The following is a 57,671-nucleotide window of genomic DNA, read 5'->3' as shown; positions in this document are numbered from 1 at the left end:
ATAGCCAACATGGGCGACAGATGGAAAAAAGGCAAACAATTAGTTGATCGCGGTAATACTTTAGTTCGCGAAGGTCGAAATAAAATCGATGAAGGCAACCGAATGATTGGAGAAGGGGAAAAAGAGCAGCGCGAAAGCGAGGAAAGCTATAACAATATTAAAAAATAATAGTCATTGCAACCTAATGTGCACCCGGTTTAGTGCAGCCACATCAGCTATCGTAATGTGCATCGTGAACTAATTTCCAATCTGTTCGTTACCGTACAGAACAAGCTTGGTCTCGTGTGTAGAATCTAAGGTCAGTGATCAGAAATAGTATTCCGCATCTCACTTATGACTAACTTATCAGGAGATCCTCATGAACAAAACGATTATATAAGCCTCAGCGCACCTTAAATCAGGCAAAGTACAGGATTCAATTTTATTTACCAAAAACTGACTTTTAAAAAAAATCTTACCTGCTCGGAAACAGATAAAAACTACAGATTAAAGTGAATAATTTTGTTCTCTCCAGTAAATTTTCATTATCTGCATCGGCGCTACAATGACTATAAACACCCACAACAGCCATTTTATAATAAATAATTCTGTCCAACATCAACACTGATTTTTTAATCGCCAAGTAGTTACCCATTTTTGATATAAAAGTAGGTATTAAATCGATATAAAAAATACGTAATTTGCAATTTTAATATGGTCTATACTACAATAGTCGAAGAACATGTCTTTTTATTGTAATATTAGCTGCTTACTAATAATAAATAATTTATTGCTTTGTCAATAATAAATACTATTATAATTAGCATGCTTGTAATTTTTAGGGTTTGAAATGTGAAGGAACAATCTTGGTTAAGCACGAAAGAAGCAGCAGTTTTATTGGAAGTTAGCCAGCGAACCGTACAAAACTGGGTAGACAGCGGCAAAATAAAAGCAAGTTTGACTATGGGTGGTCACCGGCGATTAAGTCGGGAAGACGTTATAAAACACTTATCGGCAACCCGGTCTTTATTAACCGGAAACAATGAGCGCATAGAACCGTCCGCAATAGATAACGACACCCTGCTTAGGGTTTTGATTGTAGAAGATGACTATGCTATTTTGCGGCTATGTGAATTACAATTCAACCAGTTCAGTGTACCTCATCAACTCTTTCTGGCTACAAGTGCTTGCCAAGGGTTAATGATGGTTGGTAAATATCAACCGCATCTTATTTTTACGGATTTAAATATGCCACATATTGATGGTTTATATATGATCAGTGAAATTATGAAAATGCCTGATATGAAAGATACAAAAATTGTTGTGGTAACAGGAATGGAAGTCAAAGAAATCATGAAAATGGGTATTATGCCTAATGATTTACTAGTCTTACCGAAGCCTATTCCGTTCAAAACAGTAGAAACGATACTTTATCAACAATCAAATGCCCTAACCCAGCATGTGAAAATAATTTAACTCAAGGTAAGACTGTTGCAGGTCAACTACGATAATTAAGCTTACAGATAACCATAATAAAGACACCAACTGTGTTGGTGTTTTACTTGGTATACTTTTCCATTAAAAATATTAACCTTTTGCCCACTTATGAAAAATCAGTTTGATGCCAGTGACACTATTGAAAGCCACATTTATTACAATACACGCGAAGTTGCAAGTATGCTTGGCTTATCCAGGGGAACCGTACAGAAAATGGTCGAAGATGGAACCCTGCAAGCCTGGAAAACTTCAGGAGGACACCGACGAATACTGGGTAGCGCCGTAGAGAATTTTCTAAAAAATGGCCAATCATCCATCGCCAGTAATCAACCGGTCCAGCTGTCCATCCTGGTCATTGAGAACGATCCGGCTTTGCAAAAACTTTATCAGTCAACGATAACAGGTTGGGAGCTGCCCATTGACCTTAATATCGTCGACGATGGCCTGTCAGCATTAGTACAAATTACCAGACAATGCCCGGATATTCTGATTAGCGATCTACAAATGCAAGCCGTAGACGGATTTGAAATGATAAACACGCTTGGCAAAGATAGTACGTTCAATGTTATGGACATTATTGTCGTGACCGAATTGACCAAAGCAGACATCGACAAGAAAGGTTCTTTGCCCAATGGAGTAACCGTATTTCATAAACCCATACCTTTTCAGGATATTCATGGCTATGCGCGTGCGAAACTGGTATCCCTAGCCAAAGACAACCCGTTATCAGCCTAAATTGCGTGCTTATAGCTGCCTTTTCCCGATAATCCAAGGGGTAGCTAAACCATTTACACATGCTCTTTAGAATAGATAAAATAGCAAAATATAACCAAAATTATATGTGAATTTGTTGTTTTTCAATATCTTCAGACACGGATGTCTACAATAAACTGTTCGGGTGATGTATAACTTGAATAGTTGGCTCTTAATACGTTCATACAAAAAAATAAATAAGAGGCTCTTACCTCTCAAGCCGCAGTTGTTTCATTAGCGCCATAATGACTCTGCCTCCCGATAGCTGGAGTGACTTAGCCAGGCATGTCACCCACTGAAAAAACATCGATTTGTCAGGATACACACTCATTACAGTTGTTAGCAAGTATATACAAAAAACTATTAATCCAACCGAACTTCCGCAGTAAAAAAGCCCATCAATTTTATCATCTTGACATCAGTTTTTCAGTAGTAAAGCATCTTTGAAAGGTGCTAATATAATAGCCGATTAGTTATAAAATTTGCATGCTTCTCCACTGGCCGCGAGTCAATTAAACAGTACCCATAACGCAATTTCACAGGCAGAGACAAGCCCTATTAATTTGAATGTTTTTTAAGTGGCATTCGCCCCGTGAAATAAGTAATCATCATCATCATACCGGTTATTTTCTTGAGTTATGTTCCGGCATTAATATTTAGAGGCCTCAGGATATTGAACCGGAATATACGGCGATGGCGATGCCAAAAGTAATTGTCGATGAATGGACACCTATATCAATCGGCCAACCTACCAGACTATAAACAGGCAATGACATGACTTCCACAAAAAACAACCATTCAGAATACTGGCTCACGCTGGCGCTTCTGGTTGGGGATTTAGCCGTGGCAACGATCGGCCTATTATCACTACTTGGCTGGGTACTGGACAATCCCTACCTCACTACCTGGAAATCTGGCACCATCCCAATGGCACCGAACACTGCCGGTCTATCTATATTGTTCAGCATAACTCTCGGTCTCTGCATCCAAAAGCCGCCAGGTCGTATCTCTCTTTTACTTACCACACTCTTTGGCTGGACAGGTATCCTGTGGGCCTTGTTGCTACTGACCTTACGACTTCTCGACATTTACTGGCCAGCGGAACTCTTTGGTTTACAAATTCACGGCACACTGGGTAATGTACCCATAGGATATATCTCGCCAATCACCGCCTTTGGCTTCCTGTTGGCTTACGTGCCGCTGGTTACTTTACCGTCTCATACTATTCAAGGATTCTGGCTGGACGTAATCGCCAAAGGCTTGCCCGGCTTACTTTCATTACTGGGCATTTTTCTCCTGCTAGCCTATGCCTTGGGCACACCACTACTACCCTTTGAAAAAACGCTAACTATTTCTGCACTCAATACCAGTCTGACCCTGCTGATTATAAGTCTGGTATTGTGGATGTTTGCTGCTCGTTATTCCAACCCATCAATTACACCCAACACCCATGCTATAAAAAATCCACTCTATATTTTGGTTTTCGTTATTTTTGCCGCCGGCACTATCGCAGTGACATACAACTCCTACCGCGAGACTGAACAAAAATTCCGCCATGAGGTAGAAGCAAATCTTCTGGCTATAGCGGAATTAAAAACGGGCGAACTGATTCGGTGGCGCATGGAACGGCTTAGGGATGCCTCTCTCACTCAGAGTATCTCAATCGCTGCCGTTGTCCGACAACTACTGGAGATGCCAAATAACGAGCCTACACAAAAAATGATGCAAGATTGGCTCGGCAAGTACCAAAACCAATTCGGATACGACATGGCTTTTCTGATCGACAGTAAAGGTAGCATTCAGATGTCAATGCCTAAAACGACGACACCCTTGAGCACCACATTGATTAAAAGCGCTGCTGACTCGCTACAATCAGGACAAATCATACTGCAAGATTTTTATCGGGACGAACATAATCAACGCGTATATCTGGCGTTGATAGTGCCGATATTTGACGTGCAGGACAACAACAAGCTACTGGGCGTAATAGGGATGCGCATTGATCCAACCCGCTATCTGTATCCATTTATCCAACATTGGCCGACACCAAGTCCGACAGCCGAAACATTGCTCGTTCGCCGCGACGACAACGATGCGCTCTTTTTAAACGATCTTCGATTCTATAAGGATGCAGCACTTAACCTGTGCATGCCACTGAGCAACACTTCGTTACCTGCCGTAAAAGCAGTGCTGGGACAACGTGGCATCGTCGAAGGCTCCGATTATCGGGGCGTACCGGTAATTGCAGCAGTAAATGCCATTCCTGATTCGCCGTGGTATCTGGTAACCCGTATTGACGAGGTGGAAGTATATGCTCCCCTACGCGAACGAATGAAACTCACACTCTTACTGGTATCTATACTGGTCTGTAGTGCAGGTGCGTTAATTTTTCTGTTATGGCGGCAACAGCGCCAGATGTTCTACCAAAGGCAACTGGAATTAACCTCGGCACTACTGAACAATGAAGAACGGCATCGAAGTATTCTCCATACGGCCATGGATGGTTTCTGGTTATTGGATAAACAAGGGCATTTACTGGAAGTTAACGAAACCTATTGCCAAATGAGCGGCTATAGCGAACAGGAACTACTAACCATGTATGTTGCTGACCTGGAAGCCTCAAAAACAGCCGAAGATACCATCAGACATCTGCAAAATATCATCACTCAGGGCCAAGACCGTTTCGAGTCAACACACCGTCGCAAGGATAGGAGTATTTTTTTTGTAGAAGTCAGTATCCAGTACCAACCCATCAAAGACGAGCAATTTGTAGTTTTTCTGCAAGACATTAGTGAGCGCAAACAAGCCGAAGAAAAACTCCAACTCGCTGCCAGCGTTTTTACCCATGCCCGCGAAGGTATCATGATCACTACAGGTAACGGTGCCATCATTCAGGTCAATGATGCCTTTTCCGAAATAACCGGCTACAGCTACGACGAAGTCCAAGGCAAAAATCCGCGCCTATTAAGCTCTGGTCGCCAGGAACCGGAATTCTACATAAACATGTGGCATGATCTGGTTAATAAAGGCTATTGGTATGGCGAATTTTGGAATCGTCGCAAGAACGGCGAAGTGTACCCGGTAATGCAAAACATCACTGCCATACGCGATACGCTGGGTAACATTCAGCATTATGTCGCACTATTGTCTGACATTACCTTACTCAAGGAACATGAAACCGAGTTGGAACGTAGCGCCCACTACGATCCACTGACCAATCTACCCAACCGCACACTCCTGATTGATCGTCTACATCAAGGTATCGCTCAAACCAAAAGGCATGGGCAACTACTGGCAGTGGTCTTTCTTGATCTGGACGGTTTTAAGGCCATCAACGATAATTACGGGCATTTAGCAGGCGACCACTTACTCATCACTGTCGCCAACAATATGCAGCAAGCTTTACGCGAAATTGATACCCTCGCCCGAATCGGTGGCGATGAGTTCATCGCGTTGCTACTTGATATAAGCGACATCGAAACCAGCATACCGTTACTCACCCGATTACTCACTGCCGCATCCCAACCTGCTCAATTTGACAATATTTCCCTCCAGGTTTCAGCAAGCATGGGAATCACCTTTTACCCGCAGACAGAAGAAGTCGATGCTGATTTACTGATACGGCAGGCCGACCAAGCCATGTATCAAGCCAAAATGAGAGGAAAAAACCGTTACAATATTTTCGATGCCACAGAAATCAACCTTACCCGTACCCACCACGAAAGCCTGGATCGCATCCGTAGTGGCCTCGCCGCAGGCGAGTTTGTGCTCTATTACCAACCCAAAGTCAATCTTCGCATAGGCCGCATCATCGGCGCCGAAGCTTTAATTCGCTGGCAGCACCCGGATAAAGGCCTGCTACTTCCTGATATTTTTTTGCCCTTAATAGAAAATCATCCACTGTCTATAGAACTTGGTGAGTGGGTAATTGAAACAGCCCTGACCCAAATAGAACAATGGCATAGGTCTGGATTGGACATCCCTGTCAGTGTCAACATTGATGCCCTCCAGTTACAGCAGAACGACTTCATTGAACGCCTCCAAGTACGGCTTAAGGCTCATCCTGATATCAAACCGGGTGATTTGGAAATGGAAGTACTTGAAACCAGTGCCATGAAGGACTTGCCTAAAGTATCCAAAGTGATCGAAGCCAGTAAGGAAATCGGCGTACACTTCTCCTTGGACGATTTCGGCACGGGCTATTCTTCACTGACTTATCTGAAACGCTTACCGGTCAGTCAGATCAAGATTGATCAGAGTTTCGTGCGTGATATGCTTAATGATACAGATGATCTGGCCATTATAGAGGGGGTAGTCGCCTTGGCTAAAGCCTTCGGCCTTCAGGTAATCGCCGAAGGAGTAGAATCTATAAAACATGGTGAAATGCTGCTACAACTTGGTTGTGATCTGGCTCAAGGCTATGCTATAGGCCACCCCATGCCAGCCGATGATATCCCAAACTGGGCCACCACTTGGCGGCCTGATTCAAGCTGGATTAATCGACCATCCTTTACTCGTGACGATTTGCCGCTACTTTTTGCCAGCGCCGAACATAGCATCTGGATTACCAGCATAGAAAACCATATTAAATCCGGGCGTAAAAGCCCTGTCCCTAATGACCTGCAATGCCGCTTCGGCAAATGGCTAAATACAGAAGGTATCACACGCCATATTAATGAGCCGACCTTTCAGGCCATTATGCCCTTACACCAGCAAGTGCACCTGCTCGCAAGGGAACTACTGGATCTTCATACCGATGAACAAGACCCGGAGACGCTGGCAAAGCTGGATGAACTCCATAAGCTACACTACGCCTTACTTAAACAGTTAAAGCTGCTGGTTAAGGAAAACTGGACGTCAACGGAAACAGATACTTGAAAACAAGAAGATAATTAACGAGGTAATTTCTATTATTGAGTGAGAGCTTCCAAAACATCACTAACCTTATCATAGTAAATCCCTTAACTTTCCAATAACAAAACTGCTTCTTTGTCTTCCGTAATTTCCAATATCGCCACATCACGCAACTTTCTTTCCATCGCCTTGGTTCGGGTATCTTTTAATTTCTCCAAGGAACCCGATGCGGTAGTCAATTGTTTATGGACAAGCGCCAGCTGATCGGAATAACTGGCAAATTCTGTTTTAACTTCCGCCAAGACTTTCCAGACTTCACTGCTGCGTTTTTGTACGGCAAGCGTTCTAAAGCCCATGTGCAGGCTGTTTAACAAAGCTGATAACGTGGTAGGCCCGGTAATGGTAATGCGGTATTTGCGCTGGAGTAGTTCAAACATATGAGGATGTCGTAATACCTCGGCAAACAGACTTTCAACGGGCAGGAACATAATCGCAAAATCAGTGGTGTGCGGTGGATCAATATATTTATCACTAATATCTTTGGCAAAACTTTCCACAACTTTAAGCAAGATTTTTTGTGCCTGGTCAATTTTTGAGGGTTCCGCCTCATCATAAGCCAGCAAAAGTAACTGATAACTTTCCAAAGGAAACTTGGAATCCAAAGGTAGCCAGACCGTTTTTTCATCGGATTTTCCGGGTAATTTAACGGCAAACTCAACATTTGCCTGACTGCCCTGCTTGGTAGCGACATTGGTCGAATATTGCTCGGGAGTCAAAATTTGCTCCAGAATATTCCCTAATTGGTATTCGCCAAGAATGCCACGTGTTTTTACATTGGCGAGTACTTTTTTCAAATCACCGACACCAATCGCCAAGGTTTGCATTTCGCCCAAGCCTTTATGAACTTGCTCAAGCCGGTCACTGACTTGTTTAAAAGATTCGCCGAGACGTTTTTCCAGGGTGCTTTGCAATTTTTCATCCACGGTTTTACGCATTTCCGTCAATTGCCGGGTGTTGTCTTCCCGTATGGATCTTAGTTGTTGTTCAATGGTATCCCTGATTTCAGTGATACTGGCTTTGGCTTGCGCCGTAGCATCGACTTGTTGTTTATTTAACTCGGTAAACTTCAAACTTAACTGCTGGTTGAAATCATTAATGCTTTCTGAAAAGGTCGTCTTAAACGACTTTAAGCCGTCATTCAACTCTTGGCGGTTTAATTTGGCATCGTTCTTTATGCTTGTTTCAAAGCCGTCCAGTTTTTGAACTGTTTTCTCCCGAAACTCATCCTGTTTGCGGTTTAACACGTCACTTGAGATTTGAAACGATGATGACACGCTCTGCTTAAATTCATTGGAATTGGTAATTAGTCGTTCCGATAAGTCATTTAAGGCATTCTTGAAGCTTTCCAACTGCTTGTGTTGAATCGTTCCGTTCTCGCTAATCCGGTTTAACAGGGTATCCTGAAAAATTTTAAAAGACTCCTGCATTTCCCTTCGATTTTCCAAACTGACTTCTCTCAGCTCTTTCCTCGATTCAGAAAATCCTTCTTTTAAACTAATCTCATGCATTTTTTGCAAACGGATTAATTCTTGAAAACCACTATCCGCGCCAGCTTTAATCAACCCGTTCACGCGTAGCAAAACAGCGATTAACAACAGTAAAATAGCCACTACCAATGCTCCGGCAATAGCAAACAACAACGATTCGGTCATAATTTATCCAGTAATTTAAGCTACCAATCCCTCGTTACCAAGCTCCAGCTTGGTAACGAGGGAACGATTTTACAGATAACATCCCTTCAAGGGATGGTTATACTGTCTCGGGTTACGTTGTGGTAGCCGTCTTATTTAGACCCAAACGGCATCATGCCGCCAAAAAGTAAATCATCAAAATCATCGCGATCAGAATTCTTGGGGATTTTATAATTTTTTAGCCAGGCTTTAAGAGCCGGTGGATTATGAAACATTTCCAGTTCATTTTGAATGGCAACAATATCTCCCTGTACTTCCTGAATATCTTTAGCCAGCCTGTACAACAACTGTTTTGGCGTTAACAAGACATAGAATGGCAAGTTTAAATCGACTTTAAACATTCCTTCAATTTGATCGATTTCCTGATCTAATTCAGATAACTGCTCTTTCAGGATCTTGTTAAAATATTTTAAGCGACTGTCAGCAATATGACTCAAATGTTCAGGATCAATTTGTTCAATCTCCAACTGCAATGCCAGCAGCAACAATAAATCCTTTTTTCCGTAAGCAGTATTGACGCGCTGCATCAACTCGGTTTTGCGTTTACGTTCTTCTTCATCAGGCTCGCGGTCAGGATGCAGTGCGGCAACCAACTTGCGATACACCTCTCGAACCGATTTACTGGCCAACTCATCTTCCTCTAGCTGACGGGCTTCCTTTTCCAGTTGCTTTTTGGTTTTTTTGCGCGGTTTGACCGCTTCTGCCGCTTGCCCATCGGCTTGTTCACGCAGTTTCTCCTGCAAGTGAGCGTGAAACTTCTCTGGCGAACTGATATCAACATCATCGCCCAAATCGACATTAAACATATCTTCCGCAAGACTTTTCATCAAATCGCCAACAGCAGATTCACTCTGTTGATTAACCGTATCGTAATCCTCATCACTGTACTTATTAAACAGTGTTTTTAAGTCATCCTTATTAAACTCGGTGATTAAATTCTCTGCCAGTTCGCAAATAAGATGCTTCATCTTTAGCTTGTCGTTTTTTTTGAACAGCGGCAGATTGTAAGATTGATCCAATAACTGAACCCACTCTGATTTATGGTTACTTAACGCCTCTTCCAAGGGTTCATATTCCTCATCAACCTTATGACGATACAGCGGAATGGTTTCTTTCCATTCCATCAGCAACTTTTTTTTGTTATCAATTTTTTTGGTCAGACTGTTAAATTGCTTTTGAGCCGCTGACAAGATTTTTTTTCCATCAGCTTTTGGTGTTATAAGAACTAGCTTGTTTTTGGATTGGCTCATCTTATTTAGCTCATGATTAGGGGATGAAAAGAAGTAAAGTAAAATCTAAATTTTTGGCACATTTTAACACCAGGAAAATTATCAAGGCAAAGACTCAAGACTGTCCTCCCTTAATCAACCTTATCAACTTGACTTACAACAATACCAATGCTCGGCAAGTATTGGTGTCACCTTGTTTGAAGACCCTATGGCAAGAGTCGAGGATCTTTTTCGGCAAGCCGATATTGCGATCTATCATGCCAAAGAGTCCGGCCGCAACAGCCTGCGCTTTTTCGATCCGCAGATGCAAGAAAAGATTCATCACCTCGCATCCTTAAAAAAGGATTTACGCAAGGCACTTGAACAACAACAATTTCAACTGTATTTCCAAATCCAGGTAGATGCTTTGCAATACCCAATCGGTGCAGAGGCTTTGATTCGCTGGCAACATCCGGAGCATGGTTTGGTGCCACCCGATCAATTTATTCCTCTGACAGAACAAACAGGGCTAATTTTACCTATTGGGCAATGGGTATTAGAAACCGCATGCGCTCAACTTAAAGCGCGGGAACAAGATGAGAGTACTTGCAATCTGACGCTATCCATTAACGTCAGCGCCAAACAATTTCGCCAAACAAACTTTGTAACCCAAGAACAAAATGCAGTGCAACGTTATGGAATTAATCCGGCTAAATTAAAGCTGGAACTAACAGAAAGTATGCTGGCTAATAATATCGAAAAAATTATTATTACCATGAGTACATTAAATGCGATGGGCATTCGATTCTCACTGGATGACTTTGGCACCGGCTACTCATCCCTGCAATATCTAAAACGCTTGCCTTTGTATCAACTAAAAATAGATCAGTCGTTTATACGAGAGCTTGCCGTTGACAGCAACGATCCGGCCCTCGTATTGACCATTATTGCCATGGCTGAGAACCTCGGACTTGAGGTCATGGCCGAAGGTGTCGAAACACAAGCACAGCAAGCTCTTCTCCTGAAAAAAGGTTGCCGCCACTTTCAAGGTTATTTATTTGGTAAGCCTGTACCCATTAAGCTGTTTGAAGAGGCACTACAACAGAAATATCTGTTTGGTGTTGATGCCAATAATAATCGCCCTTTTAGGTAACTCGCAATAAATACGCATCCAATCTCTGCATGACTCTGGAGCGTCACGGCCAACTTATTTATGTAGAAGCGGACCATACCCTCGAATGAGGCATTTATTATATCGCAGGCATAATCCGCTCCAGCATCGCATAATTTCGAAGCATACGGAAACGAGTTATTTTCTGCGAATTATCTTAAGAAGTGAATTAATTAGGATTAATCCTAATTAATGCTATAGTAGATCTCGCCTTATCTTTTACTTTTGTAAATTACATATATACGCATAATTAGTGCGAATAGATAGTAAGCGAAATACACAAAAATCACTTATTTAATATCAGATTAAAACAGCACGAATTGAAATTTATTTCTATTTAATGCCGAACAAGTTGATCGAGTCTGCCCCTTACCGCTCCCCACAAATTGAATAGCAAGTCTTTTTATTGCTCTAATTATCAGCTTTGCTGATGATTCCGAAATCAACCATTTAAAAGTGAAAATCAAGTATAAACATGCCAACGCCAATAGACGTTAACATCCGCATTTCAATGACCAATCCACCGACGGTTTTATTTGTCGGTGATAATATTGATGCCCTACTTGGCTTCACGGTTGCAGATTTCCTCAACGACAAAGTATCTTTGCAAAGTCGAATTCATATAGCCGACCAGGACATTGCCAAGATCCTGTTCTCAACTGACTGCAATAAAACCACTGATACTTTCAATATCAGGCTCAGACACGCCAATGGTCATATCTGCTGTGTCAAAGGTATTTACCGTAAAGAACTGGACACCACTAATAACAAGGTTATCCTTGACCTGTTACTGCAAGATGCCAAAAGCCTCAGCCAGAATCCAGGCGACCAACCGATGATGGCCAATTTTAAGTCCATGATGGAAAACACCGACGATTACATTTATTTTAAAGATCGTAATCATGTATTTACCGGTGCCAGCCAAACACTGGCTACTCTTACAGGCAGTAAAGAGCAATGGTCGGACCTGGTTGGCAAGACTGATTACGACCTGTTCTCGGAAAAAGATGCCGATATTTACTACCATCTGGAAAAACAAGTATTTGCAGGCCTGCCTGTAGCTTATGAAATACAAAAATTACCGAATAGCCACGACCATCGTGGCTGGATCGATAATCGCAAATATCCGATATATAACGATAACGGTGAAGTTTCCGGCTTGTTTGGTATAGCCCGTGACATCTCCACCAGTATCAATGCCGAGCGATACACACAATTTTACGGCAGCATTTTAGAGCAGCTTGCCATAAACAAGCCGCTGTTTGCTATTCTTGACGCTATTGTATTGGGCGTAGAGGAACTCTACCCGACACTGCTTTGTAGTATTTTGTTACTCGATAACGACGGCAAGCATCTAGTCAATGGCTCTACCCTCAACCTGCCTGATTTTTATAACGAAGCAACTAATGGCATGGAGATTGGTATTGGTGCTGGCTGTTGCGGAGAGGCCGCATTTACCGGCAAACGCATTATTGCCGAGAATATTACTACGCATCCAAATTGGGTTTCCTGGAAAGAGCTTGCAGCCAAAGCCGGATTAGGTTCCTGCTGGTCGCAGCCTATTCTTTCATCATCGACTCAAGTACTGGGTACTTTTGCTATCTATCATCCTAAGGCAAATACCCCTACCGAGTCTGATATCACCATCATCGAGCAATCGGCCCATCTAGCCGGCATCGCCATTGAGCGCAGACAGTCTGACGCGGCTTTAGCCCGATCTGAAACAAAGTTCCGCACACTATTTAATGCCAGTACAGATGCTGTTCTCATGTTAAATGAGCAAAGCTTTTTTGACGGCAATGATGCCGCCATAAAAATGTTTGGTTTTACGTCACGAGAAGACATCGCTTTATATCATCCTCTCGATTTATCGCCACTTAAGCAGCCCTGTGGCACGGATTCAAAAATATTGGCCAGGCAATACATTGACATAGCGCTAGAAAAAGGTAGCCTGCGCTTTGAATGGATGCATAAGCGAGCAGATACCGGTAAAAACTTTATTACCGAAGTCTTGCTCAGCTCCATGATGCTTGATAAGCAAATATTGCTACAAACCGCCATACACGACATCACCATCCGCAAGCGCGCCGAAGATGAACTTCGCATCGCCGCTACTGCCTTCCAGGTTCAGGAAGGCTTGATGGTCACCGATGCCAAAGGCATTCTCTTACGAGTCAATAATGCCTTCACCACTATTACCGGCTATTCCTCGCAAGAAGTGATTGGTAAAAATCCGAGTTTTCTTAAAAGCGGGCGCCATGATGCGACCTTCCATACGCAGATGTGGAGCACCATCAATAGTACCGGGACATGGTCGGGGGAAATATGGAATCGGCGCAAGAGTGGTGAAGTCTATCCGGAATACATGACCATCACCGCCGTAAAAGATAGCTATGATGAAGTGACCAATTACGTTGCCACCCTGACTGATATCACCATGAACAAAGCGGCCGCAGAGGAGATTCAAAACCTGGCCTACTATGACCCACTGACACAACTGGCCAATCGACGGCTACTGACTGATCGAATAAAGCATGTATTGGCATGTCGTTCCCATGGCGGTGGCAGAGGTGCCGTCATGTTTATTGATCTGGATTATTTTAAGACCATCAACGACACGCTTGGTCATAATATCGGTGACTTACTGCTTCAGCAAGTTGCCAGCCGCTTAGCCGCGTGTGTCCGAAAAAGCGACACGCTGGCCCGTTTAGGCGGTGATGAGTTTGTCGTGCTGCTGGAAAACTTAAGTGAAAAAATCCTTGAGGCTGCGGCCCAGGCTAAAGTCATTGGCGACAAGATGCTGGATGCTCTCAGACAGACGTATCAGCTTGCCAAACACGAATACTACGGTACAGCAAGTATCGGCGTGACCTTGTTTGACGGCTGCGAGGTGATTGGCATAGATGAACTGTTTCGACAAGCTGATATTGCCATGTATCAGGCTAAAGATTGTGGCCGTAATCACTTGCGCTTTTTCGATCCTGATATGCAAAAAATGATTAATGCCAACGCTTCTTTAACCATGGATTTACGTAATGCACTTGAGCAACGACAATTTCAATTGTATTACCAGGTTCAGGTAGACGCATTGGCACAACCAATAGGCGCAGAGGTGTTGATTCGCTGGCTACATCCTAAGCATGGTTTGGTATCACCCTATGATTTTATTCCGTTGGCGGAACAAACAGGGCTAATTTTACCTATTGGACAATGGGTACTGGAAACTGCTTGTGCGCAACTTAAAGCGTGGGAACAAGATGAGAGTACTTGCAATCTGACGCTATCCATTAACGTCAGCGCCAAGCAATTCCACCAAGTGAACTTTGTATCGCAAGTGAAAAATGCGGTGCAACATCACAATATCAATCCGGCTAAATTAAAGTTGGAGCTGACTGAAAGTATGCTGGCTGATAATCTTGAACAGATTATTACTGCTATGAATGCATTGAATGCCATTGGTATCCGCTTCTCTCTGGATGACTTTGGCACCGGTTATTCATCCCTGCAATATCTAAAACGTTTACCCTTGTTCCAACTGAAGATTGATCAATCATTTGTGCGGGATATTACCTTTGACAACAATGATCGGGCGCTCGTACTGACCATTATCAACATGGCCAACAGCTTGGGACTTGAGGTGATTGCCGAAGGCGTTGAAACAAAAGAACAGCAACTACTTCTCCTACATAAAGGCTGCCTCCACTTTCAAGGTTATTTATTTGGCAAGCCTTCACCCATCAAGCAATTTGAAGAAGCGCTAAAATAGCGGCATTTTTACTGATTTAGCCTTAAATGCAAATAATAGCCACCCGTTTGCGAAATCAATTTTGTAGTAACTCTCATTGCAGAAAATTAATGCCAACCAATAAATTACCGACTACAGAATTGAAAAAACTCGATTAATTTTTGGTGTACTACTCGAGGCGCCGTATTGTGCTGATTACTTAAATTGAATTATATTGAATTGTTACATTTTGTTACAATTCATAAATGTTATAAGATAATATTTAATGTAATCTATAGGCTCTAAAATAAATTATTGCTATCAGAATCTATATTTAATTTTCTTAATTTTGTCATAATGAGGATTACTGAAAATTGCTGATATAATACAATTATATTTTCAAGGTTTATTATCTTTGACGTTGTAATCCATAGATATGCAAGCGTAATTTAGTACCAATGCTCATAAGTAGCGAGCGATATACACAGAAAAGCATTTATTGCTCTAATGATTTTTTTAGCTGATTTTTCCTAAATCAAGAATTAAAACTTGAATATCGGATGCAAGTATGATCGATACAACAGAAGTTAAAATCCGCATTTCACTGACTAATCCGCAGACTGTTTTATCTGTCGGCGCTGGTATTGATGCCCTGCTTGGCTATACAGTTGACGATTTTCTTATTGGTAAAGTGTCTTTGCACAGTCGAATTCATGCCGACGATCTGGACATTGCCGATGTGCTATTCTCAACTGATGGTCGCAATAAAATTGCCGATACTTTTAATATCAGGCTCAGGCAAGCCAATGGCCATATACGCTGCGTCAAAGGCCTTTACAGCAAAGAACCCAGCGTCACTGACAGCAATATTATCCTTGACCTGTTGCTGCAAGATGCCAAAAGCATCAGTAAACAACTAAACAACCAACCCATGATGACCAATTTCAAGGCCATGATGGAAAACACTAATGATTATATTTATTTTAAAGACCGTAATCATGTATTTACCGGTGCCAGCCAAACACCAGGCGCTACTATTACAGACAGCATAAATCAGTCGTCGTACCTGCTTGGAAAAACTGATTACGACCTGTTTTCGGAAAAAGATGCCGATATTTACTACCATCTGGAAAAGCAAGTATTCGCGGGCATTAATGTGGCCCATGAAATACAGAAAGCATCGAATAACGAAGCCCATAGTGGCTGGATAGATAACCGTAAATATCCTATATATAACGATAATGGTGAGATTTCCGGCTTGTTTGGTATAGCACTGGATATCTCCTCACGCATAAATTCCGAGCGATATGCACACTTTTACAGCAGCATTTTAGAACTACTTGCCATAAACAGCCCGCTACTTAGTGTTATTGAAGCGATTGTGACAGGCGTAGAGCAACTCTACCCGACACTGCTTTGCAGCATTTTGTTACTCGATAGCGACGGCAAGCATCTTGTTAACGGCTCATCCCCAAACCCGCCTGATTTTTTCAACGAAGTCACTAACGGCATAAAAGTTGGCACTGACTCTTCCAGAGAGACCTTTTTTACCGGCAATCGTGTTGTCGTTGAGGACATTGCCACACCTACGAACTGGACTGCTTACAAAAAACTTGCAATCAATGCCGTACTAGGCGCCTGCTGGTCACAGCCTATTCTGTCATCATCTGGCCAAGTACTGGGTACTTTTGCTATCTACCATCATGAGCCACATACACCAACCGGGTTTGATATTGCCCTCATCGAACAATCAGCACGTCTGGCCAGCATCGCCATTGAACGAAAGCAAATCGACGCGTCTTTGGCTCAATCCGAAATAAAATTCCACACACTATTTAATGCCTGCAGAGATGCGGTACTCATGTTGAATGAGAAGGGCTTTTTCGATTGCAATAATCCCGCCATGATGATGTTTGGCTTGCAGTCACGAGAAGATATCACTTTATATACGCCGGCCGATTTCTCTCCACTTAGGCAACCATGCGGTTCGGATTCAATAACATTAGCCAAGCAGTACATTGAGATTGCCACAAAAAAAGGCAGCGTGCGCTTCGAATGGATGTATAAGCGAATTGACACTGGCAAAAACTTCATTACCGAAGTAACGCTTAACTCCATGATGATTAATGGGGCATTATTGCTGCAAACAACCATACACGACATAACCATCCGCAAGCGCGCCGAGGATGATCTTCGCATCGCTGCGACTGCTTTCCATATTCAGGAAGGCATGATGGTTACCAATGCCTCTGGTATTATCCTGCGGGTAAATAATGCCTTTACCACGATTACTGATTATTCCGCGCAAGAAGTTATTGGCAAGAATCCGAATCTGCTTAGCTCGGGCCGCCATAATAAAGATTTCTACACTGATATGTGGAAAGTTATCGAAAATACCGGGGCATGGTCAGGTGAAATATGGAACCGGCGCAAGAATGGTGAAATCTATCCAGGATACATGGCCATCACCACAATAAAAGATGCCAATGGCAAAGTGACCAATTACGTTGCTACCTTAACCGATATCACCATCAGTAAAGCTGCCGCTGAGGAAATTGAGCGTCTGGCCTTCTACGATCCACTTACTGAATTGGCCAATCGTCGTCTGCTAACGGATCGTATCCAACATGCATTGGTAGGTAGTGCCCGTAACAGAGATCAAGGTGCTCTGATGTTTCTTGATCTGGATCATTTCAAAATTGTCAACGACACGTTCGGTCATGATGCTGGCGACTTGTTGTTAAAGCAAGTTACAGCACGACTAACAGCCTGTGTACGAGAAAGTGATACCGTAGCCCGTTTGGGTGGTGATGAGTTTGTCGTGCTACTGGAAGGCTTAAGTGATCAAGCTATTGAGGCTGCGGCACAGACCAAAGCGATTGGCGATAAGATCCTGGAAGCGCTTAATCAACCGTATCAACTTAATTATCATCAATACCATACGACAGCCAGTATCGGTGCTACGTTGTTTAAAGGGCAACGAGCAGGCATTGATGAACTTTTTCGGCAGGCCGATATTGCCATGTATCAGGCGAAGGATTCCGGTCGTAATCGCCTGTACTTTTTTGATCAGGAGATGCAGGATGCAATTAATGCCCGCGCCTCTATTGATATAGATTTACGCAAGGCACTTGAACAGCAACAATTTCAACTGTATTACCAACTTCAGGTAGATGCTTTGGAACGCCCAATAGGCGCAGAAGCCCTGATTCGCTGGCTACACCCTGAGCGTGGCTTGATATCACCTTATAATTTCATTCCGCTGGTAGAAGCAACAGAGTTGATTTTACCTATTGGACAATGGGTATTGGAAACTGCTTGCGCGCAACTCAAAGCGTGGGAACAAGACAAGACCACCTGCGACCTCACCTTGTCAATTAACATAAGTTCCAAGCAATTTCACCAAGTGAACTTTGTATCGCAGGTGAAAAATGCGGTAGAACGTCATGCCATCAACCCGGCTAAATTGAAGTTGGAACTGACAGAAACTATGCTGACTGATAACCTCGAAAAAAATATTGCCGCCATCAGCTCATTAAATGCCCTTGGCATCCGCTTCTCACTGGATGACTTTGGTACCGGCTATTCATCCCTGCAATATCTAAAACGTTTGCCTTTGTATCAACTGAAGATTGACCAGTCGTTTGTGCAGGATATTACCACTGATAGCAATGATCAAGCGCTCGTGCTTACCATTATCAACATGGCACAGAGCCTTAAACTTGAGGTCATTGCCGAAGGAGTCGAAACAAAAGCACAGCAACAACTCCTCTTAAAAAAAGGCTGCTTCCACTTTCAAGGTTATTTATTTGGCAAGCCTTTACCGATTAAGCAGTTTGAAGAGTCGTTAAAATAGGGCCACTGGTTGCGAGCATTAATGACCAAGGCCTGATTATGATGGCTTTCCAATCTGCGCTCATTTCCCAAGCTCTGGCTTATACTCACTCCCAAGCTGCAGCTTTACTGCCATTACGTTAGGAAATAAGGAGTCAAAAAACATGTTTTTTGACTCCTTATCAAAAGTGACTGCTGGAGTACAAACCTAGGTTTGTACTCCATGTAAAAGGTATTTCAACGCTTAACTTAATGGCAGTGAAGCTGGAGCTTGGGAACGAATACATACATTACCATTGAGACAAACGCCCCGACTCCATTCCATAGACGGTATCAACCAGTCCCAAACCCGCCTCACGGTGAGTCACCATCACCACGGTTTTATCCTTGGCAAAATTTGCCAGCGCTTTAAATATATCCGCTTCGGTATCACTATCCAAACCTTCGGTGGGCTCGTCCAAAATCAATATCGGTGCATTTTTAAGATACAACCGCGCCAAGGCGATGCGCCGCGCTTCGCCGCCTGATACTTGCACGCCGCTTTCACCTACCCAGGTATCAAGACCTTCCGGTAAATAGCCGATAAATTTCTCCAGCCCTGCCGCCTGTATGGCCATAGCCAATTCTGTTGCCGAGGCGTTGGGTTTCGCTATTAACAGGTTTTCTTTAATACTTGCAGCAAATAATTGACTACGCTGAGACAAGACACCAAAACAAGTCATTAATTGCTCAGCATCCAGTTGCTTGATATTTTGTCCTGCCAATAAAACACTGCCCTGCTCGGGATCATAATAACGCATCAACAGATGCAACAACGTCGTCTTACCTGAACCACTGGCGCCGATAATCGCAATTTTACTGCCCTGTGGAATAGCCAGATTGATATTTTTTAAAACCGGATTATGCTGATCAGGATAGCGAAAGCTGACCTCTTTTAGCTGTAAATCATAACGTTCAGGTAATCCCAAAACCTGAATTGGCCGGGAAACTGTTGGCGACATTTCTGATACCTGCCTGATACGCCGGGCCGCTTTTTGGGTTTTTGCCAGCATTTGCATGGCTTGCGGCAAGGGTGTTACCAGCTCGAAAGCAGCAAGTACACAAAAAATAACCACCGCTAAATCCGGCCCTGATAACAAATTATTTTTAAATGAAATAACGGCAAATATCAGCACCAATAATACCGTTAGCTGTGCCAGCAAAAAGGTAAGCGCTGAAGCAATGGCCGACAAACGGTTGTTTTGTCGCTGGGTGTTAAGCATTAAAGCAGAAAACTGCCCCAGAAAATCGCTAAAGCGCCCATAGGCCTGATTGGCTATTAACTCAGAAAAACCCTGCATCATATCAACTTGGCGAATGCGAAAATTGGCCGCCAAAACGATAATTTGTTCAGCGCCGCCAACTCCCAAACGATTAAAAACCCAAGGTACCCACACCGAAGCAACAAGCAACATAAGGCCGGTAGCCACACTGATTACGGGCGCATAAAAAGCCAAAAAGCCAGTAACGGCTGTTACTCCCACAATCGCTACGATGGCCGGAGCAAGCAGACGCAAATACAGGGCATCCAACGCGTCAATATCTGCCGTCATCCGTGATAATAAATCACCACTACGCATAACCGACAAACGCCCCGGCACCAAGGGAACCAGTTGTTGAAAAAACCAGCCACGGATGCCCGCCAAGACCCGAAAAGTCGCTTCATGCGTCACCAAACGCTCGCCATAACGACCCACCGTACGAATAATAGCTAGCGCACGTATTTGTGCAGCCGGCAGCATAAAATTAAAGGTCAGGGCATTGCCATCCATAGCAACTAATCCGGCCAGCGCAGAAGCACTGATAAACCAGCCCGACAATGTTAATAAAGCAATAGATGACAAGGCCGTCAGTAATGACAACAAAATTCCGGCCACCAACCAGCCGCGATGGGGTTTGAATAATTTCAGAAAAAACCACAAATCGTTCATAACACCAACCGTCCTTGCTGCAAGGTTATGCGCCGCCCCATTCTGTTAATCACCACCGGATCATGCGTGGCGATAATCAGGGTTTTATCAGCAAATAATTGCTCGATAACAGCCAGTAACAGCATTTTATTGGCAGCATCAAGATTGGCAGTCGGCTCATCCAGTAAAATGATGTCAGCTTCTTTTAAAAAAGCTCTGGCCAAGGCAATTCTTTGTATCTGCCCGCCAGACAAACCATACCCCCGTTCACCAATCTGCGTGAGCAAACCTTCGGGCAATTGTGCGCTAAATTCAGTTACGCCGGCGGCTTGTGCGGCTTTAATAATGCGCTGCTCTGAGGCATCAGGATCAGCCAGAGCAATATTATCTTTTATGCTGCCGTGAAAAATATAGGCATTTTGCCCCACCCATGCGATAGTTTGGGCCGCATACTCACGATTAACGGCGATGCCATTAAGCAATATCCTGCCTTCGGTTGCTGACTCAAAACCTAACAACAGATTTAAAAGCGTTGTTTTTCCGGCACCTGATTCACCCACCAAAGCAATTTTCTCACCAGCGGCAATAGACAGGTTGATATCGGTTAAAACCTGCCGCTGACCATAAAATTTATCGACCTGGTTAAATTCGATAAGCTTGTTATTACCCTGAAAATCACCGTTGGATGCAGCGTAACGATATGCCGAGGTACGAAGCCCATTATTCGCGATTGATGCGCCTCCTTTGTCTACACATCGTGCGTCATTATTACCTGCTTCCAACTCATTAGCGTCTTGCTCCAGTATCGCCAGAATGGCATCAGTTGCACCCAACGCAGCGGCGCGGTCATGATAATTGATAGCCAACTGCCGAAGTGGCATAAAAAACTCAGGCGCCAGCAACAAAACAAACAGCGCTGAACGTAAACTGATTTGGTCAGCCGGACCAAAATGAATTTGTCCCAATAAACCCAGCCCGACATACACGGCAACCAGCGCAACCGCAACGGCACTAAAAAACTCCAGAATAGCCGAAGATAAAAAGGCAATACGCAACACCGCCATGGTTTTTTCCCGAAACCCGTCAGCCATTTGATTAATCGTGTTTAACTCTTGAGCCGCCTGACCAAACAACTTTAGTGTCGCCAAGCCTTGTAAACGGTCGAGAAAATAACCACTCATTCTTGCCATGGCCAAAAATTGATTGCGATTTGCAGAGGCGGCTCCCATACCGACTAACGCCATAAAAATCGGCACCAATGGGCCGGTCAATAAAAATATCAATCCTACTACCCAATTAACGGGCATGACCACGATAATCATGATGATCGGTAAAACACCGACAATTATTTGTTGAGGCAAATAGCGAGAGAAATAATTTTCCAGCGCATCAACCTGCTCCAAAGTAACGGCAGCCAATTCACCACTTTGCCGTTGCTTGATTTGGGCAGGTCCCAGCATTAAAAACTTGTCCAACAATTGTTGCCTTACCGACGCCCTGACTTGCGCTCCAGCCTCAAAACCTGTTGTTTGATGCCCGTAAACACACAAACTACGCAAAATAAAAACACCGGCCAGCAATAAAAAAGGCATCATTAATGATGCCCACGGCAACTTGTCAATAATGATCGCTTGCAGTATAAAAGCCAGCGCTGCCGCTTGAACAATAACTCCCAGTCCGTTAACAATACCAATAACAGCCGCCAATAAAACCGGTTTACGTACAGCTTTACTTTGTTCTTTTAACCAACCGGCACAGACCTTTTCTCTGGCTTTATTTTTATCAAAATAGGCTTGATTATCCGTTTCTGTTAATTGCACCAAGACCTACCCTCTTGTTTAAGTGATAAATCAGGAATAATACACTGTCTTTGCCTAAAAACCATTAGTAAAAAACCATGGCCCCGACAATAAAATAATCCGCTTTTTCCGTGTCTTTCGTGCTTTTCGTGGACAACAGCTTTTGATTTTCGTGGATTGGTCTAGCGGAAATAAGTTGGAATGACTCTTTTTGAACAAGTTTGCCGTTTTACAGGCAACAAGCGGGGATTAATAATGTAACGGGGAAATAGCGATGGGTAGAACAAAGGAGCTGGACCTTTCCGGTTTTAAAAACCGAAAAGGTCCAACCTTCTTACTTATTTTTAATCAATAATTAAATGGCTTTATTACGACGACCCAAACCCAACAGGCCGACCATTCCCGTCAGGAATAACCATGCAGCAGCCGGTACCGGCACTGCAGAGACGACACTACCTTTAAAGTTAATGGTCATACCGTCAAGATCACCGCTGTAACCACTGATATTATGTCCAGTAGATGCCAGGAATATACTGCCTACGTAATTTCCGACAGTACTGGTATTAAACAAAAAGTCCAGATTGGTCTTTGAAGAACCACCAGCCAGATCCGTAAAGTTGCTCACGTTGTAGCTGGTGAAAGCCGAACCCAAGTTGAAAGTATAATTACCATTAAGAAGATCGGTATAAACAGCATCCAGGCCGCCAATATTGGCAAGGCTAAAAGTGGCAGTTTGTGAGCCGATAGCTTGAGTAAAGCTTCCAAAATCCAAAGTCAAGCTGGTATTATCCCAAGTACCTGCACCACCCGTATTCTGAAAGCCAACTTTGGCATAGTCATAAACACTACCGGTAATAGCCAACGTCTGAGTATTAGTATTGTTAAAGTTGTTAACAACTGTCAATGTCTCACTCAAGGCACCTGAAGTAGCAGTTGAGAATGTTACATTTTTTGCGCCTACACTGGTGTTCTTGGCAGCAGTCCAATCGGAACCAGCGGCTGCTATGCCTGAACCGCCTAAACGGGCATCAACAGCACCATCGTTCTGGACAGCGCCACGCAGAGCTGGACCACTGGTAGTAGCGTTGCTAATATTGTAAGTTTGCGCAGTAACCGTATCGCCTACATGCTTGGCACCAAAATCAATTGCGGCATTACCGTAGGCAGCAGTAGCGCCATTGATGGACAGTCGTTGCTGTTTATTTGCATTGCTGTCAGATGAATTAATAACAGTACCAGTAACTCCAGCAGATTTATCAAAAGCATTTCCGGTACCGAAACTTACGTTGGTATAATCGGTAGCAACTTTCAAAGTACCGCCGCCGTTAATAGCGCCGCTGTTCAAGTTAAGATTGGCAATGGTTTCTGTCTTGCCATTAACATTGAAGGTACCGCCGCCGACATTGACTGTTCCAGTATCTTTCAGACGCTCGTTTGCACCCAAAGCCAGAGTGCCGGCATTGATATTGGTAGCGCCGGTGTAACTATTGTTGCCGCTCAGCGTTGTTGTGCCTGTACCGTTTTTAACCAACGCGCCTGTACCTGATATAACACCGGTTAAGCCGATAGCATTGCTGCCAGCCAAGGTCAAATCATTAGTCTGTAGGTTAACAGTCCCACCAACCGCAAGCGTTCCACCTGTTAACGTATTCGTAAAAGTTTGAGCTGCACCCAGTGTAAGTTTGTTATTAACAGTTTGTTTACTCGCACTGTTATTAGTTATTCCGGAACTTCCCAGAGTTATAGAATTTGATGGGCTAATATCCGTCAGTGTGAAAGAAGCCGCACCTAATTTAAAGTCAATCCCTTGCAATAATAAAGTATTCAAATTATTGACAGGAGCCAGTTTAGTTGAACCAGCAAATTGAAATATATTTGTTGCGCTATTGGTGGGCGGTGCCGCATTTAGACTCCAGTTATTACCGGCGCTAAAGTTATTCGAACCAGATCCACCATCCCAAGTAAACGTCGCCGCATTAACGCCTTGTGCAGCCAAGCCGACGCCTAGAGCCAAACCAATCGCGGCACGAAGCTTCCATTTTGACGGTTGTGATGCCGCAGATATCGGTGTTACTTTTCTATTTGTTTTCATTTTAGTTTCCATTATAAATTGTGGGTTGGATGATAGGCAGTTAGCAAGCAGCTAACAAAAAAAGTATTTAATTTTAAATTAACCTTATAAGGTATTAATAATATATATTTAGTAAGTTATTACTTACAAGCGTAGTTGACCTGCCTTACAAATTCAAGAAAGTAACACCATAAAAAATAAAATATTGCTAAAAGCAGGTATTTTTAAATATCCCGTCTTCCGTGTTGCCAATAATGACAGTTAACCTGGCATAAAAACGACACTTGCGCGGTCATCCATGTATTTAATGTTGTTTCTATAATAAAAATTTCTGTTTAAAGTGAGGTAACAATACATGAAGCCGTAAACGATAGCACTTAATGAATTGTAACCAAATGTAACAAAGACAATAATTTAATAATCCAAACTTAAATAATTATTTAATATTACTTATATATTTCTGTTTAAAGAGAGGCAAGAATACCTGAAATAAAAACGACTAACACTTTATGAATTGTAACCAAATGTAACAATTTAATTGTCCAAACTTTAACAATCGCTGCGAACCAGACATAGCAGTCGCAGAATGTTATCGAGAGTAGTAAAAAAATTAATGGAAGAGTAGGTTTTTGAATACTTCGGCTGCCAATTTAAAGCAGGATGGCGAAGCAAGGGTTAGCGATGATCCATAAACCATGGATGCCAGGATTGAATGACGTAAACCGAATTTTACGATGCCAGTCAAGGCTTACAAATTCCGTCATGCTTAAGATTTACTCTTATCTAGATAAAAAGCCTGCGCTCAATTTACGACGAGAGGATTTGTTGCCATTGTTATGATTTTTTATCCCGAACTCAGGTTAATTAATCACTTATTCTATTTCAGATAATGGCAAAAAAATTCAATTTGCCATCCAACTTATTTACGATATTTTGGCTACCATGAAAAAAAATTAATTAAAAAATGAAGGGTATTATGGATAAAGTAATTATGTTACTAAAGGTTGTAGGTGGTGTTGTGCTTTTTTATTCGATTATGGTATTTTTGCCCATGGCTTTCACATACCTATTTAATGGCGATGTGAGGCCATAATATCAACGTTTAGCTATAACGCAATCTTCAAGTTTTTAATTCTTAATTTCGGGGAATTCAGTACAGTTGCCACTTGAACAATAACACCCAGTCCGTTAACAATGCCGATAACAGCCGCCAATAAAACCGGTTTGCACAGCTTTACTTTATTCTGTTAACCAACCGGCACAAACCTTTTCTCTGGCTTTGTTTTTATCAAAATAAGCTTGATTATCCGTTTCTGTTAATTGCACTAAAGACCTGCCCGGTTGTTCTATTATAAAAAAAGAATAATACACTGTCTTTACCTAAAAACCATTAGCAAAAGAATCATGGCCCCCTACAATAAAATACCCCCTTTTTTCGTGTCTTTCGTGCTTTTCGTGGACAACAGGTTTTGATTTTCGTGGATTGATTTACCGGAAATAAAATGGAATGACTCTTTTTGAACAAGATTGCCATTTTGCAGGCAACAATCAGGGATTAATAATGTAACGGGGAAATAGCGATGGACAGAACGAGGGAACTGAACCTTTCCGGTTTTAAAAACCGGAAAGGTTCAGCCTTGTTACTTGGTTTTAATCAATAATTAGATTGCTTTGTTACGACGACCCAAGCCCAACAGGCCGACCATACCCGTCAGGAATAACCATGCAGCAGCCGGTACCGGCACCGCAGCGACCCCAGAGACACTACCTTTAAAGTTAATGGTCATACCATCAAGAGCACCGAGGTAACCACTGATATTATGTCCAGTGGATGCAAGGAACACACTACCTACATAATTACCGACAGTACTGGTATTAAACAAAAAGTCCAGATTGGTCAGTGATGAACCACCAGCCAGATTTGTAAAGTTGTTCACGTTGCTGCTGCTAAAAGCCGTACCCAAAATGAAATTATAGTTACCATCAAGAAGATCTGTATACAGGGAATCCAAGCCGCCAATATTGGCAAGGCTAAAAGTGGCAGTTTGGTTGCCGCTACCTTGAGTAAAATTTCCAAAATCCAACATCAAGCTTTTATCATCCCAAGTACTTCCACCGCTAACATGCTGTAAGCCGGCGTTGGCATAGTTGTAAACATCGCCGGAAACAATAACGTTCTGGCTACCATTACTGATAGTTGCCAAGCCACTGGTTCCTGTGCCATTAGAACTGAAGTTGACACCAACATTACCTGACTTGGCACCGGCAGTAGTGGTATCAATACCTACCGACATGGCATTGCTGTTACCACCGGCAACAATCAAACCAGCGACACCACTGGTACTAATGCCTCCGGTTGCTGCGCCAAAGCTGGCATCCAGTTTTTCAGAGTAACCATCGTTAACTACATTATTGCTAACGACCAAGGTTTTGCTAGCCGAGCCACCTACGTGTTGAGCGGCTAAATTAACAGTCGCTGCTGTTGAACCACTTGCCGTACGGTAGACGTTACCAGATACATTAACGTCCTGTGAATGCAAATCAGTGTCACCTAATTCTGATGTATCTGTGCCGCTAGAAACCAAGGCAATCGTTGCTATACCGCTTTTGTTACCGGCAGTTGCAGTATTAACGCCAACAGTAAAATTGGTGTTGTTCGTTGCACCTGCCGCCAAGCCATGTATCGCTGAACCACTGGCAATAATCGGACTATTTGCGCTGATACTTGCATCCAGTTTTTCTGAATATTCATGGTTGGCCGCCCCGTTGGTCACTGACAAAGCTTGAGTTGCCGTACCGCCAATCCGCTGATTAGCCAAAGTGACCGGACTGATTGGGTTCATTTTGGCATAATCATAAGCCGCTCCGTGAATCTCCAAAGTCTGCTTGGCAATAGTGTTGGCAAAGTTATTGACAACCGTTAATGTCTCAAATAGAGCTCCGGCAGTGGTGGCTGTAAACTTTACAATTTTTGGGCCAATATTGGTGCCCGCAGCAATCGCAGCATCATCACCCCAATTGTAGCCAGCCTCCGTTGTGCCATTGCCAGTCAATTGGCTATCATGTGAGCCAAGGTTCTGTACCGCACCGCGCAGACTGCTTGAAGCGGTATTACCCGCGTTGCCAATAGTATAAGTTTGCTCGGCAGATGTGCCTACATGCAAGTTACCAAAAGCCATCTTGGAAGCAGTGATACCGTTGTTAGCAGTACCAGTACCGACGGTCAGTGTTTGCTGAGTAGCTGCGTTACTTGCCGATGAATTAATTTTGGTATCGGTTACTCCCGCAGATTTATTAAAAAGATTTCCGGTACCAAAACCTGCGTTAGTGTAATCCGTACCAACTATCAAAGCGCCCAAAGTACCGCCACCCTTAATAGCGCCACCGCTCTTCAGATCAAGCTTACCGATAGTCTCTGTCTTTGCTTTAACATCGAAGGTACCACCGTTGTTGACATTAACAGTACCTGTATTAGCCAGACGCTCGTTCGCACCCAAAGCCAGAGTGCCGCCATCAATGTTGGTAGCGCCGGTGTAACTATTGTTGCCACTCAGCGTTGTTGTGCCTAAACCGGTTTTCGTCACTTCGCCAACGTTGTTAATGCTGCCTGAATTACTAATGGCTCCTGAAATTGAAATATCATGGTCGCCATTAAGTGTTAGTGTTTTTGTGCTTGAACCTGACAAAGCATTATTAAGGTTAATCGCACCGGTAAAATTTAAGCCACCGCTTACAGCATTAAAAGTAGTGCTATTAGACAGAAGAAATTTTGCACCTAAATTCTGGGCAAGATTATCCTTGTTCATCACACCGCCTCCACCAATCGTGAAAGTGTTGCTGTTGGTTCCAATAGTATAAGAACTGGTATTAGTGTTGGCACCGAAGAGGATACTGTTCAGAGTCAAATTCGGTATATTGGTTGGAGTCAATCTGTTGCTGGAAGCATTAGCAAACACCAAATTTGTTGATGCGTTAATTGTAGGCTGACTAAGAAGATTACCTAGCCAACTTGTGAGACTTGTCCAACTGGAGGAATCGAGAAGCCCTCCCTCCTTCCAGGTAACTGTCGACGTATCCGTCGATGCATTAACGCCTTGTGAAGCCAAGCTGACGCCTAAAGCCAAACCAATCGCGGCACGAAGCTTCCATTTTGACGATTGTGATGCCGTAGATAAAGGCGTTACTTTTCTATTTTCTTTCACTTTAATTTCCATTATAAATTGGGGGGTTGGATTTCGAGAAATTGCACGATACTCTGTGCATTTAATATTATTTCTATAATAAATTTGCTATTTAAAAGCAGACAATAATACATAAAGCCATAAACGATAGTACTTAATTAATTGTAAAAAAATATAACAATTTAATAATCAAAGCTTAACCAAACAAGCTTAACTATGCATTTAATGTAGTTTATATAATAAAATTTCTGCTTAAAGTGGGGCAACAACACATGAAACCATAAATGAAAGCACTTAATGCATTGTAACCAAATGTAACAATTTAATTGTCCAACTCTAAATAATCGCTGCGAAACAGACATAGTAGTCGCAGAATCCCCCGCCACCCGCCACCCGCCTCAATCCACACTATCTACACAAGTCCTACTGCTCCTTCTCCAAAAGGATAAGGATGAAGGGAATATAACTGCTTAATTTTATTCTAAGGAAACATTGTGTAGATACCTATGCCCCTTGGAAATAGTAAAAAATTAATGGGCGGTCAGGCTTTTGAATACGTCAATAGCTGTAAAAACAGCAATGATGGAAGTGCAAGTTTGCATCAAGTTTCAGCTTTAAACCGACAACGGAACAATGAAAAACGCAGGTTTTAAAATCTGAAATGAAATGTTGATTAGCTGGTGTATAGTTCAGTGCGAATGAATCGGCTTATACAAGACCCAACTTGTTTTATGCAGGTGATTTAACGAATTGAAATAAAACATAAACCCCAACAACCTGGAAAAGCATCATTGGGGATTTGTTTAGATAACGGCTTTAGCCTGAAGATCGGCATGGTAAGAAGATCTGACCATGGGTGCACTGGCAACTTGCTTAAAGCCCAGTTGCTTTGCAAAAGCGCCATAATCATCGAATTGTTGCGGGGTGATATAACTTTTAACCGGTAAATGCGCCTTGGTTGGCTGTAGATATTGGCCCAGTGTCAGCATTGAGCAGCCATGCGCCAATAAATCCCTCATCACTTGATGGACTTCTTCCTGCTCTTCGCCGACACCCAGCATGAGCCCTGATTTAGTCGGCGTTTGGGCTTGTGCGCTGCCATATTTAGCCAGCAACTCCAAAGAACCCAGATAATCAGCACCGGGACGCACTTGTTTATAAAGCCGTGGCACTGTTTCCAGGTTATGGTTGAACACGTCACAGGGTTCTTTAATTAGAATATCTATGGCTTTATCAATACGACCACGAAAATCCGGAACCAAAATTTCAATTTTTGTAGACGGTGTTTGCTGGCGAATTTTTTTTATACAATCAGCAAAATGCCCGGCACCACCATCTCTTAAATCATCCCTATCCACCGAGGTGATAACCACATATTTTAAGGCCATTGCCTGTATGGCATCGGCCAGATGTTGCGGTTCATCTTTATCCAGCGCCAGTGGCTTGCCATGTGCCACATCACAAAAAGGGCAACGACGGGTACATAAATCGCCCATAATCATAAAAGTTGCCGTACCGTGCTGAAAACATTCAGACAGATTGGGACAGGCCGCTTCTTCACAAACCGTATGCAATTTATGCTCACGCAACAACTGTTTAATTTTGGTGATTTCGTCACTGGCTGAAAGCTTTACGCGTATCCAGTCAGGTTTACGCAAAACGGTATCGGACTGTTCAACTTTTATCGGGATACGCGCCAGCTTCTTGGCGCTACGTTCATGTGATTCAGGGGTAGAGCGTGAAGGTGCTTGATTAGTCATATATGAGTGCCGTAGTAATAGCCTGAGTAACGGAGTTTGCCAGTTGCCTGGAACTGATAATAACACCCAGATCAGCTAATTGAGTAACTTTAAGGTCTGCATAGCCGCAAGTATTAATATGTTCGAAAGGATTTAAATCCATCGCATTATTAAGACTGAGGCCATGGTAGCTACAGTTTTTTTTAATCCGTAAACCGATCGAACCTATTTTTTGGTCATTAACGTAAACGCCCGGCGCATCGGCTTTGGAAACCGCGATAATGCCATTCTCCGCCAAAGTGCCAATCATCGCTTGCTCAAGAATAGTGACCAGTTGACGCACGCCCAAATTAAGCCGTTTAATGTCCAGTAACGTATATATGACCACTTGCCCGGGACCATGATAAGTAACTTGCCCGCCCCGGTCTGAATTAATCACCGGAATGTTGCCGGTATTTAATAAATGCTCACGCTTGCCGCTTAATCCCAAGGTATAAACAGGAGAATGTTCCACTATCCAGATTTCGTCAGGGGTATCTGCGTTGCGCTCTTGGGTGAAACGCTGCATGGCCTGCCAACTGGTTTCATAATCTTGTAGTCCCAAATGACGTATTATTGGCATTAAAAGAGCTGGTATTGGTTAAAAAATTGCGGCCAAAAAGAATGGCTCTACAAAGCCATCAAAACATGAGGATGATCGCTTAAATCCTGATAAATCGCATCCAGTTGTTTTTTGCTGGAGGCTTCTATAACGACCGTTATTGCGATAAAATTGCCGTCCTTGCTCGGCCGCGAAGTGACTGCATCCGGTTTAACATCAGGTACGTGGCGGCGAACAATTTCTATCACCAACAAATCCAGTTCCATATCCGCTTTGCCCATGGCTTTAACAGGAAATTGACAAGGAAATTCAAAAAAGGTTTGTTCGCTCATAATCAGCGATTTTTTATAATCCTGAAAAATCTGCTGCATGGCATGCCATACCGGACCGGGCTTTCCATCTGAAACCCTGATTGAGTCAAGTTCGACAATGGGGACAATTTCACGGGTAGAACTGGTTACCCAAATTTCACTGGCTGTTTGCAACTTGGCAAAGGGAATTTTATATTCGCTACAAGCAATGTTATTTTTTCGTGCAAGCTCCAAAATTACATCACGGGTAATGCCAGGTAAAATATCATTGCCTTTAGGGGGCGTACACAAAACACCATCAATAACGGCAAAAACATTACTGGCCGCACCTTCAACAACATAACCGTCTTTTACCAACAGTGCTTCGGCACAACCCTGATCGATAGCCTCTTGCCTGTGCAGGATGTTGCCTAATAAGGTGATGGCTTTTATGTTGCAAAATTGCCAACGACTATCATCCATGCTGACCGCTTTTACGCCCTGATTTAATCCGGCAAAAGGCACGATAGCCGAGCACATGGCAAAAACAGTAGCAGGTATATTGTCAGGAAAAGCGTGATCTCTTTTAGGGCCGACACCACGGGTAATCTGTAGATAAATATACTGATCAATAGTGGTATCCAGCAATGGCGACAATATCGCCAACCATTCCTCACGGGTATGCGGGTTAGCCAGACGAATACCGGCCAGACTGTTTTCCAGACGTTGTAGATGATCCTGAAAATGAAATAAATGGCCGGAATAAGACGGGATGACTTCATAGATACCGTCACCAAATAAAAATCCACGATCCAACACGGAAACTTTGGCTTCATTAAGCGGCAAATACTCACCGTTTAAATAAACCATTTTATTTTCCGTCATCTGACTTTTCCATCATCATCATAACGCTGTCCATGAGTCTCTGAATAATATTGCCCTGATCTACCGCTTTGAGAGCGACCAAGTCTTTATCAACAATCACTTCATCGTTAAGAGTGACCTTAACAGAACCCAGCTTTGCGCCTTCTGCAACAGGTGCAGTAATTTTTTTATCAACATTGATAACGGCCTTAAGATCTTTGTATTGGCGACGTGGAATTGTTGCATAAATATCTTCAGCCAAACCTAAAGGTATCGTTTTACTTGCGCCTTTCCAGATTCTGGGTTCATCCAACGTTTTTTTGCCTTCATACAAGCGATGCGATTCAAAAAACCGGAAGCCATAATTAAGCAGTGTTTGATTTTCATTGGCTCTGGCATTGGCATTTTTTGCGCCCATAACGACAGAGACAAGACGCATATCTTCTCTTAGCGCAGAAGCAACCAGACAATAACCGGCATCATCAGTAAATCCGGTTTTAACGCCATCAACCGACTCATCCCGTGACAGTAACTTGTTACGGTTTTGTTGGGTAATTTTGTTAAAGGTGAATTCTTTTTGCGAAAACCAGCGATAGTAGTCAGGAAATTCTTTGATTAAAGCGGTAGTGAGAATGGCCAAATCGCGCGCACTGGTGTAATGATCTTCCATAGGCAAACCATCACTGTTTTTAAAATGGCTATTTACCATTCCCAGTCTGGCAGCATGCTGATTCATCATGTCGGCAAATGTAGCTTCACTGCCGGCGACATGTTCAGCCAAAGCGACACTGGCATCATTGCCGGATTGAATGATGATGCCTTTTAGCAAATCTTCAACTTTAACTTGATTACCAAGCTCGACAAACATCCGTGAACCGGCTGTTTTCCAGGCTTTTTCGCTGATAGTGGCCGAATCTTCGAGATGTAAATGGCCATTGCCAAGCTCTCTAAACGCCACATAAACTGTCATTATCTTGGTAAGACTGGCAGGGGCAAGCCTGGCATCGGCATTATTTTCTGCCAGCACTTTACCGGTATGAAAATCCTGCAAGATGTATGCAGTAGCCGCTATGGTGGGAGCGGGAGGCGTCGTAATTTCAGTATTTTCTGCATTGGCCTGAAAAACTGTAGCCAATAAGCCAAAAAATAAAAATAGGGTAATTTTTTTAAAAGGGTTCATAGCTCTTTAAAATCGACAATGTAAGCAATATTCTTGTTTACATTGTAACACGCGAGCTTTCTGATTGTTTGGATTCAGTAACAAATTGTGTATCGGTTATGCCTATTCTTGCCAACTGCTCATTCAGTTGATTGGCAGAAGCCGTTGAGTCTACCGGCCCGATTTGAACTTTATAGAGGGTAGATTTTTTATAAGTCGATGAGCGGATATTCGGCTCAGGCAAATTATTGGCGGCAATTTTATTTTTTAACTTCATTGCCTTTTTTTGACTGCCAAAACTACCAACTTGCAGATAGACGTTTTTTTCCTGTGATGCTGCACTTTGTTGCAATTGAGGTAAGGCTTGACTGGGCGATATCACCTTAATTTCAACAGTTCCCGTACCATCTTCCTGCATATCCAGATTTTTGGCAGCAGCGTAAGATAAATCCAATTCCCGGTTACCTACAAAAGGGCCTCTGTCATTTATTCTAACGATAATGCTGCGATGATTTTCCAGATTGGTTATCTGTGCGTAAGACGGAATCGGCAGCGTTTTATGCGCCGCTGTCATGGCATACATATCAAAAATCTCGCCGGTGGCGGTTTTTTTACCATGAAAGCCGGGGCCATACCATGAAGCAACGCCCTGTTTTATGTAACGGGCAATGCGTGGAAACAGATTTTCTTGTTCGGCAACGTCATTAGACGGATTAGTACGAGTATTTGTCTGTACTATTGAGTGATGTCTTAAATCATGTCTTATTTGATTACGGGCCAATGCATGATTTGAATTACTGGCAAGAGCTGGAGGCTGAAAAATAGCATCAGTCTTTTTAATTTGTTCGGTAGAACACCCGTATAGGGCAATTATTAGAATTGCTAATAAGAGTTTATTCATGGAAAAGTACCTTTTTTATTTAAAATAGATTGGCTTAACTGATAAACAGCCATGGCATATAAAGGACTGTGGTTGTATCGGGTGATGACATAAAAGTTGTCTAATCCCGCCCAGAGCTCTTCACTTTGTTGCTGTTCGAACGCAAGCAGTTTTACTTTAGCGCTTAAAGGTATTGGTCTCGATATTTTTAGGTTGAGCGATTCTAACCCGGCAAAGCTTAAGTCCGGCTTAAGATCCTTGCTCAATACTGTTTTATAGGTATCCCCTGTTGCCGTTACCGGAATCGCAATCGCCTGGCCTGGCTGCCAATGATGCTTAACAAAATAATTGGCAATACTGGCGATAACATCGCCATTGTTATGCCAGATATCCCGATGACCGTCATGATTAAAATCAACCGCGTAAGCTCTGAAACTGCTGGGCATAAATTGCGGCACACCCATTGCGCCGGCATAGGAGCCAACCGGCACTAAAGGATTAAGCTGTTCATCCAGGCACAATAACAAATAGCTTTCCAATTCACCGAGAAAAAACTGACTGCGAGGCGGATAGGCAAAACCCAAGGTAGCAAGCGCATCAATTACCCGATGGTTGCCGGTTTTTTGTCCATAAAAGGTTTCAACCCCAATGACGGCAACAATTATTTCCGCAGGAACACCGGTTTGTTGCTCAACTGTAGCCAATGCCTGCGCGTTTTCCTGCCAAAATTTTACGCCGCCATTGATGCGGGCGTCGGTCATAAATATTTTGCGGTATTTATACCAAGGCATGCCTTCTGCAGGTGAGGAAATCCTTTTGAGAATATCTTCTTTTATTTCGACAGCATCGAATAACTCCGTCAGCTTGTCTTCATCAAACTGATGCGTCGTCACCATCTTATTGATAAACGTATCAACTGACTTGGTGTCTTTTATGTTGCCGGCACACGAGACCAGTGAAAAGCACAACACGCAAGCCAGGTTTTTTAACCAAAATACCGGTACCGGTCGAGGCTTATAACCCCCGTCACGATTCAGTTTCCTAAGGCGTTGAAAGGATAAAACCCTTGAATCCGTTTTAATCTTCATCAGCGTGTCCGAAATTTTTTATGAGTATGAATTGACATGAGAATGCCAAAACCGGCAAGCAACGTGACAATAGAAGTGCCACCGTAACTGATTAAAGGTAACGGCACACCAACCACAGGGAGAACACCGATAACCATGCCGATATTGACAAATACATAAACAAAAAAAGTAAAAGCCAGGCTACCTGCCAATAGACGACTATAGGTATCTTGGGCCTGGGTGGCTATATATAAACACCGGGCAATAATTAACAAATATAACGCCAATAACCCCAAGCAACCCGCCAAACCAAATTCTTCCGCAAATACCGCAAAAATAAAGTCGGTAGAGCTTTCCGGTAAAAAATCCAGCTCCGATTGAGTACTACCCAGCCAACCCTTGCCATAAATACCACCGGAACCAATGGCTATTTTTGATTGAATAATATGATAACCCCTGCCCAGCGGATCAGCTTCCGGGTTTAAAAAAGTGAGCACCCGATCACGTTGATAGCCACGCATAAAATGCCAGATAACTGGCGTTAATGAGGCCAACATAACAATGATACCGATTATAAAGCGCCAGGAAAGGCCGGCAAAAAACAATACTCCCGCACCGGAACTTGCTACCAGCAATGCGGTACCCAGATCAGGTTGTTTGGCGATTAAAAGCGTGGGAATAACAATAAGAATAGCCGCTATAAATAACTGTTTTGATTTTGGCGGCAACGGATATTCTGCCAAATACCAGGCGATCATCATCGGTGTTGTAATCTTGATCATTTCTGATGGCTGGAAACGAAAAACACCCAAATCCAGCCAACGTTGGGCACCTTTACCTATCTCACCCATAATTAATACCGCCAAAAGCAACAAGATACCGAAACCGAACAATACCGTAGAGTAGCGTTTAAACTGGTAAGGATCTATATGCGCCAGAACTATCATTAAAATAAAAGCCAGGCCAACACGACCCGCCTGCCGCATCAGCACGTCCACATCCTGACTGCCGCTGCTGTAAAGAACCAGAAAGCTCAGTAATGAGGTCAGTAACAATCCGATAAACAAAGGGATATCAATGTGTAACGTTCTTAGGGCATTACCCAATATTGACGGCGGTTCAAACTGTTCATGCCGGGTTTCATTTTTCATTATTTTCCTGTAAAAACTGTTTAATAACCTGCCCGGCAACCGGCGCGGCAACCGAACCGCCATGCCCGCCATTTTCCATGATAACAGCGACGGCAATTTTAGGATCATCTGCCGGAGCGAAAGCAATAAATAGCGCATGATCGCGAAATTTAAAATCGATGGCATTCTCGTTGTATTTCGCGTTTTGTTTAATACCCAAAACCTGTGCGGTACCGGTTTTACCGGCAATTTGGTAGCTAATATCGCTATTAATAACTTTTGCAGTGCCGTGTGCGCCGTGAACGACATTGATCATGCCATCAATAACCGTAGTCACATTATCCGGCTTTAGTAGAAGGGTAACATTCTGCGGTTCAGAGCCTCGACGGTCACCTTGTACACTGACAATTTTATTGACCAGAAAGGGCATAACCACTTTACCTTTATTCGCCAAGGTTGCCGTAGCTCTGGCTAACTGTAATGGGGTAACCTGATGATAACCCTGACCAATACCGGTGATCAATGTTTCTCCGGGATACCACGCCTGCTTTTTTTGATCCCGTTTCCACTCCCGAGACGGCAATAGTCCTGCCTTCTCGCCAATAAGATCAATACCGGATTTTTCACCAAAACCAAATTTTTGTAAAAAACTGTGCATATGATCTATACCCAGCGTTGCTGCCAGACGATAAAAATAGACATCACACGATTCAGTGATGGCCCGACTTATATCCACCGAACCATGCCCGCCTTTTTTCCAGTCTCTATATTTATGCTCAACACCGGGTAATTGGTAATAGCCGGGGCATGACAGTTTTTGCTGGGGACTGATAGCCTCATACTCAAGACCTGCCAGAGCAATAAACGGCTTGATGGTAGATCCGGGTGGGTATAAACCACGTAAGGCACGATTGTAGAGCGGCTGGTTTTCCGATGACTGTAGTGCCTGATAGGCATCATTGGCGATGCCAACCACAAAAGGATTGGGATCAAAGCCTGGGCGACTGACAAAGACCAAAACACCGCCGGTTTTAATATCAATCGCAACCACTGCACCATTGAAAGTACCCAAAGCGTCGTAGGCCGTTTTTTGTAAATCAATATCCAAGGTTAAATAAAGATTGGCTCCGGGATCTGGCGTAACTTCTTTTAAGGTATTAAGAAGCCTAGCCTGAACATTGGTTTCTATTTCTGCATAACCGGTTTTGCCATGTAATTCATTTTCATAAGAACTCTCTATGCCCAATTTGCCAACATGCGTAGAGCCTCTATATTCAGCCAATGGCAACTCTTTAATTTCGGCCTCGTTAATACGGCCTACGTAGCCAATGACATGAGCAGCCAAATCACTGTAAGGGTAATGTCGAACCAACTGGGTATGAATATCGACGCCAGGAAAATATGGCCGGACAACGGCAAACTTTGCCAACTCTTCATCGTTTAAGCCTAATAACAGCGGCGTGCTGACGAAGCGTTTTTGGCGTTTGCGTAATTTCTGATATTGCTCGATTTTTTCATCGGGTATGGCCAGCAGCTTTTGCAACCGTAACAACGTCTCGTCCATGTCACTGATTTGCTCGGGAATAAGCTCCAAACTATATGACGGAGTGTTTTCAGCCAGTACTTTCCCATGCCTATCATAGATCATGCCTCGGTCAGGAACCAAAGGAACAATTTTAATGCTGTTATCTTTGGCCAGTGTTGAATAATGTTCATGGCCGACAATTTGCAGATAAATGAGACGAACAATCAGACCCGATGTTAAGAGAATAATAACGATGAAAGCCACGACAATACGATTGACAAACAGGCGATTCTCTACCGAATGGTCTTTAATAATATAAGTATCAGACATGGTTTGTTGCGTTTTCTATCAAAGGTATCGCGATAAACGGACAACGCGCAGAAGACCATAGACCAGTGGCCAACACAATGTACCGGTAATAACAGGTAGCCAGAAAGAGGCATGAAGTTGCGCGGGATGTTGCAGGTTTTTTATAAAGAAAAGCAGTAATTGCGACAATAACAGACAACAAAAAACAAACATGCCTTGTTGCAACACCGGGAATTGACGTAGACGTTTATGCAGTTTAAGACACAGATAGATAATCAATGAATACGCCAAAGCATATTGACCGAGTAACCTGCCAGTCATTACGTCGGTAAGCAGGCCAAACGTCCAGGCATGAAAAATACCGACCCGCTCAGGCAAGGCAAGTGACCAGTACACCAGAACCAGCAGCACCCAGTCTGGATTATATACCGCTATTTCTACGGGCCAAGGCGCAATTCTCAGGCACATCGCCAGCACCAGAGTCAGGATGATTCGAAAAAATCCAACATAATTATCTAACTGCATCAGTCTTGGTCTCCGCTTCGTTAACTGTTGGTTTTGAAATAAGCGGTACCGACGCCGGGTTGCTCCAGACTATCATTAACTCTCTGTTGCGATCCAGCAAAGCTTTGGGAGTAGCGGTAATGGTTGCAAAAGCCTTATTGGGTTGTGATGTAAATTCATCCACGACAGCCACCGGATAACCTTGTGGAAAAGTACCGCCCAAACCTGATGTTATTAATAAGTCTCCCGGACGAATATCGGCATTGCTGGGCAAAAAAGGCAAAACCAAGCGGTTTAGTTGACCACTACCTACGGCAATCGTTAATAAACCATTACGATTAACCTGAACCGGAATGGCATGATTGGGATCGGTAATTAACATGATTTCAGAGGTGAACGGTAAGGCCCGAAAAACCTGCCCAACCACACCGTTAGCATCCAATACCGGTTGCTGGGGATGAACGCCAAAACGGGTACCTTTATTGACCACGACAATATGTTCATAAGGTGCCATATTAATCGATAATAATTCAGCAACCAGTACCTGTTCACCCAGCTTAAAAGAATTTTCCAACAACGCCCGCAAGCGAATATTTTCTTTTTCCAGGGCGGCAAATTTAAGCAGACGGGTTTGATCAATAAGCTGCTCTTCGCGCAACTTTTCGTTTTCTGTTTTTAATGCGCTGTATGAACTGACAGAATCAGTAGCGTGATCAATAAGAACCGTGGGTAAATCAACCAGGTATTTTAACGGGTCAACAAAAAAAGAAAGCACAGTGCGTAATGAGTCCAATTTTGAGCTTCTGTGTTCCGTTGCCAGTAAAGCAACAGAAGCAATGATTGCTACCAGAAGTCGGGTGTTGATTGATGGGCCGGTGGCAAATAAAAGTTTTATAGCAGGTGCCTCTTAATCAATTGATGTTACGCAGATAGCTATGAAATCAGCTTTAGTGTCGCTATCGCAACGGCTTTTGTTGACAGGGCTCTCGCACCTGAAGGCGAAAGTCTTTACTTATGCTCGCCAACACAAATAGCGTTCCGAAACCGGAGCTTCACTGCCATTAAGTTAAGCTTTGAAATACCTTTTACATGGAGTGCAAACCTAGGTTTGTACTCCTGCAGTCCCTGTTGATAAGGAATCAAAAAACATGTTTTTTGATTCCTTATTTCTTAACTTAATGGCAGTGAAGCCGGAAGCTTGGGAATAAGTTGAATAAGAAAACCAGGACATAATACGATTTGCAGCCGGGCTATTACTCGACTGAAAAAGTTGAGATGCCTTTTTTATCCAACATTTCCAGAACCATGCCACCACCTCGGGCAACACAAGTTATGGGGTCATCAGCGATGTGCACGGGCAAACCGGTTTCTTCGGCAATCAATCGGTCAATATCTTTTAATAAAGCCCCGCCGCCCGTTAAATAAATGCCGCGAGTAGCAACATCAGCACCCAACTCCGGTGGCGTTTGTTCCAGTGCCACTTTTACGGCACCGATAATACCCGATAGCGGCTCTTGCAGGGCTTCCAGAATTTCATTGCTGTTCAAAGTAAAACTACGCGGCACACCTTCTGCCAGATTACGGCCTTTAACTTCTATTTCCCTGACTTCACTGCCAGGATAAGCGGTACCAATTGCCAGCTTTATTCTTTCCGCAGTAGCTTCGCCAATTAAAGTACCATAATTTCTACGCACATAATTGATAATGGCTTCGTCAAAACGATCACCGCCGATACGAACCGAGTTTGAATAAACAATCCCGTTTATTGATATAACGGCCACTTCCGAGGTACCACCACCAATATCAAGCACCATTGAACCACAGGCTTCTTCCACCGGTAAACCCGCGCCAATAGCTGCCGACATGGGCTCTTCAATTAAATAAACCTCACGGGCACCGGCCATGGCGGCAGACTCACGAATCGCGCGACGCTCGACTTGCGTTGACCCGCAAGGTACACAAATTAAAATACGTGGACTGGGTCGTAACCACCGGTTTTTCTTGTGAACTTTTTCGATAAAAAATCGTAACATCCGCTCGGTGATGGCAAAATCAGCAATGACCCCGTCTTTTAGTGGCCGAATTGCCGTAATATTGCCTGGCGTACGTCCCAACATTTGTTTGGCGTCAGTACCGACAGCGGCAATGGTTTTGGAGCCACGGATTTTATCTTCTTTAATAGCGACAACGGATGGCTCATTAAGCACGATTCCTTGCCCCGGGATATATATCAGTGTATTGGCAGTCCCCAGGTCTATTGAGAGATCGTTGGAAAAAACACCGCGAATTCTTTTGAACATTTTGACCTGCTTCCTTTAAAGAAGAAAATGACACTACTTTATCAATCAAGCGGGTATTTGAGCAAGATATAAGTATGATTTTTGTAGTAATATACGTGGCAAAGGTAAAAGCTAAATGGTGAAATGTCCAAGGTCCAAGGCTAAAAGCAAAGAACGAGGATGTTGAAAATCAGGTTTTTTTCACCTTTAATCGTGTACTTTTTATGATCGATAAACAACATCAAAACTGATTTTAAATAGGGAGACAACAATGTCGTTAACGGCAGATGATGTAAACAAAATTGCGCATTTGGCGCGTTTGGGAATTGAAAAACAAGATATTGAATCTTATGCAAAAGATCTTTCAGGCATACTGGATTTAATGACCCAAATGAGTGAGTTAAATACCGATGATGTTGAGCCTATGGCTCATCCCATGGATCAGGCACAACGGTTAAGAGCTGATATGGCGACAGAACAGAATAATCGGGAAAAATTTCAGGCTATCGCGCCACAAGTCGAAGCGGGACTTTATCTGGTTCCCAAAGTCATTGAATAAAAGGAACGCACAATAATGCACACTAAAACATTGTTAGAATTAGGCCAAAGTTTGCGTTCAGGTGAATTTTCCAGCGTAGAGTTAACTCAAGGGTTTTTGGATCGAATCAAGCAACACCAACATCTAAACGCTTATATTACTGTCACTGAAGCTGCCGCACTGCAAAATGCCCAGGCAGCTGATGTTCGACTGGCTAACGGTACTGCTGAATTATTAACCGGCATACCCATTGCCCAAAAAGACATTTTTTGCACCCTGGATGTTAAAACCACCTGTGGTTCTAAAATGCTCGATAATTTCACTGCGCCGTATAACGCCACGGTAGTCGAAAAATTTAATCAGGCGGGTGCCGTCATGTTGGGCAAACTCAATATGGATGAGTTTGCGATGGGCTCATCGAACGAAACCAGTTATTACGGTGCCGTTAAAAACCCCTGGGATATCAATAAAGTTCCCGGTGGTTCCTCTGGCGGTTCTGCAGCAGCGGTCGCCGCACGACTGGCCGTCTGCGCAACCGGTACCGATACCGGAGGCTCGATACGCCAACCTGCAGCCTTGTGCGGCATTACCGGATTAAAACCCACTTATGGCCGTGTATCCCGCTACGGCATGATTGCTTATGCCTCCAGTCTGGATCAGGGCGGCCCCATGGCACGTAGCGCTGAAGATGCAGCGGTTATGTTGCAAACCATGGCAGGATTTGATGAAAAAGATTCAACCAGTGTTGATTTGCCCGTCCCCGATTATTGTGCCGGACTAAATAACTCGCTTGCCGGTTTAAAAATTGGTTTGCCCAAAGAATTTTTTGGCGACGGCTTAAACAGCGATGTCGCGGCAACGCTTGAAACAGCCATCAATGAATACCGTAAATTAGGCGCAGAGATCAAAGAAATCTCCATGCCTAATTTAAAATTAGCTATCCCGGCTTATTATGTGATTGCTCCCGCTGAATGTTCGGCCAACTTGTCGCGTTTCGATGGCGTGCGTTATGGCTATCGCTGTGAAAACCCGGTCGATTTGGCCGACCTTTATACCCGCTCTCGCGGCGAAGGCTTTGGCAAAGAAGTTAAACGTCGCATTCTTATGGGTACTTATGCGTTATCCACCGGCTATTACGATGCTTATTATCTTAAAGCACAAAAAATTCGACGCCTAATCAGTGAAGACTTTAAAAATGCGCTAACCGAAGTGGATGTCATCATGGGTCCTGTCACACCGACAACGGCTTTTGGCATTGGCGAGAAAATGAGCAACCCGATAGAAATGTATTTATCCGACATTTATACCATTGCCATCAACCTTGCCGGCGTCCCTGCCCTGTCAGTTCCTGCCGGATTTGTAGGCGGGTTACCCGTAGGCTTGCAGATTATTGGTAATTATTTTGCCGAAGACCGCTTGTTAAACATTGCCCATCAGTACCAACAAGTGACCGATTGGCATAAACACACCCCTAAAGGTTTTGAATAAGGAATTAACGATGGAATGGGAAACTGTTATCGGCCTGGAAGTGCACGCACAATTGGCAACCAAATCAAAAATTTTTTCCGGCGCACCGACGGCTTATGGCGCAGAGCCCAATACCCAGGCTTGTGCTGTCGATTTAGGCTTGCCCGGTGTTTTGCCGGTATTAAATAAAGAAGCCGTGCGCATGGCAGTCATTTTTGGCATGGCTATCGAGGCGCATATCGCCCCGTATTCGGTATTTGCCAGAAAAAATTATTTTTACCCCGACTTACCCAAAGGCTATCAAATCAGCCAGATGGATCACCCTATTGTCGGTGTTGGACATTTGGATATTGATGTTGATGGAGTAACCAAACGCATTGGCGTCACGCGTGCCCATCTGGAAGAAGATGCCGGTAAATCACTGCATGAAAACTTTCATGGTTTAACCGGCATTGACTTAAATCGTGCAGGAACGCCACTATTGGAAATCGTCTCCGAACCGGATATGCGCTCCGCCAAAGAAGCGGTTGCCTATATGCGCAAGTTACATGAACTGGTCCGTTATCTGGGCATTTGTGACGGTAATATGCAGGAAGGTTCTTTCCGTTGTGATGCCAACGTCTCGGTACGTCCCAAAGGCCAAGTTGAATTTGGCACGCGAGCGGAAATTAAAAACATCAACTCGTTTAAATTTGTTGAAAAAGCCATTAACCATGAAGTTGAGCGGCAAATTGAGCTGATAGAAAACGGCGGCAGAGTCGTTCAGGAAACCCGTTTGTATGATTCCGTAAAAGATGAAACGCGCTCCATGCGCAGCAAAGAAGAAGCCAATGACTACCGGTACTTCCCTGACCCGGATTTATTGCCCGTTATCATCGACGAAGACTTTAAAGCGCAAATAAAAGCGGCATTACCTGAATTACCTGAAGCCAAAAAACAACGTTTTAAATCAGATTACAATCTGGATGAAGAAAACGCGACTATTCTTATCTCCTCGCGTCAATTGGCTGATTATTTTGAAAATGTGGTTAACGCATCAGGCTGCGAAGCCAAGCTCTGTGCCAACTGGATAACCGGCGATCTTTCTGCGGCACTCAACAAAGCAGGTCTGGAAATTACTGACTCACCGGTCAGCGACGAACGTCTGGCAGGTTTATTAACCCGTATTAGCGACAACACCATTTCCGGTAAAATCGCCAAACAAGTGTTTGAAGAATTGTGGCAATCCACATCATCGGCCGATGAAATTATTGCCGAAAAAGGCTTAAAACAAATCACTGACTCGGGTGCCATTGAAGCCATTATCGACAAAATCATTGCCGACAATCAAGGCCAGGTTGAACAATACCGTAGCGGTAAAGATAAAGTCTTCGCTTTCTTTGTCGGCCAAGTGATGAAAGCCATGCAAGGCAAAGCCAATCCCGCCGAAGTAAACAAAATGCTCAAAGAGAAATTACAAGGGTAACTCTACCCTTGATCCAGACAAAGTGGGCAATACTTTTTTGCCCACCTCTTATTTTTGCCATTCGTAGTCTCAATGCAGTAAAGAAATGAGGCGTCAGCTTTGTAAGTCAATATTATATAAGGGAATAACAAATTGGAAGCGCATAAAATAGAAGAATGTCTAGCAATTTATCAAGACTTGAAAGCTGAGAATAAGAAGCTGATAGAGCAGGGAGTTCATGACTATAGCTTAATGAATGCTTTGTTAAATACTAATGATGAAGTCAGGCTTCATTCAAGATTTATTTTCTCCATGATCAACCCTGATGGACTGCATTATTGCGGCAATCAATTTTTAAAAGTTTTTCTTGGCCTACTTCCTGATGAACTTAAAAGTTTTATTGATCCTGAAAATGCCAAAGTATTCAAGGAAAAAGGTAGTATTGATCTACTGATACATGACGATAACAACTTCTTGATAATAGAGAATAAACTTAACGCAGTTGATCAAAAATATCAAATTACACGCTATATTCAATATGTTCAAAAAAAATTCTTTGAAAATAGAGAAGATATTTCCAGTAATATTGCCGTTATTTATTTATCGAAAACCAAGAAAGAGCCTTCTTCAGAGTCTAAAAGTTTAATCGGCTTTAGGCCTGAGAGTGGAACACTTCATTGGGAAGGATTCCCCGATAATAGGCCTGAACTGTTATCAAGTATTAATCTAAATACTGGAGCAAAAATTCCCTTTGTGCATTTGCCATACTTTCCAAAACTGCAAGAGTGGGTAAGTAACTGTACCAAACTCGCGCCTGCAGGAGGACGAAAAAATGCCTTTGAAGAATATCAAATGATATTGGAACGATTAAACACTAATAAACCATGGAGAAAAGTTTTGAGCTTGGATCAATACGCACTGAATCTGCCAGAAGATGAACAAAAAAAAATATATGAATTAATGGTGGAATCTAGAAAAAGCTTAGCTGATTTTGTTTCTCATAAACTGTGTAAAGAGCTTACCAGCATATTTGGCGAAGAAACTATTAATAAGCATGGTGAATATAAACCATTTACAGTAGCAAGCATCAGCAAATGGTTACGACAAAAAGGTAAAAAAGATGATTGGAAAGACATTGGCTTTAGCTTTAGCATGACTGATCCAGATGGCCCGCGTGTCGGTTTTGTTCTTGCAGAAATATATGCTTACTTCGGTATTTACGATGAAGCCAACAGTATTGTAAGAAACAAAAGTCAAAATCAAATTCTAGGGGGAAATACCCGGAAATCTCATTTACGGGTATTGCTTTTAAATGATCCCGAAGGCATTTACAAGTTTATAAACGAGATAAAAAATAAAAAAATTGAGCTTGGGCTTTAAATTACTGACAACCAAGATGTTGTAATAACTGCAAATAACGCTTAAGACGGATTAACTCTGTAGGCTGGATTGATCCGACAGGTAATCTACCACAACTTAAATAGACTGATGTCGGCGTTATTGTGCTTATAAGGCGGTTTTCTGACGCGAAACTACCCCAGCAACATCTATAGAAAGAGTACTTAAAGAAGTATTTTTCGGGCAAAAAAAACGGGTGCTACATGCACCCGTTTTTTTGATTAAAGCCAATAATCAACTTTGATCTGGTAAAGCCTATCTAAAATTAATAACAACCTTTTTGTGGATCTCTCTATCAACTAAAACCCATCGTTATTTATTACCGGTTTAAATTACTGGTGATAAGCGGTTTCGCCGTGTTCGGAAATATCCAGACCGACGCGTTCTGATTCTTCACTAACACGAAGTCCTATCATAATGTCCACAAATTTAAAGGCTATAAAGGAAACAACAGCAGACCAAACTATGCATAATGCAACGCCCCAGAGTTGGCTTATAAACTGACCCGACATGCTGTATTCTGCTACGCCATTAGTGACATAATCCCAAACGCCTGTACCACCTAATGCCGGACTGGCAACAACAGCAGTACCTAAAGCGCCAATAATTCCACCAATACCATGTACACCAAAAGCATCCAGCGAATCATCATAACCCAGCTTGCTTTTCAGGCTTGAAACCGCGACGAAACATAACGCTCCGGCAATTAAACCCAAACAAATAGCGCCCATAGGTCCTGACCAACCACAAGCCGGCGTAATGGCAACCAACCCGGCAATTGCACCGGAAGCGCCACCCAACATACTGGGCTTACCACGTATTATCCATTCCGCAGCAGTCCAGGCTAACGTAGCGGCAGCACTGGCCAGCAAGGTATTAACAAAAACCAAAGCCGCAAGGCCATTGGCCTCAAGATTTGAGCCAACATTAAAACCAAACCAACCCACCCATAACAACGATGCACCAATCATAGTCATCGTGACACTATGAGGGGCAAGAGATTCTTTTTTGTAACCGATACGTTTACCAACCATCAAGCAACCAATCAACCCGGCAATACCCGCATTAATATGGACAACCGTGCCGCCGGCAAAATCCAAAGCTCCTTTTTGAAACAAAAATCCTGCAGTAGCGGTTGCAACACCGGCAGCATCAGCATCAGTATAGGCATCTGGACCTGACCAATACCAAACCATGTGCGCCATTGGTAAATAGGCAAACGTAAACCAAATAAACATAAATATTAATATCGCTGAAAATTTAACCCGTTCGGCAAATGCACCAATAATCAACGCCGGGGTAAGACCTGCAAATGTTAACTGAAAGGCAATATACATATACTCGGGAACGTAAACACCTTTGCTGAAAGTAGCAGCCATTGAATCCGGCGTGACGCCAAGAAGAAACAACTTGCTCAAGCCACCAAAAAAAGCGTTACCCTCGGTAAATGCAATACTATAACCATAAACCGCCCACATTATTGCCATCATCGAGAAAATAACGAAGACCTGCATTAATATTGACAGCATATTTTTGGCACGCACCATACCACCATAAAATAATGCCAAACCAGGAATAACCATAAGAATGACTAAAACAGTCGCCATAATCATCCAGGCAGTATCGCCTTTATTAATAGTCGGCGTAACAGCGGCTGCCGCACTAACAACTGGCTCAGCGAAAGCAAATCCGGCAAAACCCAACAGAGCAACTGCAATAAAGCTTTTTAATAGATGTTTCATATTTCTCCCCTTATAATCTAAAGCGCTTCATCGCCGGTTTCACCGGTACGAATCCGAACAACCTGTTCCAAATTGGTTACAAAAATCTTGCCGTCACCAATTTTTCCTGTATTAGCCGCCTTGGTAATAGCCTCTACCGCCTGACTAAGCAATTGATCGGCAACTGCTACTTCAACTTTGGCTTTAGGTAAAAAATCAACGACATATTCGGCTCCACGATAGAGCTCGGTATGACCCTTTTGGCGACCAAAACCTTTGACTTCGGTTACGGTTACACCAGAAACCCCCATTTCTGAAAGCGCCTCACGAACATCATCCAGCTTAAAAGGTTTAACAATGGCTGTTATTAATTTCATTTGTTCCTCTCTTTAATTTTAAAGTAACGACTCAAAATTACTTAAAGCATGGACTGTGCCAAGTGTGTTCTTATACCCCCCACAATTATTTTACCGTATACGACAAAGCCATATTTAACAGGCTTTAGAGGTCACCAATTAATTGGTTAAACTAATAATCACCTGAAACTTACCCCGCACTACCTAACGGCAATGCTTGTTATCTAAAAATACATTAGTGAGCAGGCGATAAGACGCACCATGTTGGCGCAATTATGTTTGTTATGAGCTGTCGTGGTGCATAAAGAATATCGGTGTAAAATTTAATCCCAAAACCATAATAGTCACACCAGAGAGACAGCTATAGACTTTCAGAAATTAAACTTCCATAACATGATGATTTAGTTTATACGGATAACATCCCTTCAAGGGATGGTATCCGATAGCATCGAAATTTTTTATCTGAAAATCTATATCTTGGAATAAAAATATTAAATGGACATATTGACTACCGCGTAGTTATTCACCGCCCCCTTTGAAAAAGAGGGCGAGCAAAGCGAGGGGGACTTAATAAATACGCTACAGCTAATAAGCTGTTAGTCGCTTTATAAAAACACGTTCCAGTATCTATAGATTTTCAGAAATCAAACTTCCATGACATGAAATTTTTAGCACGCACGGATACCATTCCTTAAAGGGATGGTATCCGTTAGTATCGAGATTATTTAACTAAAAATGTAACAATACTGGAGCGCTGGTGAATTAAACTGATGGGTTACAAAATATCAAATTTTTTGTAGCTTTTATTTTAGCTAAAAATATATTAAGACTCGATGTTCAAGTTTTTAATTCTTGATTTTAGAGAAGCCCATTGAATCAAGCCTTACAGCCATGATTGAAATCATGTGGCACTTGAGTCTATTGATGAAAACACCTTGATTTATCTGGGTTCGTCCCAGTCAAGCTAAAAAACTTGAACATCGAGTAAGAGGTAAAACCAACTAACAGCCGAGATTATTCTTCTATTCCCAATTCTTTTATTTTACGGGTCAGGGTATTTCGCCCATAACCTAATAAAATAGCGGCTTCATGGCGTTTACCCCGAGTAAAATCCAAAGCGGCTTTAATCAAAATCGCTTCAACGGCTGGAATGGTTTGTTTGGCAACCTCGGCTTCTTTTGTCAGTAACTGTTGATCAATCCACGTTCTCAGTAAGGACTCCCAGTTAGTTCCTGTGACCTCTTTTTCTGTCACAGTATTGAGTAACTCAGGCGGTAAATCATGTAAATAAATTTCTCGCCCCGATGCCATGACCGTTAACCAACGACAACTGTTTTCCAATTGCCTTACGTTTCCCGGCCATTCCAATGTACTTAAGAAAGCTTCCGCCTCCGGCTTCAATATTTTATTTTCAACGCCCAGCTCGGAAGCGGCCTGATGTAAAAAATGGCGTAATAACAAAGGGATATCTTGTTTACGCTCACGTAGCGCCGGTATATGTATCCGAATCACATTTAAGCGATGAAATAAATCCTCCCGAAAACGACCTTGTGCAACTAATGTTTCAAGATCCTGATGGGTGGCCGCAATAATGCGCACATCAACCTTAACAGCAAGATGCCCCCCAACCGGATAAAACTCGCCATCTGCCAGCACTCTTAATAAGCGGGTTTGCAATTCTGCCGGCATATCACCTATTTCATCAAGAAACAGCGTACCGTTATTAGCTTGCTCAAAGCGACCCGCTCGCCGTACTTGCGCCCCCGTAAAAGCCCCCTTCTCATGTCCAAAAAGCTCTGATTCCATTAAATCTTTAGGAATCGCGGCCATATTCAAGGCAATAAAAGGGTTTTTAGCTCTGGGACTATGACGATGTAAGGCTTTAGCGACCAATTCCTTACCCGTTCCCGATTCACCGTTAATAAGTACGGTTATGTGAGATCTCGCCAACCTGCCTATCGCTCGAAAAACTTCCTGCATCGCCGGCGCTTCGCCTATAATTTCCGGAGTAGGCTCAGCAGTCGTTGTAGCATCGCGATGGGCATCGTCTTGTTGCTGTCGACCATGAATGCAGGCGCGTTGCGCCAGATTAACCACTTCTTTAATATCAAACGGTTTTGGCAAGTACTCGAAAGCACCACCATGAAACGCGGAAACTGCACTCTCCAGATCGGAATGCGCGGTCATGACGATAACCGGTAAATGAGGATGACTCTGCTGAACCTTGTCTAAAAGCTCCAGTCCATCCATGCCAGGCATACGAATATCCGTTATCAGGGCATCAGGCAAATCATCTTGCAAAGCCGCCAACAAATCTTTACCGGCAGAAAAGCAACGCGTAATGATACCGGATTTTTGTAGGGCTTTTTCGACAACCCAGCGTATGGATTTGTCATCATCAATAATCCAGACAGTATCAGGCTTAGTCATTATTACCAACCTCCATAGGCAAAAATATTGAAAACACCGTATTTCCCGGCTCGCTATTACACTCAATCAACCCGCTATGCTGATTAATCAGTGCTTGCGCAATAGATAAACCTAGCCCTGTGCCTTCAGCTCGTCCGGTAATCATCGGATAGAATATTTGGTTCATCATGTTGGCATCTATACCCGGTCCGTTATCAATAATGTCGCACTTTACTGCCAACTTATAACGTTTACGGCCTATAGTCATCTGCCTGTGTATGCGTGTTTTAAAGATAATATTGCCTTTCCCTTCGACAGCCTGCACAGCATTTCTGGCAATATTTAAAATAGCCTGAATAAGCTGATCTTTATCAGCATAGATATCAGGAATACTGGGATCATAATCATGTTTGATAGACAGGCTGCCGCTAGATTCAGCATTAACTAATTGCCTGACCCGCTCCAATACTTCATGAATATTAAGCGCCTTTTTATTGGGCAATTTATTCGGCCCCAACATTTTATCCATCAGGCCTTGCAAACGATCTGATTCATCTATGATAATTTGCGTATATTCTTTAAGTTCCGGATCATGTAATTCCAGGTCCAGTAACTGGGCTGCACCACGCAAACCGCCTAACGGATTTTTGATTTCGTGCGCCAAGCCCCTGACCAGTAATCGAGCCGTATTCTGTTGCATTAATAACTGCTCTTCTTTTGATATACGCAGATGGCTGTCTACCTGTTGAAGCTCGACCAGTATTTCACTAACTTGCTCATTGATTAACAGCGGTGTCGCACTAAAGTTGGTCGTCACATTATGGCTCATCCGGTTCAACGTCAGCGCACGATCAACCAATGGTTCAGCCATCTCCAAGGATTGTTTTAAATTAAGCAACAAAGCAGGATCAGAAGATTTAAATAATTCTTCCGCACTTTGGCCGACCAAGTGATGCGCACTGTCAGCCAGTAAAATTTCTCCAGTCGTATTGATAAATGTCAATGTTAATTGGCTATCAAATAATAAGATTGCAGTGTTAAGGTGATCCAGTATGCGTTTATACATAATTTCTTAATCGATGGTTTTTTGATGTAAAAGCGTTATATTTATATTAGCAATTTATAGACCAAGCCACGTAAAAGCAGGGTTGTCTTAACAATAGCAACGATCATAAAAACCATAGCAATAAAAAACGCCCCAAAACAGAGCGTTATTATATATCAACATCACACTCACTGCCGGGTGTGAACAAAAAAGACAGTAAATTACGGGATTACATAGTTTCGTGTGGGAACGTCCGGGCATAAAAAAACCCCGCAAGTCGAATGACTTACGGGGTTCTCTGTCTTGCTAAGCCGATATTAAGCCGGCATGGATCTTAAAGACTATAGTACATATCATATTCAACAGGATGCGTACTCATGCGAACACGGGTAACTTCTTCCATTTTCAGCTTGATATAGCTGTCAATAACATCATCAGTAAAAACACCGCCAGCCTTTAAAAATTCACGGTCATTGTCCAACGCATCTAAAGCTTGGTCAAATGAATGACAAACTTGTGGAATATTGTTGGCTTCTTCTGCAGGTAAATCATATAAATCTTTATCCATGGCATCGCCAGGATGAATTTTGTTTACGATACCATCCAGGCCGGCCATCAACATGGCGGAGAATGCCAGGTAAGGGTTTGCTGTTGAGTCAGGAAAACGCACTTCAATACGACGACCTTTTGGATTGTTAACAAAAGGAATACGAATGGAAGCTGAACGATTACGTGCTGAGTAAGCCAACATAACGGGGGCTTCAAAGCCTGGAACCAAACGTTTGTAACTATTGGTTGAAGCATTGGTAAAAGCATTAAGTGCTTTTGAATGCTTAATGATGCCGCCAATGTAATACAAGGCCATTTCAGACAAGCCACCGTATAAATCACCAGTAAACAGGTTAACGCCGTTTTTGGCCAGTGATTGGTGAACGTGCATGCCACTACCGTTATCGCCCACTAAAGGTTTAGGCATGAAGGTCGCTGTCTTGCCATAAGCGTGAGCAATATTGGCAATAACATATTTCAGCTCCAATACTTCGTCGGCTTTTTTAACCAGAGTATTAAATCTTACGCCGATTTCACATTGGCCGGCAGTAGCAACTTCGTGATGATGAACTTCAGTAACTTGGCCCATTTCCTCCAAAGTTAAACACATTGCAGAACGCATATCCTGCAATGAATCGACTGGTGGTACGGGGAAATAACCGCCTTTAACACCTGGACGATGTCCGGTATTGCCGTCGGGATAAACTTTTTCCGAGTTCCAACCCGCTTCTTCCGAGTCAACCTTGTAGAATGAACCACTCATATCAGTGCCCCAACGGACATCATCAAATATGAAGAATTCATTTTCCGGACCGAAAAATGCAGTATCGGCAATGCCGGTTGATTGTAAATAGCTTTCAGCACGTTTGGCTAATGAACGTGGATCACGCTCATAACCTTGCATGTTTTTTGGCTCAATGATGTCGCAACGCAAAATTAAGGTGTTGTCATCAAAGAATGGATCCATCACAGCAGTCGATGGATCAGGCATCAAAATCATATCTGATTCATTAATATGTTTCCAACCAGCAACTGAAGAACCATCAAACATATTACCTTCTTCAAAGGTATCTTCATCTATAGAATGCGCAGGAAATGTGACATGTTGTTCTTTACCACGCGTATCACAAAAACGAAAATCAACGAATTTCACGTCGTTTTCTTCGATCATTTTAAGTACTTTTTTTGCAGACATCTGAGTGGTCTCCTTGGACTTGGTTATTATGGGATCAGTGTTTTATGCCAAACGATGTAAAGATACCACTTTTTTTAATAAATTGACCACTAAAAAAATGAACAACTATAATTGGTCTGTTTTGGTGCAATAATTAAAAACGAGTACAAGGGCTTTTATTATCAATACCTGTAGCGCATAACAAGCAATTATATTGAAACAGAAACTGGTTGATTTAACTTATTATTTTGCTCAAAAATAACAAAAAAGTCTAAATTGCACAATTTTAATTCAAGGCACGCACCACAGTAGTGCTTACATAACGTGAAAATGCAACTAAAATCTATAACCCACTGTTTTAATTAAAAACAATTATTTGGCATGGTAACTGCTTAGTATTTTACCGTGCTGTATGCCAAACGGTTCATTACGTTGTTATTTAACAACAAGACGCTTTTATCCAAGCCTTAATCAAAAGGAAATAACATGAAAAGTATACCCAAACGCAAAAACCCGATGATTATCGTGGCGGCAAGTGGTCTTTTATCAATGACTATGGGTGCGACTAACGCTTATGCCGTACAAGAAGCAACCGCAGAGATGTCAGACGCAGATATTAATGCAAAAGCTGAGCAATATAATATAGTTGAAACAAAAGGCATGATTGCCGCACTGACAAAATATGATGTCAATGAGAGCAAATTTTTAAAAAATAATGGTATCACTGTGGGTGGTTCGAGCAATGCAGGTATTACCTACAATGCAAATGATCCTTCCAACGGCTTTAATGGCCCCGTTACTTTTGGGGATCGCTCTAGCGAATTCCAAATGAATCAGTTAAATCTGTTTGTGCAACGTGCTGTAGCGACGGAAGGCGATAAGTGGTCTTTTGGTGGCCGTTTCGATTTTATGTACGGTACTGACGCAGTTTTTACCCAGGCTTATGGTGTTCCGGCATTTGATATTAATTCCGGCGAGGCAAAAAGCCGGAGTAATTGGGATCTTAATCTTAATGGTACAGCGGGCAATCGCTTCTATGGCATGGCACTGCCCCAAGCATATGGAGAAGCTTATGTACCTATCGGTAATGGCCTTAATGTTAAGGCGGGTCATTTTTACACACCCATCGGTTATGAAACCGTACCGGCTGCTGATAACTTTTTCTACTCCCATGCTTATACCATGCAATATGGCGAACCGTTCACGCATACCGGTTTCATGGGTAACTATGCCGTTGACAAAAATTGGGGGGTTATGGGCGGCGCAATTACCGGCAGCGCTACCGGCGGCTGGGATGGCGGTTGGAATAAACAACTGGGTAACTGGGGCGGACTATTTGGCACAACCTGGACCAGCGATGACAAGGGAACCTCTGCTAATATCAGTGGTACCTATAGTGCAACTTCAGAGCAAAACAGTAGCGCCTTTGCACTATATAGCATTGTTTTAAAACATAACATTACTGACAAAACCCACTTGATCCTGCAACATGATCACGGTTTTGCCAATAATGTTTACAACTTTGCTACTGCTACACCGAATGACGTAGATGCCGAATGGTATGGCATCAACTCACATTTGTACTATGACCTAAAAGACAACTTATCCGTAGGTGTGCGGGCTGAATGGTTTCGTGATCAAAACGGACTTCGGGTCTGCTCTCCAGGACGTGTAGGCGCCGCTACCAACAGCTCAGGTTACAGTTATGCAGCCCCTGGCAGCGTTGCTGCCTGTAATGCAGCCAGTTATTACGAAGTCACTGCGGGTTTAAATTGGAAACCCACCAAATGGCTAAACTTACGTCCTAATATCCGCTATGATTGGGTAGATGGAGCCAATGGTTCTCCTAGCACTTTCGCCGACGGCAAGACTGCGCAATTTTTGTTCTCCAACGATTTTACCGTTACTTTTTAATTCTGCAATCACCTGAAAATCCTTTAAAAAAAATGCGCCGTCAGGCGCATTTTTTACTTCTAATAACTCAAGTTATTAAGTAACCTACCGCTACTATTCGAATTCGGCTTAATTGCAGCCCACATCCTCGACATCCTGTTGATAGTAACAGGATGTTTTCTAACTAACGAAGCAATAGTATTTTTGAATAACGCTTGTTTTTTAATTATGCGGAATATCGCTTTAATTAAAAACCCGATTTACTGACTCAGTAGTTTGAAATCATATTAAATGGCTGTCAGAAATCTTGCCATAATTTCATCAAAACTACAGTCGATAGCCATATTAAAAAACATCAACGGTGACAGTCTGTTTATATAGACCATTTACCCGTCAATAGCCCAAGCATCCAATTATTAAAATACTCAGGCTTAAAGAAAGTATGAGTTCACAGCAATGCTTTTATCGCTAAATTTTTGATGCGGCTGGCCGACCGGTTTGCACTTTTTCGACTTGCTCAATAACACTTTTAAGATCATCCAAGGTTAATTGGGTGAGTAAATGCAGTCCGGCACGAAGAATCTCACCCTTCTTGACATTAATTCCTGCTGCCAGACAGGTCTTCTTAAGCTGTGAAATTTTTAAATAATCTTCTTCCGGGAATGAAAAACTGTCCCTAATCACTTTTACTTTAGGATTTTTTTTCTTTTTAATATCTGCTTTTTCATCAACTTCAGCTTCAATTACCTCAACAGTCACATTTGACTTTTCAACTGTCGGCTTTTTAGAGATTTTTTTATTGGTTACTTTCTCTATTGGCAGCTCAACTTCAACGGCTTCTGTTATTGTTTTTTTTGCTTTCTGCTTTGTTGCACTCATTATAAATTCTCCTTACCATTCAATAAAAAAACAGTATATACCGTTTATACTGTTTTAAATAGTATTTAATCTATAACTACTTTCTAAGCTCAACACTTTACTTATCGACTATATTGACAGTATCCCATCTGGCTTCTTGAACTAATATCTATAGGAAAAACAATCGCTATAAAATATACTCAAGCCATGCATTTTAACCCAATGTTAAATACCCCCATCATTAACAATTTTAGCCAATAGATAAAGGTGATTCATGATTAACTTACCCGTGTTGCTTTTGTCGGCAATATTGCTTTCGGGGTGTGCCAACAACCAATTAGTCACTGAAAATGGCTCGAATACCAACCTCGGTTATTTTTCAGATGCATTAACATGCAACCAATCAACCACGCAAAAAACAAAGATTAACGTTCCTACGGGAGGAGTACAAACTGTTATTGAGATGCCAATCGGCTACGATGCAAATACCTTTGTCGATTGCATGAAGCATGAAGGATGGCCGGTTACGCATGCGGATCCCACTGAATATCTTAAAGTTTCAACGGATTGCCTTCAAAAAACCCAAGGAACAGAAAATATGGATGAAAACTATGCTGCCTGTGTAAAACGTAGTCGTATGAATGTCGATGTTATCACCGACAAATAGGCAGGTTTAATATATCAATCAGTCGATTGATTTCCGATTAAAAATCCTGATTGTCCTTTTTTATAAAAAGAACGGGCAATCAGACAGATAATTGATGGCCAAAACATTAAGAGCGAATAGTTTTCGCAAAGCGGGCGTTAAAGGCAATTGATATACGATCTTCTTCGCTCTCGTTGGGATAAACCCAATGCCGTAAATAAGACGGAAATATCAACAGCATACCGGCTTGTGGTTTCATGATAAATTTACTGGCAAAGCAGCCTGCACCATCCACTGCCAAGGTACGAACATTGGTGCGAGTATCAAAAAATTCGATACTGCCACTCAGGTCTTTATCGCCTTCTGGGACACTGACATAGTAGCAGCCAGACCAAGTCCAGTTAGGATGATCATGCGGCGTATTAAGGCCTCCGTGACCCAGTACATTAACCCAGCCCTCGGCCTGAATGCTATAGAGCGGAAAGTCAAAATCGGGGGAGACATTTTTGGTAGCCAGTTGAATCGCTTCCACAATATGATTACGCAAAGCCTGAAAACCAGGTTCGCTGCGCATAAAAAAATCATCATCGGAGTGCCAGCCTCCCCAGTTGCTTCGCTTCATTCCTGAGGAATCAGCCTGTAACGCGCCAATTTCTGATAGTAGTTGAGAGTTAAGCGCTTGGTAGTCTTCCATCTCAAAAATAGTCAGTGGTGAATAAAATAAGGGCTGCATACCTTGCAGCTTTAGAGTGCTCATAGAATATTTCCAAAGTCAGTGGTGTAATCCGCGCGCTCATATTTGCGGAATTTATGATCGAGGTGTGACCCCGTAAAGTATAAGTACCTGAATGTGTTTATTTCGCTCATGATTCGAAAAGCGAACTCCGAAAGGAATAAACACATTCAGTTTATCCCGAGAATCATTAATAGACATCTTTCCTAAATAATCAACATAGAGCTTGGTCTTAATAAGGTTAAAATAGCGACCTGCCTTTGAAAACACGGATAGCCATGACCCCTTATGCCCAACTGCCCAAGCACAAGCCTGAAGAATT

39 protein-coding genes (1 of these 39 running past the window's edge) are annotated in these 57,671 nt (G+C 42.8%); 13 read left to right on the top strand and 26 right to left on the bottom strand.

The window, feature by feature from the left end; genetic code table 11:
• The 3 genes from N7974_RS00200 to N7974_RS00190 form a co-directional block, all read left to right on the top strand.
• Positions 1-168, top strand: the 3' portion of a protein-coding gene (locus tag N7974_RS00200; RefSeq protein WP_262963700.1) for a hypothetical protein. Its footprint begins 147 nt before the window's first position; the window shows 168 of its 315 coding nt (coding positions 148-315); the start codon falls outside the window, past its left edge; it ends in the stop codon at positions 166-168.
• Between the two features lie 663 nt (positions 169-831).
• Positions 832-1,455, top strand: a complete 624-nt coding sequence (locus N7974_RS00195; protein WP_262963699.1) for a response regulator — start codon at positions 832-834, stop codon at positions 1,453-1,455.
• 129 nt (positions 1,456-1,584) lie between these two features.
• Complete coding sequence (locus N7974_RS00190) at positions 1,585-2,211, top strand: excisionase family DNA-binding protein (protein ID WP_262963698.1); 627 nt, start codon at positions 1,585-1,587, stop codon at positions 2,209-2,211.
• 683 nt (positions 2,212-2,894) lie between these two features.
• On the opposite strand, the gene N7974_RS00185 is transcribed toward N7974_RS00190, so the two are convergent.
• Positions 2,895-3,044, bottom strand: coding sequence for a hypothetical protein (locus tag N7974_RS00185; RefSeq protein WP_262963697.1), 150 nt, complete (start codon positions 3,042-3,044; stop codon positions 2,895-2,897).
• Positions 3,045-3,072: 28 nt separating this feature from the next.
• Between N7974_RS00185 and N7974_RS00180 the strand changes: the two genes are divergently transcribed.
• Entirely contained in the window at positions 3,073-7,107 is a 4,035-nt protein-coding gene (locus N7974_RS00180; protein ID WP_262963696.1) for an EAL domain-containing protein, read from the top strand.
• An 83-nt stretch (positions 7,108-7,190) separates the two neighbouring features.
• Here N7974_RS00180 and N7974_RS00175 read toward each other — a convergent pair whose 3' ends face one another.
• Positions 7,191-8,795: a DNA recombination protein RmuC gene (locus tag N7974_RS00175; RefSeq protein ID WP_262963695.1), complete on the bottom strand. Its 1,605-nt coding sequence runs from the start codon at positions 8,793-8,795 to the stop codon at positions 7,191-7,193.
• A 131-nt stretch (positions 8,796-8,926) separates the two neighbouring features.
• The gene (locus N7974_RS00170; protein ID WP_262963694.1) at positions 8,927-10,084 is read right to left on the bottom strand and encodes a J domain-containing protein; all 1,158 of its coding nucleotides are present in this window, start codon (positions 10,082-10,084) and stop codon (positions 8,927-8,929) included.
• A 100-nt stretch (positions 10,085-10,184) separates the two neighbouring features.
• On the opposite strand from N7974_RS00170, the gene N7974_RS00165 reads away from it, so the two are divergent.
• From N7974_RS00165 to N7974_RS00155, 3 genes are all read left to right on the top strand, one after another.
• On the top strand, positions 10,185-11,195 hold the full coding sequence (locus N7974_RS00165; RefSeq protein WP_262963871.1) for a putative bifunctional diguanylate cyclase/phosphodiesterase: 1,011 nt from the start codon (positions 10,185-10,187) through the stop codon (positions 11,193-11,195).
• A 493-nt stretch (positions 11,196-11,688) separates the two neighbouring features.
• Positions 11,689-14,979, top strand: a complete 3,291-nt coding sequence (locus tag N7974_RS00160; protein WP_262963693.1) for an EAL domain-containing protein — start codon at positions 11,689-11,691, stop codon at positions 14,977-14,979.
• 526 nt (positions 14,980-15,505) lie between these two features.
• Positions 15,506-18,793: an EAL domain-containing protein gene (locus tag N7974_RS00155; protein ID WP_262963692.1), complete on the top strand. Its 3,288-nt coding sequence runs from the start codon at positions 15,506-15,508 to the stop codon at positions 18,791-18,793.
• 268 nt (positions 18,794-19,061) lie between these two features.
• On the opposite strand, the gene cydC is transcribed toward N7974_RS00155, so the two are convergent.
• The 15 genes from cydC to N7974_RS00075 form a co-directional block, all read right to left on the bottom strand.
• The gene (cydC, locus tag N7974_RS00150; RefSeq protein ID WP_262963691.1) at positions 19,062-20,741 is read right to left on the bottom strand and encodes a thiol reductant ABC exporter subunit CydC; all 1,680 of its coding nucleotides are present in this window, start codon (positions 20,739-20,741) and stop codon (positions 19,062-19,064) included.
• Positions 20,738-22,540, bottom strand: coding sequence for a thiol reductant ABC exporter subunit CydD (gene cydD, locus N7974_RS00145; protein WP_262963690.1), 1,803 nt, complete (start codon positions 22,538-22,540; stop codon positions 20,738-20,740). The genes cydC and cydD overlap by 4 nt, the downstream gene beginning before the upstream one ends.
• A gap of 334 nt (positions 22,541-22,874) precedes the next feature.
• The gene (locus N7974_RS00140) at positions 22,875-24,611 is read right to left on the bottom strand and encodes an autotransporter-associated beta strand repeat-containing protein (protein ID WP_262963689.1); all 1,737 of its coding nucleotides are present in this window, start codon (positions 24,609-24,611) and stop codon (positions 22,875-22,877) included.
• 1,640 nt (positions 24,612-26,251) lie between these two features.
• Positions 26,252-28,792, bottom strand: coding sequence for a beta strand repeat-containing protein (locus tag N7974_RS00135; protein ID WP_262963688.1), 2,541 nt, complete (start codon positions 28,790-28,792; stop codon positions 26,252-26,254).
• A gap of 782 nt (positions 28,793-29,574) precedes the next feature.
• Positions 29,575-30,531, bottom strand: coding sequence for a lipoyl synthase (gene lipA / locus N7974_RS00130; RefSeq protein WP_262963687.1), 957 nt, complete (start codon positions 30,529-30,531; stop codon positions 29,575-29,577).
• Positions 30,524-31,132, bottom strand: a complete 609-nt coding sequence (gene lipB / locus N7974_RS00125) for a lipoyl(octanoyl) transferase LipB (protein ID WP_262963686.1) — start codon at positions 31,130-31,132, stop codon at positions 30,524-30,526. Before lipB ends, lipA begins: the two co-directional genes overlap by 8 nt.
• Before the next feature lie 47 nt (positions 31,133-31,179).
• Positions 31,180-32,286, bottom strand: a complete 1,107-nt coding sequence (locus N7974_RS00115; protein WP_317451567.1) for a DUF493 family protein — start codon at positions 32,284-32,286, stop codon at positions 31,180-31,182.
• Complete coding sequence (locus N7974_RS00110; RefSeq protein ID WP_262963685.1) at positions 32,273-33,445, bottom strand: D-alanyl-D-alanine carboxypeptidase family protein; 1,173 nt, start codon at positions 33,443-33,445, stop codon at positions 32,273-32,275. The genes N7974_RS00115 and N7974_RS00110 overlap by 14 nt, the downstream gene beginning before the upstream one ends.
• A 37-nt stretch (positions 33,446-33,482) precedes the next feature.
• Complete coding sequence (locus N7974_RS00105) at positions 33,483-34,325, bottom strand: septal ring lytic transglycosylase RlpA family protein (RefSeq protein ID WP_262963684.1); 843 nt, start codon at positions 34,323-34,325, stop codon at positions 33,483-33,485.
• Entirely contained in the window at positions 34,322-35,392 is a 1,071-nt protein-coding gene (mltB, locus tag N7974_RS00100) for a lytic murein transglycosylase B (RefSeq protein WP_262963683.1), read from the bottom strand. Before mltB ends, N7974_RS00105 begins: the two co-directional genes overlap by 4 nt.
• Positions 35,392-36,522 (bottom strand): rod shape-determining protein RodA, encoded by a 1,131-nt coding sequence (gene rodA, locus N7974_RS00095; protein WP_262963682.1) that lies wholly within the window; start codon positions 36,520-36,522, stop codon positions 35,392-35,394. The genes mltB and rodA overlap by 1 nt, the downstream gene beginning before the upstream one ends.
• On the bottom strand, positions 36,512-38,356 hold the full coding sequence (gene mrdA, locus N7974_RS00090; protein WP_262963681.1) for a penicillin-binding protein 2: 1,845 nt from the start codon (positions 38,354-38,356) through the stop codon (positions 36,512-36,514). Before mrdA ends, rodA begins: the two co-directional genes overlap by 11 nt.
• An 18-nt stretch (positions 38,357-38,374) precedes the next feature.
• Positions 38,375-38,860: a rod shape-determining protein MreD gene (gene mreD / locus N7974_RS00085; protein WP_262963680.1), complete on the bottom strand. Its 486-nt coding sequence runs from the start codon at positions 38,858-38,860 to the stop codon at positions 38,375-38,377.
• Positions 38,847-39,734 carry a rod shape-determining protein MreC gene (gene mreC / locus N7974_RS00080; protein WP_262963869.1) on the bottom strand — a complete coding sequence of 296 codons (888 nt, stop codon included), beginning with the start codon at positions 39,732-39,734 and terminating at the stop codon, positions 38,847-38,849. Before mreC ends, mreD begins: the two co-directional genes overlap by 14 nt.
• Before the next feature lie 358 nt (positions 39,735-40,092).
• Positions 40,093-41,139, bottom strand: coding sequence for a rod shape-determining protein (locus N7974_RS00075; RefSeq protein WP_262963679.1), 1,047 nt, complete (start codon positions 41,137-41,139; stop codon positions 40,093-40,095).
• A gap of 250 nt (positions 41,140-41,389) precedes the next feature.
• On the opposite strand from N7974_RS00075, the gene gatC reads away from it, so the two are divergent.
• The 4 genes from gatC to N7974_RS00055 all read left to right on the top strand — a co-directional run bounded on the left by gatC (position 41,390) and on the right by N7974_RS00055 (position 45,947).
• Positions 41,390-41,677 carry an Asp-tRNA(Asn)/Glu-tRNA(Gln) amidotransferase subunit GatC gene (gatC, locus tag N7974_RS00070; protein WP_262963678.1) on the top strand — a complete coding sequence of 96 codons (288 nt, stop codon included), beginning with the start codon at positions 41,390-41,392 and terminating at the stop codon, positions 41,675-41,677.
• Between the two features lie 15 nt (positions 41,678-41,692).
• Positions 41,693-43,144: an Asp-tRNA(Asn)/Glu-tRNA(Gln) amidotransferase subunit GatA gene (gene gatA, locus N7974_RS00065; RefSeq protein WP_262963677.1), complete on the top strand. Its 1,452-nt coding sequence runs from the start codon at positions 41,693-41,695 to the stop codon at positions 43,142-43,144.
• A 10-nt stretch (positions 43,145-43,154) separates the two neighbouring features.
• Complete coding sequence (gatB, locus tag N7974_RS00060; RefSeq protein ID WP_262963676.1) at positions 43,155-44,588, top strand: Asp-tRNA(Asn)/Glu-tRNA(Gln) amidotransferase subunit GatB; 1,434 nt, start codon at positions 43,155-43,157, stop codon at positions 44,586-44,588.
• A 132-nt stretch (positions 44,589-44,720) separates the two neighbouring features.
• Positions 44,721-45,947, top strand: coding sequence for a PDDEXK-like family protein (locus N7974_RS00055; RefSeq protein ID WP_262963675.1), 1,227 nt, complete (start codon positions 44,721-44,723; stop codon positions 45,945-45,947).
• A 350-nt stretch (positions 45,948-46,297) separates the two neighbouring features.
• On the opposite strand, the gene N7974_RS00050 is transcribed toward N7974_RS00055, so the two are convergent.
• The 5 genes from N7974_RS00050 to glnA all read right to left on the bottom strand — a co-directional run bounded on the left by N7974_RS00050 (position 46,298) and on the right by glnA (position 53,240).
• The gene (locus N7974_RS00050; RefSeq protein ID WP_262963674.1) at positions 46,298-47,707 is read right to left on the bottom strand and encodes an ammonium transporter; all 1,410 of its coding nucleotides are present in this window, start codon (positions 47,705-47,707) and stop codon (positions 46,298-46,300) included.
• Positions 47,708-47,724: 17 nt separating this feature from the next.
• The gene (gene glnK / locus N7974_RS00045) at positions 47,725-48,063 is read right to left on the bottom strand and encodes a P-II family nitrogen regulator (RefSeq protein WP_243221145.1); all 339 of its coding nucleotides are present in this window, start codon (positions 48,061-48,063) and stop codon (positions 47,725-47,727) included.
• Between the two features lie 993 nt (positions 48,064-49,056).
• Positions 49,057-50,472, bottom strand: a complete 1,416-nt coding sequence (gene ntrC / locus N7974_RS00040) for a nitrogen regulation protein NR(I) (RefSeq protein ID WP_262963673.1) — start codon at positions 50,470-50,472, stop codon at positions 49,057-49,059.
• A complete protein-coding gene (gene glnL, locus N7974_RS00035) occupies positions 50,465-51,517 on the bottom strand; it encodes a nitrogen regulation protein NR(II) (RefSeq protein WP_262963672.1) in 1,053 nt (350 codons plus the stop codon). Before glnL ends, ntrC begins: the two co-directional genes overlap by 8 nt.
• 313 nt (positions 51,518-51,830) lie before the next feature.
• The gene (glnA, locus tag N7974_RS00030; RefSeq protein WP_262963671.1) at positions 51,831-53,240 is read right to left on the bottom strand and encodes a glutamate--ammonia ligase; all 1,410 of its coding nucleotides are present in this window, start codon (positions 53,238-53,240) and stop codon (positions 51,831-51,833) included.
• 465 nt (positions 53,241-53,705) lie between these two features.
• Here glnA and N7974_RS00025 point away from each other — a divergent pair, with 465 nt between their 5' ends.
• Complete coding sequence (locus N7974_RS00025) at positions 53,706-55,133, top strand: porin (protein WP_262963670.1); 1,428 nt, start codon at positions 53,706-53,708, stop codon at positions 55,131-55,133.
• 447 nt (positions 55,134-55,580) lie between these two features.
• Here the strand turns inward: N7974_RS00025 and N7974_RS00020 are convergent, their stop codons facing one another.
• Entirely contained in the window at positions 55,581-55,991 is a 411-nt protein-coding gene (locus tag N7974_RS00020) for a hypothetical protein (RefSeq protein ID WP_262963669.1), read from the bottom strand.
• Between the two features lie 253 nt (positions 55,992-56,244).
• Here N7974_RS00020 and N7974_RS00015 point away from each other — a divergent pair, with 253 nt between their 5' ends.
• Positions 56,245-56,637, top strand: a complete 393-nt coding sequence (locus tag N7974_RS00015; protein ID WP_262963668.1) for a hypothetical protein — start codon at positions 56,245-56,247, stop codon at positions 56,635-56,637.
• A gap of 106 nt (positions 56,638-56,743) precedes the next feature.
• Here the strand turns inward: N7974_RS00015 and N7974_RS00010 are convergent, their stop codons facing one another.
• Both N7974_RS00010 and N7974_RS00005 read right to left on the bottom strand, forming a co-directional pair.
• Positions 56,744-57,373 carry a 2OG-Fe(II) oxygenase family protein gene (locus N7974_RS00010; RefSeq protein WP_262963667.1) on the bottom strand — a complete coding sequence of 210 codons (630 nt, stop codon included), beginning with the start codon at positions 57,371-57,373 and terminating at the stop codon, positions 56,744-56,746.
• Between the two features lie 51 nt (positions 57,374-57,424).
• A partial coding sequence (locus N7974_RS00005; protein WP_262963666.1) for a hypothetical protein occupies positions 57,425-57,671 on the bottom strand: 247 nt, incomplete at its 5' end.

The organism is Methylobacter psychrophilus (assembly GCF_025583945.1).
Classification (GTDB): Bacteria; Pseudomonadota; Gammaproteobacteria; order Methylococcales; family Methylomonadaceae; genus Methylobacter_C; species Methylobacter_C psychrophilus.
The sequence above is the reverse complement of the archived record's forward strand: the minus strand, read 5'-3'. Positions and strand labels throughout refer to the sequence as shown.

Excerpts from the sequence above, each read along its gene's own strand:
- N7974_RS00190 (WP_262963698.1), top strand. The coding sequence starts at position 1,585 with ATGAAAAATCAGTTTGATGCCAGTGACACTATTGAAAGCCACATTTAT.
- N7974_RS00175 (WP_262963695.1), bottom strand. The coding sequence starts at position 8,795 with ATGACCGAATCGTTGTTGTTTGCTATTGCCGGAGCATTGGTAGTGGCT.
- N7974_RS00170 (WP_262963694.1), bottom strand. The coding sequence starts at position 10,084 with ATGAGCCAATCCAAAAACAAGCTAGTTCTTATAACACCAAAAGCTGAT.
- N7974_RS00160 (WP_262963693.1), top strand. The coding sequence starts at position 11,689 with ATGCCAACGCCAATAGACGTTAACATCCGCATTTCAATGACCAATCCA.
- N7974_RS00155 (WP_262963692.1), top strand. The coding sequence starts at position 15,506 with ATGATCGATACAACAGAAGTTAAAATCCGCATTTCACTGACTAATCCG.
- cydC (WP_262963691.1), bottom strand. The coding sequence starts at position 20,741 with ATGAACGATTTGTGGTTTTTTCTGAAATTATTCAAACCCCATCGCGGC.
- N7974_RS00140 (WP_262963689.1), bottom strand. The coding sequence starts at position 24,611 with ATGAAAACAAATAGAAAAGTAACACCGATATCTGCGGCATCACAACCG.
- lipA (WP_262963687.1), bottom strand. The coding sequence starts at position 30,531 with ATGACTAATCAAGCACCTTCACGCTCTACCCCTGAATCACATGAACGT.
- lipB (WP_262963686.1), bottom strand. The coding sequence starts at position 31,132 with ATGCCAATAATACGTCATTTGGGACTACAAGATTATGAAACCAGTTGG.
- N7974_RS00115 (WP_317451567.1), bottom strand. The coding sequence starts at position 32,286 with ATGACGGAAAATAAAATGGTTTATTTAAACGGTGAGTATTTGCCGCTT.
- N7974_RS00110 (WP_262963685.1), bottom strand. The coding sequence starts at position 33,445 with ATGAACCCTTTTAAAAAAATTACCCTATTTTTATTTTTTGGCTTATTG.
- N7974_RS00105 (WP_262963684.1), bottom strand. The coding sequence starts at position 34,325 with ATGAATAAACTCTTATTAGCAATTCTAATAATTGCCCTATACGGGTGT.
- mltB (WP_262963683.1), bottom strand. The coding sequence starts at position 35,392 with ATGAAGATTAAAACGGATTCAAGGGTTTTATCCTTTCAACGCCTTAGG.
- rodA (WP_262963682.1), bottom strand. The coding sequence starts at position 36,522 with ATGAAAAATGAAACCCGGCATGAACAGTTTGAACCGCCGTCAATATTG.
- mrdA (WP_262963681.1), bottom strand. The coding sequence starts at position 38,356 with ATGTCTGATACTTATATTATTAAAGACCATTCGGTAGAGAATCGCCTG.
- mreD (WP_262963680.1), bottom strand. The coding sequence starts at position 38,860 with ATGCAGTTAGATAATTATGTTGGATTTTTTCGAATCATCCTGACTCTG.
- N7974_RS00075 (WP_262963679.1), bottom strand. The coding sequence starts at position 41,139 with ATGTTCAAAAGAATTCGCGGTGTTTTTTCCAACGATCTCTCAATAGAC.
- gatC (WP_262963678.1), top strand. The coding sequence starts at position 41,390 with ATGTCGTTAACGGCAGATGATGTAAACAAAATTGCGCATTTGGCGCGT.
- gatA (WP_262963677.1), top strand. The coding sequence starts at position 41,693 with ATGCACACTAAAACATTGTTAGAATTAGGCCAAAGTTTGCGTTCAGGT.
- gatB (WP_262963676.1), top strand. The coding sequence starts at position 43,155 with ATGGAATGGGAAACTGTTATCGGCCTGGAAGTGCACGCACAATTGGCA.
- N7974_RS00050 (WP_262963674.1), bottom strand. The coding sequence starts at position 47,707 with ATGAAACATCTATTAAAAAGCTTTATTGCAGTTGCTCTGTTGGGTTTT.
- glnK (WP_243221145.1), bottom strand. The coding sequence starts at position 48,063 with ATGAAATTAATAACAGCCATTGTTAAACCTTTTAAGCTGGATGATGTT.
- ntrC (WP_262963673.1), bottom strand. The coding sequence starts at position 50,472 with ATGACTAAGCCTGATACTGTCTGGATTATTGATGATGACAAATCCATA.
- glnL (WP_262963672.1), bottom strand. The coding sequence starts at position 51,517 with ATGTATAAACGCATACTGGATCACCTTAACACTGCAATCTTATTATTT.
- glnA (WP_262963671.1), bottom strand. The coding sequence starts at position 53,240 with ATGTCTGCAAAAAAAGTACTTAAAATGATCGAAGAAAACGACGTGAAA.
- N7974_RS00025 (WP_262963670.1), top strand. The coding sequence starts at position 53,706 with ATGAAAAGTATACCCAAACGCAAAAACCCGATGATTATCGTGGCGGCA.
- N7974_RS00020 (WP_262963669.1), bottom strand. The coding sequence starts at position 55,991 with ATGAGTGCAACAAAGCAGAAAGCAAAAAAAACAATAACAGAAGCCGTT.
- N7974_RS00015 (WP_262963668.1), top strand. The coding sequence starts at position 56,245 with ATGATTAACTTACCCGTGTTGCTTTTGTCGGCAATATTGCTTTCGGGG.
- N7974_RS00010 (WP_262963667.1), bottom strand. The coding sequence starts at position 57,373 with ATGAGCACTCTAAAGCTGCAAGGTATGCAGCCCTTATTTTATTCACCA.